This is a genomic window from Scytonema sp. UIC 10036, assembly GCF_009725235.1.
In genome coordinates, this window is the sequence record NZ_WJFC01000025.1 from 1 (window position 1) to 57,671 (window position 57,671).

At 44.1% G+C, this 57,671-nt stretch carries 58 protein-coding genes and 5 pseudogenes (1 of these 63 running past the window's edge); 30 read left to right on the forward strand and 33 right to left on the reverse strand.

Annotated features, from left to right (window positions below; all coding sequences use genetic code 11):
* Positions 1-186 precede the first annotated feature (186 nt).
* Complete coding sequence (locus F7734_RS13965; RefSeq protein WP_155745296.1) at positions 187-2,046, forward strand: peptide ABC transporter substrate-binding protein; 1,860 nt, start codon at positions 187-189, stop codon at positions 2,044-2,046.
* Between the two features lie 5 nt (positions 2,047-2,051).
* On the opposite strand, the gene F7734_RS13970 is transcribed toward F7734_RS13965, so the two are convergent.
* The 7 genes and pseudogenes from F7734_RS13970 to F7734_RS14000 all read right to left on the reverse strand — a co-directional run bounded on the left by F7734_RS13970 (position 2,052) and on the right by F7734_RS14000 (position 10,368).
* Complete coding sequence (locus tag F7734_RS13970; RefSeq protein WP_155745297.1) at positions 2,052-3,011, reverse strand: ABC transporter permease; 960 nt, start codon at positions 3,009-3,011, stop codon at positions 2,052-2,054.
* Between the two features lie 18 nt (positions 3,012-3,029).
* The gene (locus F7734_RS13975; RefSeq protein ID WP_166481898.1) at positions 3,030-3,992 is read right to left on the reverse strand and encodes an ABC transporter permease; all 963 of its coding nucleotides are present in this window, start codon (positions 3,990-3,992) and stop codon (positions 3,030-3,032) included.
* Positions 3,993-4,306: 314 nt separating this feature from the next.
* Positions 4,307-5,221, reverse strand: a pseudogene (locus F7734_RS13980) (TauD/TfdA family dioxygenase).
* Positions 5,222-5,291: 70 nt separating this feature from the next.
* Positions 5,292-6,668, reverse strand: a complete 1,377-nt coding sequence (locus F7734_RS13985) for an LLM class flavin-dependent oxidoreductase (protein WP_155745298.1) — start codon at positions 6,666-6,668, stop codon at positions 5,292-5,294.
* A 244-nt stretch (positions 6,669-6,912) separates the two neighbouring features.
* Positions 6,913-8,133 (reverse strand): glutathione S-transferase family protein, encoded by a 1,221-nt coding sequence (locus tag F7734_RS13990; RefSeq protein WP_155745299.1) that lies wholly within the window; start codon positions 8,131-8,133, stop codon positions 6,913-6,915.
* An 82-nt stretch (positions 8,134-8,215) separates the two neighbouring features.
* Positions 8,216-8,545, reverse strand: coding sequence for a ferredoxin family protein (locus tag F7734_RS13995; RefSeq protein ID WP_155745300.1), 330 nt, complete (start codon positions 8,543-8,545; stop codon positions 8,216-8,218).
* Positions 8,546-8,745: 200 nt separating this feature from the next.
* Positions 8,746-10,368: an FAD-binding protein gene (locus tag F7734_RS14000; RefSeq protein ID WP_166481899.1), complete on the reverse strand. Its 1,623-nt coding sequence runs from the start codon at positions 10,366-10,368 to the stop codon at positions 8,746-8,748.
* A 431-nt stretch (positions 10,369-10,799) separates the two neighbouring features.
* On the opposite strand from F7734_RS14000, the gene F7734_RS14005 reads away from it, so the two are divergent.
* Complete coding sequence (locus F7734_RS14005) at positions 10,800-10,940, forward strand: hypothetical protein (protein WP_347566194.1); 141 nt, start codon at positions 10,800-10,802, stop codon at positions 10,938-10,940.
* Positions 10,941-10,958: 18 nt separating this feature from the next.
* Here the strand turns inward: F7734_RS14005 and F7734_RS14010 are convergent, their stop codons facing one another.
* Positions 10,959-11,717: a DUF364 domain-containing protein gene (locus F7734_RS14010; RefSeq protein WP_155745301.1), complete on the reverse strand. Its 759-nt coding sequence runs from the start codon at positions 11,715-11,717 to the stop codon at positions 10,959-10,961.
* A 190-nt stretch (positions 11,718-11,907) separates the two neighbouring features.
* The gene (locus F7734_RS60695; protein WP_166481900.1) at positions 11,908-12,156 is read right to left on the reverse strand and encodes a hypothetical protein; all 249 of its coding nucleotides are present in this window, start codon (positions 12,154-12,156) and stop codon (positions 11,908-11,910) included.
* On the opposite strand from F7734_RS60695, the pseudogene F7734_RS14015 reads away from it, so the two are divergent.
* The 8 genes and pseudogenes from F7734_RS14015 to F7734_RS14050 form a co-directional block, all read left to right on the forward strand.
* Positions 12,085-12,270, forward strand: a pseudogene (locus F7734_RS14015) (nitrogenase component 1); the annotation flags it as partial. The gene F7734_RS60695 and the pseudogene F7734_RS14015 sit on opposite strands and share 72 nt — an antisense overlap.
* Positions 12,271-12,484: 214 nt before the next feature.
* A complete protein-coding gene (gene msrB / locus F7734_RS14020; RefSeq protein WP_155745302.1) occupies positions 12,485-12,892 on the forward strand; it encodes a peptide-methionine (R)-S-oxide reductase MsrB in 408 nt (135 codons plus the stop codon).
* A 618-nt stretch (positions 12,893-13,510) separates the two neighbouring features.
* On the forward strand, positions 13,511-13,798 hold the full coding sequence (locus F7734_RS14025; RefSeq protein ID WP_155745303.1) for a hypothetical protein: 288 nt from the start codon (positions 13,511-13,513) through the stop codon (positions 13,796-13,798).
* Between the two features lie 201 nt (positions 13,799-13,999).
* The gene (locus F7734_RS14030) at positions 14,000-14,608 is read left to right on the forward strand and encodes a molybdopterin-dependent oxidoreductase (RefSeq protein ID WP_155745304.1); all 609 of its coding nucleotides are present in this window, start codon (positions 14,000-14,002) and stop codon (positions 14,606-14,608) included.
* A 460-nt stretch (positions 14,609-15,068) separates the two neighbouring features.
* Positions 15,069-15,152, forward strand: a pseudogene (locus F7734_RS66105) (iron chelate uptake ABC transporter family permease subunit); the annotation flags it as partial.
* Between the two features lie 109 nt (positions 15,153-15,261).
* Positions 15,262-15,579, forward strand: coding sequence for a DUF433 domain-containing protein (locus tag F7734_RS14040; protein WP_155745370.1), 318 nt, complete (start codon positions 15,262-15,264; stop codon positions 15,577-15,579).
* A complete protein-coding gene (locus F7734_RS14045) occupies positions 15,579-15,971 on the forward strand; it encodes a DUF5615 family PIN-like protein (protein WP_155745305.1) in 393 nt (130 codons plus the stop codon). The genes F7734_RS14040 and F7734_RS14045 overlap by 1 nt, the downstream gene beginning before the upstream one ends.
* Before the next feature lie 501 nt (positions 15,972-16,472).
* Complete coding sequence (locus tag F7734_RS14050; protein WP_155745306.1) at positions 16,473-16,805, forward strand: hypothetical protein; 333 nt, start codon at positions 16,473-16,475, stop codon at positions 16,803-16,805.
* Positions 16,806-16,841: 36 nt separating this feature from the next.
* Here F7734_RS14050 and F7734_RS14055 read toward each other — a convergent pair whose 3' ends face one another.
* From F7734_RS14055 to F7734_RS14070, 4 genes are all read right to left on the reverse strand, one after another.
* The gene (locus tag F7734_RS14055; RefSeq protein ID WP_155745307.1) at positions 16,842-17,711 is read right to left on the reverse strand and encodes a substrate-binding domain-containing protein; all 870 of its coding nucleotides are present in this window, start codon (positions 17,709-17,711) and stop codon (positions 16,842-16,844) included.
* Positions 17,712-17,936 carry a hypothetical protein gene (locus tag F7734_RS14060; protein ID WP_155745308.1) on the reverse strand — a complete coding sequence of 75 codons (225 nt, stop codon included), beginning with the start codon at positions 17,934-17,936 and terminating at the stop codon, positions 17,712-17,714.
* A 375-nt stretch (positions 17,937-18,311) separates the two neighbouring features.
* Positions 18,312-19,727 carry an NAD(P)/FAD-dependent oxidoreductase gene (locus tag F7734_RS14065; protein WP_155745309.1) on the reverse strand — a complete coding sequence of 472 codons (1,416 nt, stop codon included), beginning with the start codon at positions 19,725-19,727 and terminating at the stop codon, positions 18,312-18,314.
* A gap of 334 nt (positions 19,728-20,061) precedes the next feature.
* Positions 20,062-20,352, reverse strand: coding sequence for an AMIN domain-containing protein (locus tag F7734_RS14070; protein WP_166481910.1), 291 nt, complete (start codon positions 20,350-20,352; stop codon positions 20,062-20,064).
* Between the two features lie 23 nt (positions 20,353-20,375).
* Here F7734_RS14070 and F7734_RS14075 point away from each other — a divergent pair.
* Together F7734_RS14075 and F7734_RS14080 are read left to right on the forward strand one after the other, a co-directional pair.
* Positions 20,376-20,697 (forward strand): annotated as a pseudogene (locus tag F7734_RS14075) (AraC family transcriptional regulator); the annotation flags it as partial.
* Between the two features lie 200 nt (positions 20,698-20,897).
* Entirely contained in the window at positions 20,898-21,107 is a 210-nt protein-coding gene (locus tag F7734_RS14080) for a molybdopterin-binding protein (RefSeq protein ID WP_155745310.1), read from the forward strand.
* Positions 21,108-21,339: 232 nt separating this feature from the next.
* Here F7734_RS14080 and F7734_RS14085 read toward each other — a convergent pair whose 3' ends face one another.
* The gene (locus F7734_RS14085) at positions 21,340-21,720 is read right to left on the reverse strand and encodes a hypothetical protein (RefSeq protein ID WP_155745311.1); all 381 of its coding nucleotides are present in this window, start codon (positions 21,718-21,720) and stop codon (positions 21,340-21,342) included.
* A gap of 409 nt (positions 21,721-22,129) precedes the next feature.
* Between F7734_RS14085 and F7734_RS14090 the strand changes: the two genes are divergently transcribed.
* Positions 22,130-22,561 carry a substrate-binding domain-containing protein gene (locus tag F7734_RS14090; RefSeq protein ID WP_155745312.1) on the forward strand — a complete coding sequence of 144 codons (432 nt, stop codon included), beginning with the start codon at positions 22,130-22,132 and terminating at the stop codon, positions 22,559-22,561.
* Positions 22,558-23,427, forward strand: coding sequence for a TonB-dependent receptor (locus F7734_RS14095; protein WP_347566202.1), 870 nt, complete (start codon positions 22,558-22,560; stop codon positions 23,425-23,427). The genes F7734_RS14090 and F7734_RS14095 overlap by 4 nt, the downstream gene beginning before the upstream one ends.
* A gap of 202 nt (positions 23,428-23,629) precedes the next feature.
* Here the strand turns inward: F7734_RS14095 and F7734_RS14100 are convergent, their stop codons facing one another.
* The gene (locus F7734_RS14100) at positions 23,630-24,205 is read right to left on the reverse strand and encodes a hypothetical protein (protein WP_155745313.1); all 576 of its coding nucleotides are present in this window, start codon (positions 24,203-24,205) and stop codon (positions 23,630-23,632) included.
* The gene (locus tag F7734_RS14105) at positions 24,162-24,917 is read right to left on the reverse strand and encodes an ABC transporter substrate-binding protein (RefSeq protein ID WP_155745314.1); all 756 of its coding nucleotides are present in this window, start codon (positions 24,915-24,917) and stop codon (positions 24,162-24,164) included. Before F7734_RS14105 ends, F7734_RS14100 begins: the two co-directional genes overlap by 44 nt.
* 70 nt (positions 24,918-24,987) lie before the next feature.
* Here F7734_RS14105 and F7734_RS14110 point away from each other — a divergent pair, with 70 nt between their 5' ends.
* Complete coding sequence (locus tag F7734_RS14110; RefSeq protein WP_155745315.1) at positions 24,988-25,293, forward strand: PadR family transcriptional regulator; 306 nt, start codon at positions 24,988-24,990, stop codon at positions 25,291-25,293.
* Between the two features lie 12 nt (positions 25,294-25,305).
* Here the strand turns inward: F7734_RS14110 and F7734_RS14115 are convergent, their stop codons facing one another.
* Complete coding sequence (locus F7734_RS14115; RefSeq protein WP_155745316.1) at positions 25,306-25,731, reverse strand: sulfur transferase domain-containing protein; 426 nt, start codon at positions 25,729-25,731, stop codon at positions 25,306-25,308.
* Positions 25,732-25,835: 104 nt separating this feature from the next.
* On the opposite strand from F7734_RS14115, the gene F7734_RS14120 reads away from it, so the two are divergent.
* The 6 genes from F7734_RS14120 (at position 25,836) to F7734_RS14140 (ending at position 31,777) form a co-directional block, all read left to right on the forward strand.
* On the forward strand, positions 25,836-27,170 hold the full coding sequence (locus tag F7734_RS14120; RefSeq protein ID WP_155745317.1) for an APC family permease: 1,335 nt from the start codon (positions 25,836-25,838) through the stop codon (positions 27,168-27,170).
* 670 nt (positions 27,171-27,840) lie between these two features.
* Positions 27,841-28,878, forward strand: a complete 1,038-nt coding sequence (locus tag F7734_RS14125) for an aliphatic sulfonate ABC transporter substrate-binding protein (RefSeq protein ID WP_155745318.1) — start codon at positions 27,841-27,843, stop codon at positions 28,876-28,878.
* A gap of 55 nt (positions 28,879-28,933) precedes the next feature.
* Positions 28,934-30,043, forward strand: a complete 1,110-nt coding sequence (locus F7734_RS14130; protein ID WP_155745319.1) for an LLM class flavin-dependent oxidoreductase — start codon at positions 28,934-28,936, stop codon at positions 30,041-30,043.
* 35 nt (positions 30,044-30,078) lie between these two features.
* Complete coding sequence (locus tag F7734_RS66110; RefSeq protein ID WP_347566195.1) at positions 30,079-30,255, forward strand: hypothetical protein; 177 nt, start codon at positions 30,079-30,081, stop codon at positions 30,253-30,255.
* A gap of 39 nt (positions 30,256-30,294) precedes the next feature.
* Complete coding sequence (locus F7734_RS14135) at positions 30,295-30,741, forward strand: cysteine dioxygenase family protein (RefSeq protein ID WP_347566196.1); 447 nt, start codon at positions 30,295-30,297, stop codon at positions 30,739-30,741.
* Positions 30,742-30,763: 22 nt separating this feature from the next.
* Positions 30,764-31,777, forward strand: coding sequence for an ABC transporter substrate-binding protein (locus tag F7734_RS14140; protein ID WP_347566197.1), 1,014 nt, complete (start codon positions 30,764-30,766; stop codon positions 31,775-31,777).
* 426 nt (positions 31,778-32,203) lie between these two features.
* On the opposite strand, the gene F7734_RS14145 is transcribed toward F7734_RS14140, so the two are convergent.
* From F7734_RS14145 to F7734_RS14155, 3 genes are all read right to left on the reverse strand, one after another.
* Positions 32,204-32,866, reverse strand: a complete 663-nt coding sequence (locus F7734_RS14145; RefSeq protein ID WP_155745320.1) for a DUF1003 domain-containing protein — start codon at positions 32,864-32,866, stop codon at positions 32,204-32,206.
* A gap of 120 nt (positions 32,867-32,986) precedes the next feature.
* Positions 32,987-33,427, reverse strand: a complete 441-nt coding sequence (locus F7734_RS14150) for an Rrf2 family transcriptional regulator (protein ID WP_243146876.1) — start codon at positions 33,425-33,427, stop codon at positions 32,987-32,989.
* A 487-nt stretch (positions 33,428-33,914) separates the two neighbouring features.
* Entirely contained in the window at positions 33,915-34,799 is an 885-nt protein-coding gene (locus F7734_RS14155; protein WP_155745321.1) for a TauD/TfdA family dioxygenase, read from the reverse strand.
* Between the two features lie 456 nt (positions 34,800-35,255).
* On the opposite strand from F7734_RS14155, the gene F7734_RS14160 reads away from it, so the two are divergent.
* From F7734_RS14160 to F7734_RS14175, 4 genes are all read left to right on the forward strand, one after another.
* Positions 35,256-36,494: an acyl-CoA dehydrogenase family protein gene (locus tag F7734_RS14160; RefSeq protein WP_155745322.1), complete on the forward strand. Its 1,239-nt coding sequence runs from the start codon at positions 35,256-35,258 to the stop codon at positions 36,492-36,494.
* A gap of 124 nt (positions 36,495-36,618) precedes the next feature.
* Complete coding sequence (locus F7734_RS14165; RefSeq protein ID WP_155745323.1) at positions 36,619-37,323, forward strand: hypothetical protein; 705 nt, start codon at positions 36,619-36,621, stop codon at positions 37,321-37,323.
* A 75-nt stretch (positions 37,324-37,398) separates the two neighbouring features.
* Positions 37,399-38,637 carry an acyl-CoA dehydrogenase family protein gene (locus tag F7734_RS14170; RefSeq protein ID WP_155745324.1) on the forward strand — a complete coding sequence of 413 codons (1,239 nt, stop codon included), beginning with the start codon at positions 37,399-37,401 and terminating at the stop codon, positions 38,635-38,637.
* A gap of 160 nt (positions 38,638-38,797) precedes the next feature.
* Positions 38,798-39,139 (forward strand): hypothetical protein, encoded by a 342-nt coding sequence (locus tag F7734_RS14175; RefSeq protein ID WP_166481901.1) that lies wholly within the window; start codon positions 38,798-38,800, stop codon positions 39,137-39,139.
* A gap of 182 nt (positions 39,140-39,321) precedes the next feature.
* On the opposite strand, the gene F7734_RS14180 is transcribed toward F7734_RS14175, so the two are convergent.
* The 12 genes and pseudogenes from F7734_RS14180 to F7734_RS14230 all read right to left on the reverse strand — a co-directional run bounded on the left by F7734_RS14180 (position 39,322) and on the right by F7734_RS14230 (position 49,602).
* Positions 39,322-39,588, reverse strand: a complete 267-nt coding sequence (locus F7734_RS14180; RefSeq protein ID WP_166481902.1) for a type II toxin-antitoxin system RelE/ParE family toxin — start codon at positions 39,586-39,588, stop codon at positions 39,322-39,324.
* Positions 39,585-39,824 carry a hypothetical protein gene (locus tag F7734_RS14185; protein ID WP_155745325.1) on the reverse strand — a complete coding sequence of 80 codons (240 nt, stop codon included), beginning with the start codon at positions 39,822-39,824 and terminating at the stop codon, positions 39,585-39,587. The genes F7734_RS14180 and F7734_RS14185 overlap by 4 nt, the downstream gene beginning before the upstream one ends.
* Positions 39,825-39,935: 111 nt before the next feature.
* Entirely contained in the window at positions 39,936-40,163 is a 228-nt protein-coding gene (locus F7734_RS14190) for a hypothetical protein (protein ID WP_207714099.1), read from the reverse strand.
* Between the two features lie 138 nt (positions 40,164-40,301).
* Positions 40,302-41,432, reverse strand: a complete 1,131-nt coding sequence (locus F7734_RS14195) for an LLM class flavin-dependent oxidoreductase (RefSeq protein WP_166481903.1) — start codon at positions 41,430-41,432, stop codon at positions 40,302-40,304.
* A gap of 479 nt (positions 41,433-41,911) precedes the next feature.
* Positions 41,912-42,190: pseudogene (locus tag F7734_RS63420) on the reverse strand (cupin domain-containing protein); the annotation flags it as partial.
* Positions 42,191-42,570: 380 nt separating this feature from the next.
* The gene (locus F7734_RS14200; protein ID WP_347566198.1) at positions 42,571-44,415 is read right to left on the reverse strand and encodes an ABC transporter ATP-binding protein; all 1,845 of its coding nucleotides are present in this window, start codon (positions 44,413-44,415) and stop codon (positions 42,571-42,573) included.
* Positions 44,416-44,656: 241 nt separating this feature from the next.
* Positions 44,657-45,655: an aldo/keto reductase gene (locus tag F7734_RS14205; protein WP_155745327.1), complete on the reverse strand. Its 999-nt coding sequence runs from the start codon at positions 45,653-45,655 to the stop codon at positions 44,657-44,659.
* A gap of 183 nt (positions 45,656-45,838) precedes the next feature.
* A complete protein-coding gene (locus tag F7734_RS14210; protein ID WP_155745328.1) occupies positions 45,839-46,513 on the reverse strand; it encodes a class I SAM-dependent methyltransferase in 675 nt (224 codons plus the stop codon).
* A 6-nt stretch (positions 46,514-46,519) separates the two neighbouring features.
* Entirely contained in the window at positions 46,520-47,188 is a 669-nt protein-coding gene (locus F7734_RS14215; RefSeq protein WP_155745329.1) for a dienelactone hydrolase family protein, read from the reverse strand.
* Positions 47,189-47,209: 21 nt separating this feature from the next.
* Positions 47,210-48,682 carry an NAD(P)-binding domain-containing protein gene (locus F7734_RS14220; protein WP_155745330.1) on the reverse strand — a complete coding sequence of 491 codons (1,473 nt, stop codon included), beginning with the start codon at positions 48,680-48,682 and terminating at the stop codon, positions 47,210-47,212.
* 245 nt (positions 48,683-48,927) lie between these two features.
* Positions 48,928-49,221 (reverse strand): amidase family protein, encoded by a 294-nt coding sequence (locus F7734_RS14225; protein WP_243146877.1) that lies wholly within the window; start codon positions 49,219-49,221, stop codon positions 48,928-48,930.
* A gap of 114 nt (positions 49,222-49,335) precedes the next feature.
* Complete coding sequence (locus tag F7734_RS14230) at positions 49,336-49,602, reverse strand: GNAT family N-acetyltransferase (protein WP_243146878.1); 267 nt, start codon at positions 49,600-49,602, stop codon at positions 49,336-49,338.
* Between the two features lie 315 nt (positions 49,603-49,917).
* Here F7734_RS14230 and F7734_RS14235 point away from each other — a divergent pair, with 315 nt between their 5' ends.
* The 5 genes from F7734_RS14235 (at position 49,918) to F7734_RS14255 (ending at position 56,047) form a co-directional block, all read left to right on the forward strand.
* Entirely contained in the window at positions 49,918-50,817 is a 900-nt protein-coding gene (locus F7734_RS14235) for an NAD(P)-dependent oxidoreductase (RefSeq protein WP_155745331.1), read from the forward strand.
* 255 nt (positions 50,818-51,072) lie between these two features.
* Positions 51,073-51,873 (forward strand): SDR family oxidoreductase, encoded by an 801-nt coding sequence (locus F7734_RS14240; protein WP_155745332.1) that lies wholly within the window; start codon positions 51,073-51,075, stop codon positions 51,871-51,873.
* Between the two features lie 69 nt (positions 51,874-51,942).
* Positions 51,943-52,920 (forward strand): DMT family transporter, encoded by a 978-nt coding sequence (locus F7734_RS14245; RefSeq protein ID WP_243146879.1) that lies wholly within the window; start codon positions 51,943-51,945, stop codon positions 52,918-52,920.
* Between the two features lie 381 nt (positions 52,921-53,301).
* Positions 53,302-55,647 carry an FAD/NAD(P)-binding protein gene (locus F7734_RS66115; RefSeq protein WP_347566199.1) on the forward strand — a complete coding sequence of 782 codons (2,346 nt, stop codon included), beginning with the start codon at positions 53,302-53,304 and terminating at the stop codon, positions 55,645-55,647.
* Positions 55,648-55,825: 178 nt separating this feature from the next.
* Entirely contained in the window at positions 55,826-56,047 is a 222-nt protein-coding gene (locus F7734_RS14255) for a DMT family transporter (protein WP_243146880.1), read from the forward strand.
* 84 nt (positions 56,048-56,131) lie between these two features.
* On the opposite strand, the gene groL is transcribed toward F7734_RS14255, so the two are convergent.
* On the reverse strand, positions 56,132-57,671 hold the 3' portion of the coding sequence (gene groL, locus F7734_RS14260; RefSeq protein ID WP_155745333.1) for a chaperonin GroEL. Its footprint extends 101 nt past the window's final position; the window shows 1,540 of its 1,641 coding nt (coding positions 102-1,641); its start codon lies off the right edge, out of view; the stop codon is at positions 56,132-56,134.

The following is a 57,671-nucleotide window of genomic DNA, read 5'->3' on the forward strand; positions in this document are numbered from 1 at the left end:
GAGGGTTAGGGTGGGGTAAAAAATATTTGATACATCAATCATGACTTTTCAAACATCCTCTTAGGAGCAACCGTTTAATTAGTTTGGCAGCAACAACTAAACTCCCAAACGGTGGGTGATTTTCATTGAAAGAACTCTCCTCTATAATTCAAGCCAATACTCAACTTCATTAAAAGTGCTCAAACAATGTCGGTTCTATCAAAACTTATTCAATATTATGCAGAAAGAGGTCAAAAGCTTGAAAAGGTTTATCTAAAATCTGAAAGACAGCAGGATTTCGCGTATCCTAAATCGCTGCTTTGCAACCTCCTCACAAATCATCACATTTTTGCCTTGTCGTTGACCAGTGTATTTTTTTTTACTGCTTGTTCTTCGCCAAAGCCTGAATCTTCCGGAACGAAAGAATCGACTCCTGGTGTTTCAAGCAACAACAGCGACACATTACGATTGCTTTACTGGCAAGCTCCAACTATTCTAAATCCACATCTATCTCAAGGAATTAAGGACTTTCATGCCAGCCGAGTCACTTACGAACCTCTTGCTAGTTATGATAAAGAAGGCAAACTAATCCCCTTTTTAGCAGCACAAATCCCTACTTTAGAGAATGGCGGACTGGCTAAGGATGGTAAGTCTGTCATCTGGAAACTTAAGCAGGGTATTAAGTGGTCAGATGGACAGCCTTTGACAGCACAAGATGTAGTGTTTACTTACAAATTTCTCTCCAATCCAGCTGTAGGTGCGACTACGACTGCTTATTATGAAGCTGTTAAAAACGTCGAAGCTATTGATGACCAAACTGTTAAAATCATTTTTAAAGATGTCAATCCTGCTTGGTCGCTGCCTTTCGTTGGTCAAAGTGGGGCAATTTTACCACGTCATATCTTCGAGAAATACAGTGGAGCTAATGCTAGGGAAGCTCCTGCTAATTTGCTTCCTGTCGGTACTGGTCCTTACCGAGTGGTAGAATTTAAGCCCGGTGATATTGTTATTTATGAAGCCAATCCTTTGTTCCGAGAAACCGATCGGTCTTTATTTAAGCGAATAGAACTTAAGGGAGGTGGTGACGCCACTTCGGCGACGAGATCTGTGCTTCAGACTGGTGATAGTGACTTTGCCTGGAACCTCTTAGTGGAAGCGCCGATCCTTAAACAACTGGAAGCAGGAGGTAAAGGTAAGGTAGACATAATCTTTGGGGGTTTGGCAGAACGCATTTTTCTTAACCAAACCGATCCCAACAAAGCAACGAAAGATGGCGAGCGATCTAGCCTTCAGTTTCCCCATCCTTTCTTTAGCGATCGAAGAGTGCGCCAAGCTTTTAACTATGCTGTCGATCGCGATACCATTACCCAGCAATTATACGGTCCCACTGGTCGTGCAACCTCCAATACTTTAGTAGGACCGGATATTTATAATTCACCTAATACAAAATACGAATTTAATCTGAAAAAAGCGGCTGCTTTATTAGATGAAGCTGGATGGAAAGATACTAATAACAACGGTATTCGAGATAAAAATGGCATAGAAATGAAGGTTGTTTTCCAAACTGGAGTCAATCCACTGCGACAAAAAACTCAAGAAATTATCAAACAAGCATTAACATCTATTGGCGTAAACGTGGAACTCAAAAGTATAGATCCAAGTATTTACTTCTCTGGCGATCCCTCCAACCCAGACACAGTTGCTCGTTTCCAAGCCGATATGCAAATGTTTACTAATGGGAATGAAAATACTGACCCTGGTGCTTATATGAAAGCATGGACTTGTGCTGAAATTCCTCAGAAAAAAAACAATTGGTCGCGTAGCAACTCTTCACGCTATTGCAATCCCGAATATGACAAGCTTTGGCAACAATCCAGTACAGAGCTAAATCCAAAAAAACGCCAACAGCTTTTTATTCAAATGAACGATTTACTGATTAAAGATGCGATTGTGATTCCTTTAGTTGTAAAAGCTAGAGTGAGTGGCATTAGCAATAGGCTGACTGGTGTAGATTTAACTCCATGGGATGCCGATACTTGGAATATTAAAGACTGGCGAAGAAAGTAGATGGCTTATCCCGATAGTCGCGGATCTAAAGCATCTCTTAAACCATCACCTATATAATTGATGCTTAGTACCGTGAGAAATATTGCTGTACCTGGAAAAAGAACCATGTAAGGAGCAAATTCCAGAAAGTTTTGTCCATCATAAAGCATTCGTCCCCAGGTTGGAATGTCCGGTGGAAAACCAAGCCCAAAAAAGCTGAGGGTAGATTCAGTAATAATTGCATTGCTAACCGACAGCGTAGCCGCAACCAATACCGGACTGATGACATTTGGCAGAATGTGAATCCAGATAAGTCGTTGGGGACTTGCACCAAGCGCTCGTGCAGCTGTAATGAAATCCATTTCCCGTACTGTTAAAAAACCAGAGCGGACTAATCTTGCTACAGCCATCCAGTTGAGTCCACCGATAACCAGGACAACTAGCACAAATATACCCAGTTCTTGACCTGCGATCGCTTTAATTGTATCCCGAAACAAAAAGATTATCAGTAATAACAGTGGTAGTCTTGGTAACGCTAGGCACAAGTCAGTGAAGCGCATCAGCATCATATCTAGTAAGCCGCCATAAAAACCAGAGATTGCGCCAACAAATGTACCTAGCAAGATCGCAACCAACATGGAAAAAATTCCTACTGCGATTGATATCCGTCCACCGTACAACATCCTTGCTAGGATATCTTGACCTAGGTCGTTAGTTCCAAATGGATGTTCCCAACTTGGAGGAAGGGAGGATTGAGCAAAGTCAATTTTGTTGATAGGTGTAGCATACACTAGTGGACCAAAGAGGATGCTAAACACTATTATCAACAGCACAACACTGCCAAATAGTGCTTGACGATTGCGACGAAATTTCTGCCAGATCTCTTGTATGAGCGTTCTTTGTCCAAAAGGAGCCATCTGCTCTGGTGCAGGGTAAGCTGACAATTCCGGTTCTTCTGAAGCCTGTTTTGGCGATCGCTTTAACATAAACTGTCTGGATTCGTACTACTTTGTGTACTGAACTCGAGGATCTAATAAAGCATAAAGAATATCTGCAACCAGATTAAAAACAACAATCAAAATTGCATAGATAAAAGTAATTGACATTACGACTGGTGTATCATTACGATATATTGATTCTATCAATAAAGCACCAATACCGGGAACACGAAAAACTTGTTCTGTGACCAAAGCCCCTGTGAAAATATTAGGAATATCTAACGCTACTAATGTAACGACAGGAATTAATGCGTTCCGTAAAACGTGACGATATATGACAATAAATGTAGGTAATCCCTTAGCATAAGCAGTACGCACATAATCTTGGTGAAGTTTTTCCAAGACTTCCGAACGAACAAAGCGCATGAGTAAGGCCGTCTGCCAGAGTGTGAGAACAGATACTGGCATAATTGACTGTTTAATTTGTGCAACAAAACTTTCCCAATCAGTCACTTGTAGAGTGCTATTGTAGATGAAAGGCAGCCATTTTAACTGTACGCTAAAGAGAATAATAAATAGCAATCCAGTAAAAAATGTAGGCAGAGAAAATCCTAAAAACACGATAGTTGTTAAAATTGTATCAACAACTGAATTACGTTTAAGAGCGGAAATGACCCCCAAGGGAACAGCTAGCAATGCACCAAGAACATAAGCTGAACCAACGACCCATAATGTTGTTGGTAATCGTTGTAGAATCAACCCACTCACTGGACTGCGGCTAGTGAAGGAATAGCCGATGTCTCCCCTAAGAAAGGATGTAAACCACTTGATGTAGCGTATGTGTATAGGTTGGTCTAAACCAAACGCTCTTCTAATGTTTTCTCGAACTTCTGCTGTAATGGATGGATTAACCGCAAATTCACCCATTGGATCGCCTGGTGCCAAGGCTAAGATAGCGAACACAACGATGCTAATAGCAATGAGTGTTGGAATAAAGATCAGTAGACGATAGATTATATACTTGGTCACGGAGTCCTCATACTACCGCAATTGACTTGTCTTAATTCTCTCTTAATTTGAGCGCGGTTTGAGTGGGTTAGATTGGTAAAATGCTTAACTTCTTTTGCGGATACAGATGGTCAATGAGGGACTGGTAACTGTCACTTAATTCTCATGTGGTACTCTCTCGTTCCCAGGTTTCTTTCGTTCTCTCGTTCCCAGGTAGAACCTGGGAATGCAGCACAGCAGGCTCTGCCTCGCGTAACAAATCAACACTGGAGGCGGAGCCTCCTTAAGGCATTCCCAGGCTCCGCCTGGGAACGAGGTGAGGGGTTGGTCAGTAATTAAGCAGCAACTGACACGCGTTGGTTGTAAGCAGAAGAGTCTCCCTTGATTGCTTCACTTTGTTTACCATCGATACCAACGGGGATATCGCCAACGAGCGTCACTCGCTGAACGTGGCGGGGTTGGTCACCATAATCAGCGATCGCGTAATGTTGAGTAGCGCGATTGTCCCAGAATGCCACATCGCCGACTTACCAACGCCAGCGAACAGTATTTTCCGGACGAGTCACATAAGCCTGCAAAAGTCGGAGAAGATCTGCCGATTCAGCTGGTGATAAGCTACGGATTTGACGAACGAAACCACCAATAAAGAGACCTCGCTCACCCGACTCAGGATGAACGCGTACCACTGGATGAAGTGTTTCGTAAACAGTAGATGTGAAGACATCTCGGTACGCCTTAACCTCTTCAGAAACGTCAAGTGGAGTAACGGCATAGTCATAAGCGTTACTATGTATAGCCCAGAGTTGGTCTGCAAGATTACGCAGATGGGCTGGTAAGTCTTGGTATGCAGTTACGGAGTTTGCCCAAATTGTGTCTCCTCCTGCTGGTGGTATAGTAATAGCTCGTAAAATAGAACCAAGCGGAGGGCGATCTACGAAGGTGACATCAGTGTGCCAGTTATTAGCACGGGTAACAGTTCGCCCGTAATTTAGGTCTAGAACTTCTGGGTGTCCTGGAAATGATGGCACGGTGGGATGTGCTGTTGTCACTTCACCAAATCGACGAGCGAAAGCAACTTGCCCATTGGCGTCTAGCTGTTGGTGACGGAAAAAAATCACTTTATATTGAACAAGTGCCTGACGAATCTCGCTGATAATATCTTTGCTGAGGTCAGCACTCAAGTCAACACCTATAATTTCAGCACCGATACGTCCTGCGACTGGTTTAATGTCAAAGTTTTGAAAACTCATAAGTTTTAGGGGGTAGGGGGTAGGGGTTAGAGAGGGTGTCACTGTGAATTGACACAGGTGAAATTTGAGATTATGTAGAAGCACCTACTGTTACCAGTTCTGGAGATACTGCAAGGGTAGTGAATTGGTTTACTGGACGGGGTAAACCGAGATTCTCGCGTAGGGTTCGACCTTCGTACTCAGTGCGAAATAACCCCCGGCGTTGCAATTCAGGAATGACTAAATCGACAAAATCATCTAAACCACCAGGTAGGTAAGGCGGCATGATATTGAATCCATCAGCCCCACCATTGACAAACCAGTCTTCAAGCAGATCTGCGATTTGTTCTGGTGTTCCTACAGTCTGCCGATGTCCGCGTGCGCCAGCAATCCACAAATACAATTGCCGGATGGTTAAATTTTCTCTATGGGCAAGATCGGTCAGTAGTTTTTGACGGCTTTTTCCACCGTTGGTCTCTGGTAGTTCTGGAAGTGGACCATCTATTGGGTAGTTGGACAAATCAAATCCACCTATCATCACTCCCAGCAATCCCAATCCAACTGATGGATCGATTAATTCCTGAATTTGCTCGAATTTATCCTTGGCTTCTTGCTCGGTTTTGCCAATTACTGGAAAGATTCCGGGCATAATCTTGAGACTGTCGGGAGAACGCCCGTACTTTGTTAACCTACTCTTGACATCTGTGTAAAATGCTTGAGCTTCTTGTAGTGTTTGCTGTGCAGTAAAAATCACTTCTGCCGTTTGTGCAGCCAGATTTTTACCGTCTTCTGAAGACCCAGCTTGAATGATAACCGGGTATCCTTGTACTGGACGAGCCACATTCAGAGGTCCCCTTACCGAAAAATGCTCGCCCTTATGATCGGGAATGTGTAATTTCTCTGGATTGAAGTAAATGCCTGATTCTTTGTCGCGTAAGAAAGCGTCATCTTCCCAACTATCCCAGAGTTTAGTTACCACATCGACAAACTCTTTCGCACGCTCGTAACGTAGCGTATGCTCCATGTGTTGGTCGCGGTTGAAGTTTTTTGCTTCCACTTCTGTTGCGGAAGTTACGAGATTCCATCCAGCACGACCGCCACTTAAGTGGTCTAATGATGCAAATTTACGAGCAAGGTGATAAGGTTCGTTGTATGTGGTTGAGACTGTTGCTGTTAACCCGATGTGTTCTGTCACCACTGACAAAGCTGATAGTAAGGTCAGGGGTTCAAAGTGAACAACTGTGGTTCGGCTTAGCGCCTCCTTTCCCGGTCCCCGTTCTCGCACAGCTACACCGTCAGCGAGGAAAACCATGTCAAATTTGCCTCGTTCGGCTGTCTGCGCGAGCCGCTTATAGTGGTGGAAGTTTAGACCTCCGTCAGCTTGTGCGTTGGGATGCCGCCACGCTGCTACATGATGTCCGCAACCGGGTAAGAATGCACCTAATTTTAGCTGTTTTTTTGTACTCATTTTTTAGATGAAACGTAAACTGTTAGACTTACTAACTATTTTTTACCCCACCCTAACCCTCCCCTTGGAAAGGGGAGGGAACTAGAGCTCCATTTCCCCCCTTTCCAAGGGGAGGGAACTAGAGATCCATTTCCCCCCTTTCCAAGGGGAGGGAACTAGAGCTCCATTTCCCCCCTTTCCAAGGGGAGGGAACTAGAGCTCCATTTCCCCCCTTTCCAAGGGGGGATTAAGGGGGGTAATTTTGTCAATAAAGTGATGCTAGGACTTTATCTGCTGCTGCTCGGAATGCTGTGGCAGCACCTGCACTCATGTCACGAGGAGCACAAATGCGATTTCTCACGTAGGCAAGTGTAATAGCTCCGACAGCTGCTACAGTCGAATCGGTGGTATTTTCTTTACCTCCTGTCCGTCCACCTAGTAAGGGTGAGCCATTTCCATGAAGGAGATACTCTGCTAGCAGTTTAAGATGCCACTCAACTGCTTCTTTCACTGCTGAAATGTCTCCATCTGCTGCTAATGCTTGCACTCCAGAGTTTTTCACGATGTCTGCGATCGCAACTTCCCGGTTATCACTCAGTCTTTCAGCAGCTTCTGCTCGATACTGAAGTGCCTCGGTGTCTGTTGTGTCTAAAGGCAATGGATTCCCGATTGGTTGCAAACCGAATCGGCGACGCAAAAGTAAATTGTTGGTTGTACTATCCGATCTGACTCGGTGATAAGCAGGACGTTGTTTGATTGCCTCAAACCAAGCGTTGAGTCGAGGGAAGCGTGCATTTCCCTTGATATGATATCCTCGGTACACTGGTAGATTAGCAGCCAATCGATCCAAATGAGGGCTATACATAATATCTACCAAACTAAACGTTGACACAAAGTAAGGACTTGGGTATTTTCCTAAGCTTTCTTCGAGTGCGTCTAATTTAGCTTCTAACTCTGCTTGAAAATGGGCTAACTCATTAGCATCAGAAGTTGGTTGCCTTAAAAATTTGTAAGCAGCACCCAAAAAACCACTGGTTTCAGCATTGTCAACTAACTGCCTTGCAACTGCATTTTCCTCTGGATCTTCAGGAAGCAGAGGTGGAGTACTAAATCGCTCTTCCAAAGCTAAGAGAATATCTTTAGATTCGTAAACTAATTTGCCTTCAATTTTTGCAGCCGGGACAAGTGTTGTGGGAACAAGATCGGTGTACCACTTGGGTTTATTACTCAAATCTATAAATTCTGTTTCAAAGGGGATTTCTTTCTCTTCTAAGGCAAACCAAACTCGTTCGCAAAAAGGACACCAAGAATTGGTATCGCGGTAAAGCAGTACTGGTGGTGTATTGGAGCTTAGTTTATGAAGACCACTGGGAATGGGAGCTGTAGAAGGTGATTGTCCTGGTCTGCGTACTCGGCGAGCCGGGGTATTTTTTCGAGCAACTTCTAACAGTTGATCCCAAGTAGTTATTGATTCTTGAAGTGGCATTTTTACCTTCTCCTATAAAAAATTGTGACTCTACAACAGACGCGCCATGGCGCTACAACAGACGCGCCATGGCGCGTCTCTACTAGGGAGAGTATTTGAAGAATTTGGCAGACTGTTCCATTTGGGCAGATGGGGTGCGTCCTCGTCCCCATCCCAACTTTTTGCGGTATGTTCCCAGCAATCCCGACTCCACTAAAAACTCCTCGTCAACTGCAACAGATTCATCTGCTTGAGGAGCAACAAATAAAGCATCAACTGGGCAATATAATTCACAGATGAAACAGGTTTGACAATCACTTTTACGGGCAATTGTAGGAGGAGCATTAAGAACTTCGTCAAAGACATTAGTTGGGCAAACGCTAACACAAATATTACATTTGATACAACGAGATTCGCTGACTAACTCAATCATAAATTTTGGATTTTAGATTTTAGATTTTGGATTAATTGGATTTTGGATTTTAGATTTTGGATTTTGGATTAATGGAATTTTGAATTTCGTCCTTCTGTCTTATAAGGTTACTGATTCTCTTCTCCTATTTCTTCGTGTCCTTTGCGTCTTTGCGGTTCAATTAAATAAAAATCTTTGGACGAGACAGAAATAAGACTATTTCAACTCTGACAAACAATACTTTCTTGCCCAATTTGATAGGCAATATCTTGTTCGGGTTTGACCCAAACGCGATCTAGTCCACCACTCAGCAACCGATGTTGTTGTTTGGCATCAATTTGCGAATAGTCTTCATGTTTGTGCATACCGCGAGATTCTCTTCGTTCTAAAGCTGTGGCATACATCCACCTCGCCGTCGCAACCATGGCTGCAGTTTCTCTCGCTTGGATTGTTTGCTGCTCTGACTGAACTGATGCATTGCGAATTTCACTCCACAACTCGTGCAGTCGGTGGAGCGATTCTGATAAACCCTTTTCTGTACGGAATAGGTTGCGATCGTATGGAATCACTTCTGCTTGCACTGCGCGAATTATGTCTGTTGGCTCAAAAGTACGACTGCTAGAACCAAGTGTTGCTCCATCAATTCTATGTAGCGATCGCCTATTCACTTTACTCCCCAATTGACGGGCATAGAGAGCAGCTGCTTCACCCGCCCAATCACCAGAAGCAGTTGCCCATGCTGCGTTGGGACTACCACCTCCCGATCCACCGCCGCAAATGAGTTCTCGTGTTGCGGCGTCTCCCACGGCATAAAGACCGGGAACAGATGTAGCACAAGTGTCATCAACAATTCGCAATCCACCCGTCCCCCGGACAGTCCCCTCTAAACGTAACGTCACGGGGAATCGTTGCGTAAAGGGATCGATCCCAACTCGCTCAAATGGTAAGAAGAAGTTATGTTGAATCGTTCGCATCCAACTTTTTTCTTCTTCTGAAGCTTTATCGATACAAGCATAAACGGGTTGGGTTAGCAATATACGGGCAATATCTCGGCGATCTTTTCCCTCAATAACAGTCCCATCCTCATAGGTAAAGGTAGCATAGCGATAATATGCACCTTTAGTCACGGAAGCAAAAGCAGGAGTTAGGGCGTAGGCATTGGAAAACTCCATGCCTGATAATTGAGCACCAACTTCAGCTGCCATAAGATACCCATCTCCTGTTAAGACATTGCATCCTAAGGTTTTGCTGAGGAAGGCACATCCCCCAGTCGCAAGAATGACAGCTGCTGCTCTGATTATCCAGTACTTCCCTGTTTGCCGACTCATCCCTCTTGCCCCTGCTACAGCACCGTCTGCATCCACTAATAATTCCAGTGCGGGACTGTGGTCGAGAATTTTTACGCCTACCTTTTTCACTTGTTTTCGCATCAACCGCATATATTCCGCGCCTTGATGCAGTGAAGGAAGATAGGGATGTCCATTATCATCTTTAGAAAATGGATAGCCCCACTCTACCAGCCGATTTAGGTTCATCCTAGCTCGATCTAAGACACGGTTCATCCAGTCGCGATCGCTCAGAAAGCCCCCCAGAGTTTCTCTTTTAGATAACTCTGCCTCGCGGTTGGCAGGATTTGAAACATACCAAACCGTTGTGCCAGCTGCTGCTGTGGCTCCACTAGTACCGCAGTAGCCTTTATCTGCAAGAATAACTTTTGCTCCTTGAGTTGCAGCACTCCATGCTGCCCAAGTGCCTGCCGGTCCACCTCCAATAACGAGGACATCAGCCTCCAAATCTTGGTGTAAACCGAGGGTAGATGCTAGCTTTGAATCATGAGCACTCACGGTTGCTGATTCTCCTAATTTATTAAATGATTCTAGGGATTAACAACCCATACATTATAATACTATAACTTGATTAACTTACCGTATTTATTTTAATTTCAGATTTCATAGCTAAAAGGAAAAAGCAAGACTTTGTAAAGATACGTAACAAAGGCTAAAATCGTGACTAAAGCTCTCTCACCTCTTACCTCTGCGTCCTCTGCGTCTCGGCGGTTAAATATAATGATTTTTGAACCGCAGAGTACGCAGAGGACGCAGAGAGTCACAGTAATTAACGGTTTAACTCCACTCTGCGAAACTCTGATGGTGGGTTAGGTACTTTTTCATGAGCACAGGGAAGGGGAGACTGAGCCAACACCACAATCATTCTTTCCGTCCCCGTATTTCTAATTTCATGCCCCACATCCTTGGGAATGTGAACGCAGGATGCAGTGCGTTACCAGATTGTCATTATGTTTATGATTGTCTCAGGAACTGCTCTCGGAACGTTAGGTGTAGTTATGCTAGCCTTTTGTGCTTTATTTAACCGGAAACACCAACTCCAAGTTGAGCGACTGCGTCGAGTTGAATAAAATTTTATGAATGCTAACTCATGGTGATAATTCTAAGACGTGATACTGTACTCCTGTATCAAAAATTCTAACACCTCCTCCCTCTGCAATTGTCTGCCGTAATGCTTCTGGAGACGTGACACAAACACCTGCCAAATAATCGATTCCCATATCTGCTAAATCTGGTAACCAGGGTACAGTCGGTCCCATCAACACTAACTTGGCATTTTGTGACAACTCAACCAAACGCGGAAATGTTTTATTGACAATAGAGGTGGCTGTGAGAAACACCCAATCAGCTTCGGGTAGAAGATATTCGCAAGCTGTATCGGGTAAGTCTTGGTTACTGGGTTGACGTTCGAGTACCGTCAAGTCTATTTCCTGTTCGTACTGAGAAAGTCCGGGATAACGCCCAATGACGACGACTCGTTTTCCCCGAATCAATGGTAAAAAATGCTCAAAGACTGCGAGATTTGCCGAACCTTTAGGTGAAAGTGGTTGTGAAGACATTAGAAGTGGTGAAGATGAGTTAATAACAGCATTAATTGCTGCCATAGCGACAGTTGCTTGATAGCTATCCCAAGATTGCAGCCAGGGTGCTAAATTTGCGATCGCCGTATTGACTAGTGTTCCTGACCAAGGTAGAGTGCGGGTTGGTTGTCCGGGACTCATGCACAAACCAATTCCATCAGCTTGGCAGTATGTCCAGGTTAAACCAATGATTATCTCTCGCACTGATGCATTTGTCTGACTTGACTTTAGTAGCAGATTATATATTTTTCGTGGGTTGACTTTCATCTTAAAACGTATGAAGGGGCAATTCCTTGTTGGTATGTTAAGCCTAAAAATACGAAAACAAGTAGGTTAGGTTTCGTTCCTCAACACAACATTTACAGACACTTGTTGGGTTTCCCCAAGGGGAAACCCAACCTACAATTTCCTTATTCTAGCAGTATTGCCACTGGTGTGACGAGTTTTAATATCTAGCTTATGAGTTTTGTCCCTCAAGAATTTCTTTTTGGATACAGCGAATTTGTGCAGCTAATTCTTGAGCAGTTAGTGACGTGTGACAAAAATATAACTGCATCAGGTTTAATTCCGATTGTTTGGTAGATGAAACTTTGTTGAGATGACCCGCGCCGAGCTTATTGCTGAGATTAAAAGGAATAGTTAAGCGATCGCACTTCGTCTCCAAATTCCTCTTTACCGTCAGGGGATTCCTATTTTTGACCGTCATGGTCATAATCATCTAACTAAAGTGGGCTACCGAGGTACCATGCGACTTCTATTTGATATTAGCAATATTCTTTTGGAGAAAGAGCAAGCGAAGTTTGAGGCAAGAGCGTGCTAAAGTCAAAAAAAGGTAACTATGGCCTTCTGAGCCTTGCATTGTTATATAGCAATTCCCACTTTCGTAAAGTACACGATATTGAATTAACCGCAGCCTGTAGCGGATGGACGCAGATAAATTTGTACCTCAGCAGACTAGGAAACGCTGTATAGCTTAAACAAGATATAATAAATGTATATTTTGATAACAAAATCTAACTGCAAGGTCAGAAGTTATGGTAAGTTCCAAAAAAGAGTTTGAAATCACTAAAACTGAGGAAGAGTGGCGCAAGATCTTGACGCCAGAACAATATAGAGTCATGCGCGAACACGGCACAGAGCGTGCTTGCACCTCACCTCTGGATAAACAATACGCTGAGGGGACTTATCTGTGCGCGGCGTGCGGTCAGCCGCTTTTTACATCGAAAACCAAATTTAACAGTGCTACAGGCTGGCCTAGTTTTTTCCAGCCAATTGAAGGTGCGATCGGCACAAGTATAGATAAGTCATTTTTTATGACTAGAACTGAAGTTCATTGCAGTCGCTGTGGCGGACATTTAGGTCATGTGTTTGACGATGGACCTGCACCTACTGGTCAACGTTACTGCATGAATGGTGTTTCTCTTAACTTTATTCCAGACTAATTTTTATCTGTCTTGAATTTAAGGACTATTTGTACCACGAGCGATCGCAATTCGATCGCTCGTGGTATATTATTTTTCTTCCTTATTTTACCAAATTAGTTCCAAATAAGAAGAAAAAGCATTTTCAACCAAACTGGCTCACTATTCATCATGCTCAAATAGGATGGCTATAGTACATTTCGGTTAGGGACAAATGTAATCTTAATTACTTTCTACCAATTTTATTGGTAGAAAATAGGACTTACGCATCGTATAAATAGAGAAACTGGGTATCGTAGCTCGCAAGATCGGGCTGAAAAATATTTACAGTTAAAAATTTTTACCAATATTTTTGGTAATGCGTAACAATTGTAACAATTATTGGTATTAAATTCAGGCAAAATTTATCAATAATTAAAAGTAAATATTTTTCCTGAAGTTTACACAATTATGTATGACGATCGCCGTAAGTGTTGATAACTAAGCTTGGAAAGCGAACGCTCGCAGATATTACAAATACGCAGCTGTTATGACCGTTAGGCAACAGTTTTTGTATTGAAAAGTCAAAATCAGAAAATCTTCAGTAATTTTTGTCTGATTGAATACTAAATATATTTAAGTATAGTAAGGATATATCTCATGATTAATCAATTGCTCATGCCTCGTGAATTGAGAAATATTGCTATTAAGGGTTACGCAAAAGACGGGCGTGGTTTTGTTCGGTTTGTTATAGGCGTACACGAGTGTGAGAATAGTCAGTATCACCCAGAAAAAGATTGTGAAAATTTTCTTGATGAACCAAATGGGTTGCACTTAAAGCGGTTGCTACAAGTTTACAATCCCCTCGTAGAGTTTGTACTCTTCGTAGATTTTGAAGATCGAGGCAAGCGATCCCATTTATATCCACGTCTCATACCACTGTTATAAAGCACGCACTTTTAGTAAATCGTAAAGTTTATGCGGCATGAGCGAGCGCGTATTGTGGTATAAACAAAGTTGGTAACAGCTAGAGAGTTGGTAGTTAAGAGTTGGTAGTAACTCCAACGACTTCCTCTGTACTTGTTTCTAACTAGAAATGAGCAACTGGTTAACTGCCTCCTGCTTGAATTAAAAACTGAAACATATTTTATGCGTTTGACTCGCCGCATCGCCCTTGTGTCCTTAACACTATCAGTATTGGGGTTAGGACAGCCTACTTTCGCTGACTCGTCTAATGATAATTATTCAACTTCTGGACAACAAACAGAGTGTTCCGGTGGTCCCTCAGATAATTTCCGTTTGGGTGGTCAAGTTGTAAATCGAAAAACCTTTACCCTATCAGATCTTCAGTCATTGCCGTCAAGTGAAGTCACTGTTAGTTTTCTAACAGGTCAAGGTCAGGAAACCCGTACCTATGTTGGAGTGCCTTTATGGCAATTGATTGAGAGTGTAGGGGGACTAAAACCTAATCCCGATCCAAGTGTAAAAAATAACTTATTGCGGCAGTACGTTGTTCTTGAAGCGACTGACTGTTATCAAGTTGTTTTAGCAGTGGGTGAAATTCAACCAAACTTTGAAAACAAACAAGTACTAGTTGCATATGCAACAAATGACGATCCATCTTTGGGTCCACAATTACTGACAAATGAAGGGTTCGCCCGTCTAGTAGTACCTGGTGACGCAAGAGGGGGACGTTATATTAGTAACATCAGGCGCATTTATGTGCTCTCTGCTCCAGATTTTCGATTTAAACGATAAACTTTCACCTGCCAGATGTAATTAACCTGTCACAAATGAGTGTCTACAGATTCTTTACCAATTAAATTGGTAAAAACAGCGATTGTTTTGTTACAGTTTTTAGATATTTAAGGGTGCTAATTTTATATGTGTTCAGACAACACCTGATGTTCTAGCTCGAAGTTGGTTGTTTACCAGCGACTCCTTGTCAAGCCGAAAGGTAAAAGTCTTCCTCACATTTAAAATTTGTGGAGAACGGGGCACCCTTATATTGGAAAATAGCCAATTTCTAGCCCCTAACTCTCTTTTTCAGTTTGTTACTTTATGACTTAAGCGTAATCTTTTAGCTACAATACGGAACTAGAAAACCCCCATATTGCCCCTAGAGTTGAAATCGCTTCTAGCATACCCAATAATTTAGCCCAAAAGCTTTATCCGATCGCATACAACTATGCCCCGTCTTTCTCAACGGGGCTTTTAAGTGGCTCTTGCAGGAGCAAGTGTTGCTACAGCTGGTACTATTGGTTTTGTGGGGTTAATGGCTCCGCATTTGGCTAGACGAATCTGATACTGTCCGCAGCAAGTGAATGTAATTGGCTGAAAATTCGTCATTTTCATCCCAGTTATTCCAAACTGCAGCCAGTCTTCCCGATAGTTTGAGAGGTTTTGTTGTGATGAGTAAGAGGACTCAACTGCTCCAAGCAATTGCAGACCTTCCGGAGGAGCTAGTTGACGAGGCGTTGACCTATGTGCAGATGTTGCAAAATCCAATTCAGATTACACCTGGAGTTTGTGGGGGACAGGCACGAATTCGGAATACGCGGATTCCAGTATGGACTTTGGTAGCATATCGGAAACTCGGCGCTCCGGATGAGGAATTATTAGCAAACTATCCTGGGTTGACTGCGGCTGATCTAAGGGCGGCTTGGGATTATTATGAGCAAAATCGCGAACACATAGATAGAGAAATCGCCCAAGATGACTCAATTTGATGGTATTAAAGTTTTATTCTAACGAAAATTTCCCACTCGTAATGGTTAACTTACTTAGAGCAGAAGGACATGATGTATTGACTTCTTACGAGGCAGGTCAGGCGAATCAAGGCATCCCTGACGATCGAGTTTTGCAGTACGCTACGGCTACCGAGCGCATCTTGATTACGGAAAATCGTCAAGACTTTATTGATTTACATCGCACCATGCCCAATCATGCCGGCATTATCATTTTTAAGGATGACCGCGATTATGCTGGAAAAATCAAGGCAATGACTGATTTTTTGAATGAAGACAGTCAATCTTTGACGAATCGTTTGTTGCGGGTGATGAAGCAAAATACGAAAGGGGTTGGACCTTGTTTTGTTGTGCAGGAGTATGGCAAAGGTTGACTGCGCTTGCTATCTTCACCATCATTACATCTTTAGCACTATCGGCGATGTCTCTTAACTCGCCGATGGGCATCTACAAGGCACTTGTAACGGTTTTGGACCGAGTGAAGGCTAAGCGATAGTCATTGACGCTATTTCTCTGGCAAAAGATAACGAAACGATCGCGTTGAGGAGAGAATAAATTTTAATGTTTTAACGATTTTTTGGTAGCCGCAAGGCCGCCGCGCCCCTACCAACGGTGTGGTTCATTTAGGTGAAAACTGCTGTAATGAGTGACGCGGAAACTCTCTCCAGTTGCCAGTTGCAACTTGGCATTGAGAATCTCTGCAATCTAGGAATTTCCTTGTATCTTGGCAGAAACTGACAATTTTTCTGAATTAGCTGTAACTAAAATGACTTCAGCTGCTAACGTGCTTGGTATTGGTATGTGAATTGGTTTAGAGCAAAAACCTCAAATTTATCGATTTTCAAGGAAGTGAGCGAACTTTCGTTGCACCAGTCGTGACTTGGCTAATTGGAAATAACACAAAGCTGACGGTTGAAGGCGATTATCAAAAAGCACGGCTTAACTTTTTTGAGCCAGGTCTACCTGCATCAGGGACGGTGCAGCCCAATCCTAATGGTGAAATTAAGCGCGATCGCTTTTTGGGAGAACCAGATTTAGATAGGGCAATACGTACTTTAGGTAGAATCGGCTACTCTTTTGAGCATCGCTTTAGTAACAATTGGTCTTTACGCAATGCCTTTCGGGCTTCATTTGCAGACTGGATACCCCAAGCTACCACATTTCCTACTGGTCTACAAAATAACCGCACTCTAACTCGACAGTACTAACGCTTGGAATCAGATTTTTATTGGAACAACTATATTTTAGACACTAACGTTGTTGGTAAATTCAAAACGGGCAGTATTGAACATCAGTTGCTCAGTGGAATTGAGTTTTAATTCCCTAAAGCGATCGCCAGCTTTAAAACCATCACAAGTGCGTAGACGCTTAGCAGTGAAGCTGCGGCAATCCTCGCAGTTTTTTGCAGCGAACGCTTGAACTTTTTGCTGTTTGGCAGTCATCAACCTTCTATGCAAGGCAAAGGCTACACTCACAGCCAGTAAAATTCCACCAACTCCTTGAGATTCTCTCACAGACTTTGGACTACTAAATCCATACTTTGCTAGTATTTGTTGCCCAGTTGGCGAAAGGATGTAATTCGCTAGTTGTGAACCTTCAGGAGTTGCACCTTTGAGTACTGTCAAACCGTAGTCGGCTTGAACTTTTAAACTATCTGGCAATTCCACTATCTCTAGACTTGGTGAAATTTCTCGAGCAGACAAAGCACTGGTATAATAAACCAAATAAATGTCTGCTCTGTTGATATCTTGTAGATAGTAGACGATACTACCTCCCGGACTATTCCTCTGTTGTGGCAACGTCCCTGATAATCTTATGGCTTTAGCATCAAGCAATGCAAAGCTTCCTGGACGAATATCTTCGGCTTGGCGAAATATCTGGATTCCGTAATCTCCCAAGGGATCGCTTACAGGTTGGGCAATACTTAATTTAATATCGGGGTTGAGAAACGTATCGAGCAGATTCTCTGTTGTGAGTGAAACCTCTGGTATGGCGATCGCATAGAGAGGATTGCGGGCAAACGTCTTCACTTCCCCACTTAAGTTATTTTGATTGAGTGTAATGGCGTTACCTAAATCAGCACTGGCAAAAACATCTGCCTTTTCCCCAGCCAATTACCTATCTTTTAGTGAACCAGAAGAAGCAAATTCTGTTCTGACAGGAATCCCAAATTCCTGAGTAAAGGTATTGGCAACTTCTGAAAGCGCACCCCTCAAACTACCAGCAGCATATAGAGTCACCTCAGTCGGGTTAGCTAGCGTAGCTGCTAAAGTCTGTTTAATCTGGGTAATATTGACAATGAGTATAGTCAGCGAAGCAGCAAGCAAATACTTTTTCATGATTTTTGAATCGACTACAAGTAAGGACAACAATTACTTTTTGAAATTTTTCTACAATTCTTTTGATATCAATACTGTGTCCTTTTTAGGAACTAACGCTAACAGTCATGTATATGGTGAAATTCTCACCTTAACTAGGTGATGTTGGGAGTTACCTTATTTTGATTTCCTCCGGAATATTACCAACAATGTAAGAAAAAGTCAATTTGATGCAATCAAATCTATAAACCTGGAGCGTCAACCATCGGGCGATCGCTTATTTATCACATTTACATACTGTAGTTGGTATCCAAGAGGCGATCGCCAACATAATACACTCTTATTCCACCGCCAAATCCTTTCCCAAATCTAGTGACTCAGTTTTGGTGATGTTAATCAGAAAGTTGCTGCCTTGATATCCGCAGTGTAAGATTGCAATTTTGAATGGGGTGTTGGTTGAGTGGGAGGGTTAGCGATTTTAGTCGCCGAATTAGTGCTGTTGGTAACAGTTTTCGCTTCTTCCAAAGCTTCTCGACCTGTAATCAATCTAGAGCGACGATTACGAGTGATATAACTCCATGCCCACTGAAATACTACTACTAATTTAGTGTCAAACTCGATTAAGAAGTAGATATGAACGACTAACCAAAATATCCAACCAAGGAAACCTTGGAGTTTGATGAAGCTTAAATCTACAACAGCTAAATTTTTGCCAATCATCGCCAAACTACCTACGTCATTGTAACGAAATTGTGGTAGGATTTGACCTTGAAGGCGTTTTTGAACGAGTTTAGCTACATATTCTCCTTGTTGTTTGGCTACGGGTGCAACACCAGGTAAGGGTTTGCCATCTTGATGAGAGAAGTTGCCTAAATCTCCGATGACAAAGATGTTTTTATAACCCTTAATCGTCAAGTCTGGTTCTACAATCACACGCCCAGAGCGATCGCACTCTACACCTGTGCGGTTTGCTAAAACTTGCCCCATAGAGGAACCTTTCACACCTGCTGCCCATAATATAGTTTTTGAGGCAATTTCTTGAACTCGATCGCCTTGCTTGAAAGTAACGATATCATTTTCAATATTTGTCACCCTGGTGTTTGTTTTGACTACCACACCCAACTTTTGCAAGGAAACTTTTGCTACTTCTGATAACTGTGGTACCATATGAGGGAGAATGTGCTCGCCTCCTTGCAATAACAAAATCTTAGTTTCTGATGTGTCGATGTTGCGGAAATCTTCAGTGAGAGTTTTATGTGCCAACTCTGCGATCGCACCCGCTAATTCTACACCTGTAGGGCCACCACCGACAATTACAAAGGTCAACCAAGCACGGCGTGTTTCGGGATCGGTTTCTTTTTCTGCTGCTTCAAATGCCGAAAATATCCGGCGACGTATTTCTATGGCATCTTCAACAGTTTTCAAGCCAGGAGCCAATGGTCTCCAGTTATCGTGACCATAATAGAAATGGTTAGCACCTGTGGCAACAACTAATGTATCGTAGGGTATTGTTCTATCGCCCAGAATAACTTCTTGGGTTTCTGGATCGATATCATTTACTTCTCCCAAAAACACTTGTGTATTTTTGCTTTTGCGGAATACAGATCGTAATGGTGAGGAGATATCAGCAGGTGATAGCGTACCTGTCGCCACTTGATATAAAAGCGGCTGAAACAAATGAAAGTTACGTTTATCGATGAGAGTAACATTGACATTCGCTTTCTTGAGAGTCTTTGCTGTATACAGTCCACCAAAGCCTCCACCAATGATTACAACCTGATGTGGTACATTCTTTTCAAGTGAAACTACCATAAAAAATATTTCCTTGTGTTAAGAGTGTTGTAACTTTTCTTAACAAATTTGTAGCAGAATTACGATCTTCGTTGCTGTTTATTTAGAACAATTGAAAAATAATGAAAGTAGTCAAAGTTATATTAATTCTCTAAAATTTGGCAATAGATTCAAAATCATAAAGAATATTAAATAAATTCTGGAGATTAAGTTGCACTCGCAGGTTGTTACCTCGGTAGTAAAGAGCAGCGTCAGTGCGGACATAAGAGGGGAATGGCACTAAGATAAGCCCAAAGTCTTGTATTGTCTCGTTCCCAGCCTCCAGGCTGGGAATGCATTCCGAGAGGCTATGCCTCTAGTCAAGCCCAAGGAGGCGGAGCCTCCCAGCATGGGTTCCCAGCCTCCAGGCTGGGAACCAGGTGGGGTAAGGGTTGTGTCTTAACTTAGTGCCATTCCCCACTACCGTCACCCGCAAAGTACTTGCATCCACATTTGTCACTGTAACTAATGCAATTCCAGAGTGAGGTTTCTCTTGCCGAAAACTCTCTCCACTTGTAAGCTGTAACTTAGCATTGGGAATATCCGCAATGTATAATTTTCCTTCTGTCTTCGGTGAAACTTGTAATTTTTCAGAATTAGCCGTGATTCAAATTAACTCTATCCCCTTATCTGTTGAAACATCTAGATAATCCACCCTCTCTCATACAATTAGCACAGCAAGTAGGATTAAACGAGCCTCCTAAGGGAGGAGCTTCGCTAACGCAAACTTAAAGAGGGCTTCCGTTCTGTGTTTGGAACTACGGTATTTAGTTATCTGCACAATTATCGTATGGAACTAGCACAAAATTTGCTCGCGCAAGGCAACATGAATGTTACAGAGGTGGCACATAAAGTAGGTTATGCTAGCCCGACCTCATTTTACAACGCCTTCTGCCCTCTGCCTCCGTACTTCTGCCTTCATGTACTAGCCCTAACTATGTCATTAGATTGAGTTGCTGTGTATGCTTTTCTTCCTACAGACAGATCTAATTCATTTACTGAAACATAAACAATAATCAATATTATTATTTAATCTTTAAGAAAAAATTAAATATCTTGAAAATGACAAGCATCAAGTTTACTATATTAAGCTCTAAAGCTAGCGAAAGCTAGTTGTATGTGTCAGTTAAAATTATCGGGGGCAAAAAAGTCATGCAAGTTAGTGCTCGTAATTCTCTGAAAGCGACTGTCAAAAAAGTTGTTGAAGGATCTGTTAACACTGAAGTCATTTTAGAAGTAGCTCCTGGAGTAGAAGTGACAGCGATTATTACAAAGTCATCAGCAGAGAAACTGCAATTGGCTGAAGGTAAGGAAGCATACGCCATCATTAAATCTTCGGATGTCATGGTTGCTATTGATTAATAGCTCGTAATTTCTAAATTTACCCCACCCTAACCCTCCCCGATGGATTGGTCCGGGAACTAAATTTCTTGTTTCCCCCCTTTACAAGGGGAGCCACTGCGCCATCGCGGTTTCCCGACTTGTAGCAAGTGGCGTGGATTAAGGGGGTAAATACAAATTGTGTGTACACCGTAGCTTTTCAAGGGGGGATAAAGAGGGGTTAATCTGTGCGAATGCTAGGTTTTCATGTCACCTATTGAATATTTGTTGATTCAGAGGTAATCCATTGCAACTCCAACCACAACTGGGGATTATCGTGCTTGAGTGTTGATTTGGGATCTTGTAGTAAGCGTGTTGCGTTTAAACAGACAACCTCAGCCAGCCCCATATATTTTGCGACTTGTCGAAGTACAGAGATTTGTGCCTTAACAGATAAGAACACGTTGTTTGGACAATAGATCGCAATGTAAGGTAAAAAGTGTGCGTGAGATTGTCCCCAAAAAGAGCGGACGAGTTGTACAGAACAGTATTTGAGTAATGTCCGTACTTCTGGAAAAGATTGATTGACAATTGTGATGAATTCTCCTATGAGTTCTTGCTCATACCAACTTGAGTTTGTCAGTGTAAATGCCATAATAAAGTATGTGGGTCAAGAATTGTAAGAACCTTAATTGTTAGTGGTTAATAAGAATCGACTACTAACTACCAACCACTAACTACCAACCTTTTTTAGCGAATGTAGAGTGTCTACCCAAGCCTAAAGTCAACAGAAGAAAATTTTGGTTGGTATATCTCAACTGAAGACATAACTAGCCCCCTAAACTCTATCAAAACTGAATTAGTTTCACAAAACTGTATCAATGGCATCATTATACCAATAATATTGGTATAACAGACTGGCTTGATTTTCACCAACTTTACTGGTAATTTATAAAAGTACGCGAAAATATTGTTGTATATTACGCGACAACGCAAAGAATCAAATCAAAAGCGTTAAAAGACCATAGTATCCCTTGTAAAATATACAAAGCAAGTAAGCCTATATGTTTAGCTCAAATAACATTGGTAAGTATTTACTTGTCACCTCTGTATTAACTTGTATTTCCAGTGTTGCACCTACTGGGGCTTTCGCTGTAACATTCGCGAGTCAGTCTGAACCTCAAACAATTACCTTATATGGAGCCGGAAGTTTGAGAGGTGCTTTGTCGGAAGTTGCTAACTCCTTCTCACAAGAGTACAAAAATCCTGTTATAACAGAATTCGGTCCTTCTGGAACTCTACGAGAACGCATCGAAAAAGGAGAAAAGCCTGACGTATTTGCCAGTGCTGATATTGGGAACCCGCAAAAATTGTACGAACAAGGCTTGAGCAGTCCCGTTGTTAACTTTACCAGCAACCGCATGACTGCAGTTGTTAGACCTGGATTTTTAATCCTATCTATCGGTTTCCTATTGGTCGAAGAACAAGAACAATAGATCGCAATGAAGAGACAAATCTTTTTGGAGTTTATTTACAAGATGAGATAGCTTTAACCAATAACTTTAAATTCTCATTGGGTGGACGCTTTGATTTTGTAGATTTCGATCTTCAGGACAATCTTCTTAGGAGAAAAACAAGCACTTATAGCGAAGCATTTAGTCCCAGGCTCGGTATAGTTTACCAGCCCACTCAACTCGTTTCACTGTACGCTAATTACAGCCGCTCCTTTGTTCCTCAATCTGGTAGCACTTTTGAAGGAGAATCATTTAAACCAGAACGAGGGACACAATATGAAGTCGGAGTCAAAGCAGACTGGTTTAACGGTCGCTTTTCCTCCAATTTGGCATTTTATCAAATTACCAAAACCAATGTCTTAACTGTCGATCCCCAACGTCCAAACTTCTCGATCCAAACAGGGGAACAACGGAGTCGCGGTGTAGAGTTAAATTTAATCGGTGAGATTTTGCCGGGATGGAATGCGATCGCATCTTATGCATACACCGATGCTATCCTGACAGAGGATAACACTTTTCCGGAAAGGAACCGTCTTGCAAGTGTCCCGCGCAATAGCTTCAGTTTCTGGACAACCTATCAGTTCCTCAAAGGAGATTTGCAAGGATTGGGTTTTGGTGCTGGCGTGTTTTTTGCCAGATCCCGCCCTGGCGATTTAGATAATAGCTTCACTTTATCCGATTATGCTCGCGTTGATGCTGCTATTTACTACAAGAAGGAGAATTTGAGAGTAGCGCTCAACATCAAGAATTTATTTGACACTCAATACTTTGAGTCGGCTCAAAGTAGAACGCAAATTTTTCCTGGCGCACCGTTCGTTGTTTTAGGAACTCTTTCTCTAGAGTTTTAGCCCCCACTGATATCCAGATTTTACCCCACCCCGAAGTTCGCTCAACGGGGGGAACCCTCCGCAGTTGCTTCAACGGGGGAAACCCCCGCAACGCACTGCTCACCGCACGCGACTTCTCTCCGCTTGACGGCACCCTCCCCAAGGCATCGGGGAGGGTTGGGGAGAGGTTATTTTGATTACAAGTGCTTGACCGGACACGATCTTATTGCGATCGCTCTCGGCGCGGGCGTTTGACCCACAATACTGCTGCTGAACCTACAAGTCCAGCGATCGCACCAAATACCAAATGTGTCATCAGAGGATAAAACAGATTATTAATAGATAGTGCTCCATAAGACCAACCTCCACCTGCACTCATTATCATCCGCGATAAAGGCTTAATGAGGTGAACAAGCCCTACAGCGATCGCCCAAAACCAAACTTTTTGTCGCCATTGTCTATTAAAATAGTACGCCAGATCTAATAATTCTCCCACCACAAGATAGAAGAACCAATCAAAAGGATTGTTTCTGACACCAAGGAGGAGTGAAAAGCCAGTTGCACTCAGGCTCGTAATAGAAGCAGCACCAAAGTTAGAAGTTAACAAGCGAGTTGCGACAAGAGGTGTTAACCAAGTCAGTCCTCTCCAACCGGGTAACCTCAATGGTAAACGTAAATTTGCCTGTAGCAACGCAATCAGAAAACCTATTCCCAACAGACCGATAACTTCTAGCCAGTTGACTTTACCCAGACGCTTAATATTGACGAATGATGTTTTTGGGAGCCATTTGGTATTCATAGTCTTCCTGTTTTATTTCGTGAGCTTCATCAGTTGCTTTAGCCACCAGCATGATAATTTGACCGTTGAGTAGCACTGGGCGAGGCCAACGGTTGACTTGTATTCGGGTGTCCTCAGACACTAATTTCCCAGTCAAATCTTGAATGCGGTCAACACCAACAACATTTTGGTAAAGTTGATGAGCAGTATAAATGCCTTCGAGCTCATATAAACCAGGCAACCAAATAAATCGCCCATCGTTTCCGCTTTTTCGCAAACCTACTCCGGCAAGTGCTCCAATAATTCCGCCTTTAGTGCCTGTCAGACCTTCCAAAAAAAGCCCTGCTTCTTGAGCCACTGCAACAGCATCCTTCTGAGTCAGGACTTTTTCTTTTGCTAGTTTGCCAAAGGTCTGCACCTTGAGATTAACCTTATCCCACTCAGCCAAACACAACCCAGCATCCGACCCACTCGCACTGTTTTTAAGAAGAAATTCCCGGCAATAATCAGTCAACTTGTCAACTTTGTCTGTATCAGTCTCTACCATCATGCAGGCTGAACTGTTGTGGGAAGTAAAAGGAATTTCAGGGCTAACTAAAAGCTGGTGGCGAGTTATTCCAGCCAGTTGGGCTAAATGCTTATAAATTAGCTCTAACCCCAACCTTCTGACCAATTTGCCAGTTCCAATACTTGTTAAGTTATCAGTATCGTCTATGCCTATAAGAAGACGCATCCTATGTCATGCTTTGCTTTAAGTTTTCTACCAACCTTATCATAAATTTACCAACTTTTCGAGTAATAATATGGATGACAAGGATTTTTACTCAGGTTTGATTCGGCTCCACATTCTTCATCACGCGGCAAGTAAACCAATCTTTGGTTTGGGCATTATGGAGGAATTAGATCGACACGGCTACAAGCTCAGCGCGGGAACCCTTTATCCGATGCTTCATCACATGGAGCGTAAGGGCTATCTACTCTCAACTGTTGAACGTTCGGGACGACACTCTCGCCGAGTCTATCGTGCGACGCCATTAGGTAAGCAAGCGCTAGAAGATACCAAACACAAAGTTCGAGAACTATTCGGAGAATTATTTGAACAAGAGTAAAGGATTGCAATTTCACTCTTTATTTTCTAAAAACTGCTTTAAGTGTGGCTGATTGATGTTTATTCCTAACTCTTCAGCTTTTTTCAGAACTTGCTCCTGGTTTAACTTATATTTGGTAGCAAGGGCAATGAGAGCCAAGGCACCCGCTCTTGCTCCTGCACCGCAGTGCAACACAATTGGTGTTGGTAGTCCTTCAATTTCCTCAAGAACTTTAGCTGTTAATTGGTCGTTAGCTTTTGTGGAATTCAGTGGAACGTGGACGTAATTAAGTCCTACAGTTTCAGCCTGTTGCTGCTCGTCAGAAAGAAAATCTGCTTCATCAGGAGAACGTAAATTAACTACAGATTTCAACCCAGACCGCGCATATTCCTGTAAATCTTCAGCAGTTGGTTGTCCTGCCGCATAGATTTCCTCGCTGACCTTTTTGACGTTATCCATAAAAACTCCGGTATTTCGCTAGAAATAGTAGATTTTGTTCATCAACAAAATCATATCAAAGTTTATCCCCTTAAAGTATAGAATTTCGATATTGATTTACGATAATGTTATTGTGTAGTCTCTATCTCAACAAAAGGTGTGTTGTGTCACATAGAACAGTAACGCCCCAACTACGAAGAGAACTAGGCGTTGTGGGTGCAACAATGATGGGACTGGGATCGATTATCGGTACAGGTGTATTTGTCAGTATAGGCATTACTGCTGGAATTGCTGGACCTAGCGTCATAATCGCACTGGCTTTAGCAGCTTTCGTTGCCACCTGCAATGGTTTAAACAGTGCTCAGTTAGCTGCTAATCACCCTGTTAGTGGTGGAACCTACGAATACGGCTACAAATACCTTAATCCTTGGTTTGGTTTCACGGCGGGCTGGATGTTTCTGTTAGCCAAAACTGCTTCAGCAGCTACTGCTGCATTGGGATTTGCTAGCTACTTGCTAACTACTACCAATCTTATAGGAAGTGGTTTTTTCGTTCCCACGGCTTTAGTAGCTGTGGCTATTCTCACTCTCATTGTTTTAAGTGGTCTTCGGCGCTCCAACCTTATCAATATCATCATTGTATCGGTGACACTGCTATCTTTATGTTTTTTTGTGGTTGTTTGTTTGCCAAGTGCGATCGACAATAGTACTCAAAATCTCACACCTTTTTTTACAGGGAATACCGCATCACTACTGCAAGCGACTGCTCTGATGTTTGTGGCTTACACGGGTTATGGGCGCATTGCCACAATGGGTGAAGAAGCAAAAGAACCGCGAAAAACTATTCCCAGAGCGATGGTTGTCACCTTATTGCTGACGATGCTCCTTTATATAGCAGTGGCGGTGGTTGGTATTGGAGCCGTAGGAGCAGATGTTTTAGGCAAGGTAACTCTGCAGGCACAAGCTGCACCCCTTGAAGTTGTTGTTCGCAACGTTGTCGGTTCGAGTGCTGGTGTCGTCTTAGCTATTGGTGCTATGACTGCAATGTTAGGCGTGCTACTGAATTTGATTCTGGGATTGTCTCGCGTGGTACTGGCAATGGCAAGACGCCGAGACTTGCCTGGGATTTTAGCAAGATTGAATAAGTCAGGGACGACACCCGTTTGGGCTGTGTTAATTGTTGGTATTGCGATCGCTCTTTTGGTTCTCATTGGGAATTTAAAAACAACCTGGTCATTCAGCGCCTTCAACGTTTTAATTTACTACGCAGTCACTAACTTAGCGGCACTGCAACTACCTAACCACGAACGACTTTATCCCAAATGGTTAGCGTGGGCTGGTTTGGCTTCCTGTGCTTTCTTAGCTTTTTGGGTAGAACGACAGATTTGGCTAGTGGGTTTAGCACTCATTGTTGTTGGGCTAATCTGGCGTGCAGTAGTACGATTACTCACTACAGATTAGAAGTTGAACAAATTCCGTCCACACATAACTTTTTTCCCAATCTGAAAAATGATATCGGCACAGAATTGTCTTGGGCAATGAATGCTGGTATCCCCTGCTATGAGTACAGTTTAACCGGGCAAACAGTATGTCTGCATTTACTTGTGAGGAACTCCAACAATCAATAGTAAGAGTTCCACTTTAGTCGCCAAGCTTGACGGTCAAAACAGTTACCTAATCAACGGAAACCATCACATCTGAAGCTTTGGAGATCTCCCCGTTCCCTTCTTTTGTAACATTTACTGTAGCGCGAACATAACGTGAACTACAAACTCGATTGGGTTTGAGTTTTGCCTTATCTAATTAACTCAACAAAACTTGACTTGATTTTTCTAGCTATTTATGGCAAAGTCTTTTTTAGATATAAAATACGGTTTGTCTATAGATATTTTGTAAATAAGAACCTTTTACCTTACCCAAATCGGTAATCAATACTGGAAGGGCTGAGGAAATTGTAGGTTGGGTAGCGCGGAAGCGTTATCCAACAAATGCTGATAAATGTTGGGTTTCGTTCCTCAACCCAACCTACGTTCAATTTGAGTTTTTAGCAAAACCTACGTAGTATTGGATCGGTAATATAAGTCCTTTAGCTAGTAGAACTCCTAACTCTTGCTATTGAGGAGTGAATTTGATGATTCCTTTGCAACAACGTCGCTTTCAGCACGGCAGCTTGTTAATTACAATTTTTTGTATTAGCTTTATAGCATCTGGTTGCACCCAAACTGCTGTGAATGGTGCTGCTCAATCTGCAAATTCTTCTACCCAACCAGTTAGCAATCAAACTCAAGAAAAAAATAACGCGATTCGGTTGGGCTATCAAAAAGGAGGGATTATCCCGATCGCACGTCAGCGTGGAGAATTAGAACGCGAGCTAGAGGCTCAAAATATCAAAGTCGAATGGAGCGGTCCATTTGACCGATGTGCTACACTCCTCCAAGCTCTTAATGGTAACCGGGCTGACATTGGTGGATGTGGTGATATCCCTTCTATCTCTGGAATTGCTGCTAAACAGCCGCTTTGCATTGGCTCTGTACAGCGTCCTAAACCAGAAGCTTTAGGCAATGCCATCTTAGTCCGTGGCAATTCACCCATCCGCAAACCTGCAGATTTGATTGGTAAAAAAGTAGCAGTCAATCAAGGAGGAGCGGGTGAGTATTTACTACTCAAAGTTTTGGAAAAAGAGAACATCCCTAAAGAAAAAGTCCAGCGCGTCTACTTGTCACCCAATGACGCTGCACCTGCTCTGTACCAAAGCTCTGTTGATGCTTGGGCAGTTTGGGAACCCTATGTTTCTATTGCTGAACTAGAGCACGGCGCAAGAAGAATTACCACAACCCATCCAGCCCCAACCTACGGCATTATGGTGGTGCGGAGCGGAGCTGCTATTGAAAATCCCACTGCTGTAAAAGCTGCTCTGACTGCTTTAAGTAAAGATGGTGAGTGGCTAAATCAAAACACCGTGGCTGCAGCCGATTTCATGGTCAAGGAACTTAAAGTTTCTAACGCTGTAGCTAAGCAAGCAACTAAGAATCGAGGTCCAGAATCATATACTTTTCCTACTGCGGAAGATATTGCTAATCTTCAAAAAACTGCTGACTGGTTATTAGAGCAAAAGATTATTCCCCAACGAGTCGATATTGCTGCTGCGGTGTGTCCACCGGGTACTTAGTTTGTAAGTTTATAACAAGCGCTAACGACTAACCAAATCTCTAGGAGCGAAATTTATGCCAGTTGAATTCATTGGAATGATTGGGACGCGTCCTGCTTCAGAGCTACACAGTCCTACTGTCACCCTCACTGGTGGGACGGTCAATCCAGAGTATGTTCGTAAGTTTGCAAAAATTCATGAAGACGGAGGTTTTGACAGAGTTTTAGTAGGGTATAGTTCATCTGGCCCTGACGGTTTTAGTGTGGTCAGTTATGCTGCTTCAGTGACGGATAAGCTGAAGTTTCTGCTAGCTCATCGACCTGGTTTTGTAGCTCCCACACTAGCAGCACGCAAACTAGCAACCCTTGACCACTTTACCAATGGTCGAATTGCTGTCCACATCATTACAGGTGGTAGCGATGATGAACAGCAGAAGGATGGAGATTGGCTAGACCATGATACCCGCTATTACCGTACAGATGAATATTTGGAAATTGTGCGGCGGGTTTGGACAAGTGATTTACCCTTCGATTATCAAGGTGAGTTTTACAACCTGAAAAACGCTTTTTCTGAAGTCAAACCGCTACAGAAACCACACATTCCAATATATTTTGGTGGTGCTTCTAGTGCGGCTGTTAGTATTGGTGCAAAGCACAGTAACGTCTACGCTTTTTGGGGAGAACCTCTAGCTGCAATCAAACAACGAATAGCGGACGTGAAAGCCGCAGCACCAGTAGGGAAGCCTTTGCGATTTAGTATTTCTTTACGTCCTATCTTGGGTGAAACAGAGGAAAAAGCGTGGGAGAAGGCACGTTATATTTTGTCGCGGATTAAACAAAGCCGTGCAGATGCAGGGTTGAAATTGCCTGTTGGTGCTTCAGCTAGACCTCAATCTGTTGGTTCGCGGCGGTTACTAGAGTTTGCCCAAGAAAGTGAAATTCACGATAAGCGTTTGTGGACTCCCATCGCTGCGGCTACAGGCGCTTATGGCAATACAACTGCACTTGTCGGGACACCAGAACAGGTGGCAGAGTCATTATTTGATTACTATCAAGCAGGGGTAACAACTTTATTAATTCGTGGTTTTGACCCGGTAGAAGATGCGATCTCATATGGTCGTGATGTCATCCCCTTGGTACGTGGGTTAGTTCAGCGTTTTGAGCAACAAACAGCAACTGTCGCTTAGTTTAATATTTTTCACGATAATCCAAGCATCCTCCTATGACTTACACTACCACTCTTCAACCCCTAGAAGTAGACCAATGGTTTGTTGATAGCTCTGAACTGCGTTCTTTTGTCAGCAAAGTTCAAGAAATTATTTCCACGACTCGCGATCGTGCGGAAACTCTCACTACCATAGAACCCTATTTCTCCCAACTTCTAAAACAGGAAAATTAGTTACCTGAACGGTTTACACAACCCAATTCTGATAGCGCTATGGGAAGTAGCATCGGTCAATGGTTATTGTATAGGGCAAAAGACCGAGCACTCACCATCTTCAGCTTGGTAATTCCTCCAGGTTCAACCACTCCTATCCACGATCATCTCTCTTGGGGATTAGTGGGTTTATACAAAGGCGGACAAGAGGAAACCCTTTACCGACGTGTGGATAACGGCGAAATAGAAGGACACGCCCAACTAGAGAAGATTGATGTTTATCAGGTTAAAAAAGGTCATGTCTATCACATCTTACCTCCCGACCAAGATATCCACTCTGTGAAAGCCACAACAGTTTTTACCCCATCAGTCTCGATTCACGTTATGGGAAATGATACTGGTAGTGTTTGGCGACATCAGTATAACCTACAAACTCAAAGCGTGCGAGCGTTTCGCTCTGGATACTCCAATTTACCCGATAAAGAGCCAAAAAATAAAGTTTCGTAAAAGATTTTGAGGAAGAATAAACGTGTCTCTCCAGCAAAGACTCTTTTCGAGTTTAGTGTTAATGTTTACTCTGAGTTGCTATGTCATGTTAGCGATCGCATTTAGTACTCGTAGCAATTCCCAAAATACCGCACCTGCCAATTTATCCAACGTAACGTTACGTGTCGCCAAGTACAAAGGTGGTTGGGATCTTCAGCTTAAACTTGCTGGGCTAGATAAGTTTCCCTATCAAGTTAAGTACTCAGAATTTACAGGCGGAAATTTGATGGTACAAGCAATCAACGCAAATGCAATTGATATTGCATCCGCGAGTGAAATACCACCCATTTTTGCAGTTAACTCCCAAGGGTCAGTCAAAATAATTGCGACCACCAAAGGACCAACTGTAGGTCAAGTTGTGCTAGTACCAAAAAACTCTAAGGCAAAGACAATCGCCGATCTCAAAGGCAAAAAAGTGGGTTACGTCAAAGCCACAACAGCTCACTATTTCCTCATTCGGATGTTGGAAGAAGTTGGTTTGACAATCAAGGATGTCAATGCCATTCCTTTGTCTATCCCCGACGGGCTTTCTGCCTTTAGAAAGGGAGACCTTGATGCCTGGGCGACTTACGGTTACTCAATACCACAAGCCAAGAAAGATGGTGCTAGAGTTCTTAAGTCAGCAAAGGACATTTTGAGTGGGAATTTTGTTATTATAGCAGCACCTACTGCCATTACCGATCCAAATAAAAAGGCAGCTATTTCCGATTTTCTCTGTCGAATTAAAAAATCTCAAGTTTGGCGCGACTCCAATATTAGAGCATGGTCAAAAAGCTATGCGTCTGCCATTAGTGTTGATGAAGATATTGTCTACCAGGATGCACAGGAAGGATTACAACAGCGTCGCTTTGAGTTATTCCCCATTTCAAAAAGCGCGATCGCATCTCAGCAAAGGGTTGCAGACACTTTTTACAAAGCTGGTGTCATCCCATCGAAAGTTAATGTACAACCGCTATGGGACAACACCTTTAGCTCGGCAATTTCCAAGTGCAGCTAAACAGTTGAAGAAGAACCATAACTGATACCATTTTGGATTTTAGATTTTGGATTTTGGATTGGGAAAGCTTTGCCAGGACTAAATTTTACACTACTATAGCAATCCTAAATCATTTGTAAACTTATCTTTTCTTTGCGCTCTTTGCGTCTTTGCGGTTCATAATTTTTACCTATCAAATAGGACTGCTATATCTGGAACATTCTTTTTTTCAAGTTGGTATTATAGCGGTTTTCAATTGAATGCAGTACATCAAAATATTTAAGGAACCGCAGATGAACACAGATGGACGCAGAAAAGTTTTTACTTCATTCAAGTGAGAGCCGCCATAGAACGATTCGGTGTAACATGGTGACAGTTGTAGCGATAAGCCGGGTACGGCTTGCGCTTCGCGAACGCAGGAATGAAAAAAGCCATGGTAGCTAACTCTTACCAACGAACCAACTCTTCAGAAACTTTGCGATCGCTCTCAATTTGTTGTTCAATGCTCAAAGGCTGATTGTGAGAAGCTGACTTGAGGAATTTGTGATTGGTTTGGACATTACTTCCTGTAACTAAATGTACTTTAACCTCTTGAGATTCAGTCACTAAAGCGACTTTAATCTCATTCATAGCTTGTTGTTGCTCTTTGATAATTTGTGTCAGTTCGTTTAACTTTTGAGCGTGGAATTCATCCAATTTCTCATGCAATAGTTCAATATTTTGTCCGGCTCTGAGATTCACTTGGTGATCGATTTCAGCATTTCTGCGATCGGTATCTGATTGGCGGTTCTGACTCATCAACACGACAGGAGCTGTGTAAGCTGATGCAAAGGAAAACACTAAGTTCAGCATCATGAACGGTGACTCATCCCAGTGCGGCAATCCCGGTATGGAGTTCACACCAACCCATCCAGCCAACACCGCACTTTGACCTATGAGAAATCCCCAAGAACCAACTTGTGCTGCTAATTTATCTGCAAGGCGCTGTCCCCATGTCAATTCTTGAGTTGCTGTGTTTTTGATCGCCGATTCCTGTTTCGCAACAATAGAAGAATTTTGAACAACTTTTGTATCAACAGTGTTTGGTAATGTTTTCTTTGCCAGTTTCATTTTGCACCTCAGCGTTCTTGTTATTTGTGTTTCACCTCATGTCTCTTAATGTATGCTGACTCAATGATAAGAGCAAATACTCTTTGTTTTCAAAACGATAGATAAAACTGATGGGGCTTGTTAAATGTAGTACATAAGCACTTTTTTCAGCTTTTCTTGCCGATGATACAAGTCGGAGAGCGTATACTTTTGCAAAATCCCAAAAGCTGCTTGATAGGTCTCAATCCGTATATTTTGTATCAATTTTTTCTCTATTGTTTCAGGTAAAGTAGACTTTGGAGATACAAGAGTATCTAATTCTTCAATACAGCTAAAAACATCCAAAATTGTAATATCTTCAGGTTCTCGCGCTAGAAAATAGCCTCCTTGCGAGCCACGTATGCTCTTAACCAAACCACCACGTTTTAAGGTTGTTAATAGTGATTCCAGATTGCGGTTAGCTAAACCTTGTAGCGCTTCTATTTCATGCGTTTGCAATGGTTCGCTGTTGCCATGATTTTTTGTTAGTGCTAATAAGGCTAGTATTGAATGTCTAAATTTGTTTGTCAGTTGCATTGGCATAATATAAAGTTATATTTTTATTTGTCAATAACTAGATCGACTAGCTACACAGGCTAGACGTAAAATGAAAACTCTATCTTAACAAGATATATATGTACAAAGCTCCTATTTGATTTCAGAACTATATGTAGGGTTGGAAATGTCTACCAAAAAGCTTGTGTGGTGGGTTTTAGCCCTACTAGCCCTGTCAAGGTGGATAAAAACTTTAGGAAATCAATAGCTTTCTCACCTCTTACCTCTGCGTACTCTGCGTCTCGGCGGTTAAATAAATAACTTTTGAACCGCAGAGGACGCTCCAGAGCACAGAGAGAGAAGATGAGGAATTGCTGCCTGAATCAAAATTTTATATGTCACATTGACAGGGCTAGCATTGCCCACCCTACGGATTGACAAATCAAATTAGGATTGCTGTGTACTGTAGCGTTTAATTTTTGTAAAGACGCTTCAAACAAAGCGCCTCTACACTCTTTTGCACTCTTACGTTTAGTTAAAATGGACGACTGCCTCGAATACTAACTCGTTTCAGAATCCGTGTTGCATTTGCATCAAACTCAGGACGGTAATGTGCAGTTGCTTGGTTATCCCAATATAAGAGGTCACCTTTTGTCCAATGGTGCTGGTAGACGTATTTTGGCTGTTTGATGTGTTGTCGCAAGCGTTCGATTAGCTTTGCGCCTTCTACTGGATCGTAATCAACAATTTCTACCTCATTGGCAGCATTAAGGTAAAGAATTTTCTTACCACTGTCTGGGTGAGTACGAACAAGAGGATGGGCAATTGGCTTTTCATCAAAATCTAGTTCTCGACCAGGACCATAAGTAGGAGAAGGTATTTCACCCTTATGAAGTTTTGCAAAAGGATTGTAGTGAATCACTTGCAAACCAGTTATTTGCTCCTTAGTGGCGTCATCTAGTTCTTCATAAGCCCGAACTAAATTTACCCAATAAGTATCTGGTCCGCCTTCTGGTACTTCCACTGCATACAAGAGCGAACCGCTAGAAGGCGCTGGTAGCCAATGATGGTCGATGTGAGGTAAGAGTTCTATATTACCTGGACGAAGGTTGACTGAACTTTCTTCATAGGCGGCATTAGAAAGGGTCAAAACTAAGGGTGGTAATATCGGCTCCGATTGACCTTTGGGAATATATGCTGGTTGTTGAAAGATATCGCCAAAGTAATTTGCGAACGCCAATAGCTGTTCTTCTGTTAATGTTTGGTTTTGAAAAATCAGAAGATGGTAATCGCGCCATGCCTGTTTAAGTTGTAGAATCACTTCTGGTTCTACCGGACGGCTAGCATCTACACCTGTGACGATCGCTCCTAACGCTCCAGTTGTCGGAGAGATCGCGATACGTGACGTAGTTAGTGTCATTTACATTGCTCCTTGGCAGTTTGCACCACTGATTGTTTATCGAGCAGGGATTTCTCACAATTTACGTATATCAAGACAATCCCTTTTTAGACAGTGAAACAAATACTACGGCAAATCTATAAAATTATAGTAGTATTTGAATATAATATCGTATAATCTAAAGGAAAATCAAGAAGAGTGTGAGCGAACGACTTCTATCGCCTGTCCCTGCTGCTAAAATTCATTGACTAGTCAATACTCAGCCATTTAGTGAAGATGGCATTACTCAAAGTAGTATCTCGAAATACGACTACTGAAGATATTTTAATGACCCAATATCCAAAAACCCAATAAATTGCTTCTTGCTTCCAATTTTTGCATCCAAGTTGAAGGATTCGCTCGCCACCTACCTCAAGGGTACAACCGCACCCACGTTTTGATATTGATTGTCAGTACTACATTATAAAGAGAACAACAATGAATAAGATTGCCCAAAAAGTTCTAGAACCCACTATCGAGTTCTCTGCTCCTGTGACAGCAAACTCGCCAGAACTCAAACAGCTTTTCGATTTTATTGCTTTAGGGGCTTCAGAACGCGATCGCGATCGTATCCTTCCTTTCGATATTGTCGAATTGCTTCGTCGTTCGCGCTTAGGTGCATTACGAATTCCCGTTGCTGAAGGAGGCGGTGGTAGCACCGTGCGAGAGCTGTTCGAGGTGGTCATTCGCTTGGGGGATGCCGATCCAAACGTCGCTCACATCCTGCGAAATCATTTCGTCGTCATCGAGCGGATTTTGCGTTCCCAGCGTAGCGAAAGGAATCGTCGATGGATAAAAGCAGTCGTTGATGGCTCGTTCTTCGGATTTGCTGGAAGTGAATTAGAAGCTAAACGAGCCGGGAGCGGTGAAGTCGTCAATACGAGATTGACACCTGATGACGACGGGTATCGTCTGCATGGCTCGAAGTACTATAGCACTGGCAGCCTTTATGTAGACTTCATAGCTGTGCGCTTGTTAGCACCCAATGGTACTCCTGCAACAGCGATTGTACCAACCAAACGCGAGGGAGTAGAGCGTATAGATGATTGGGACGGCTTTGGACAAAGGTTAACCGGGACAGGAACGACTACATTTACAAACGTGCGAGTCGAGGCACATGAAGTCGTGTTTGATACCGATCCAGATAACGATCGCCTGACCTACAACGCTACTGTCCCGCAATTATTCCTAACTGCGATTAACGCAGGTATTATTCGCAACGTTCTTCGCGACGCAATAAACCTCGTCCACAAACGACCTAGAACTTTCTACCATGCCACAGCAGAGAGAGCGGCGGACGATCCACTCATACAGCAGACAGTCGGACAAATCGCCACCAATGCCTTTGCCGCCGAAGCAATCGTCCTACAAGCTGCCGACGGTCTCGACCAAATCATTGCCACCCGTGCCAAAGGCGGGGATGAATCAGCAGCTTCCCTAGAAGCTTCTCTGCGGACAACCAAAGCTAAGTTGGTGGTTGACGATCTGACACTGCGCTCGGCTACCTTGCTATTTGAAGTAGGCGGAGCTTCCACAACAAAGCAAGCCTACAATTTTGACCGCCATTGGCGCAACGCTCGTACCCTGTCCTCACACAACCCTGCGTCCTTCAAAGCACGAGCGATCGGTAACTACGAAATCAATGGCACACCTCTACCATCAGCAGCATTTTTTTAACCAATTTATCAGCACGGCAGGTGCTTCAACGGGGGTAACCCCCGCAACGCACTGCCTCGTCCATCTGCTACAGGCTGCGGTTAATTCTTACTGTCATAATACAAAACACAGAATCCTACCGTGAGTGCTTTCGATTCCAATAGAGTCCAACCACAAGCAAAACTATCCAGTCAACCTCTCGTGCTTGTCGATCTCAGTCCTCGAACAAAGCGATCGCCTTGGCATGAAGCAGGAGACAAACCGCGCTCGCAATTTTGGGCGATCGTCAGATGCAATTGTTATCTTACCTGGTCTTGTCACCGTTATTGGTAGCACGGAAGCTGAAGCAAAGCGCCGCGAACAAGAACTTTGGGAATTAGTTCCGATAGAATACGGTCTAGGTAGGTTAGCTAATATACTTCAAGTTGAGCCAGAGGTTTTGAAGTTAGACGAGCTTTTGCCTGAAAATTTGCCACTACCTGTGAATAGCAATCAAACAATGTTTAAAGTGGCGGTTGATGTGGCTAGGCGTGGTAATTTAACTGTGCGCGAGTTGATAAAAGCTTTGGGTGGTGGAGGAACAATGCATCGCATTATCGTCGCTACACCAGAACAGGTAGCAAATTCCATTGAGGAATGGTTTTTGTCAGGAGCTGTTGGTGGCTTCAATGTTGTACCAGACGTAATCGCTTCAGGGCTAGAAGTATTCGTCGATTTTGTAGTGCCAGAACTGCGCCGTCGGGGTATTTTTCGCACTGAGTACACAGGACGGACTTTGCGAGAGCATTATGGGTTGGAACGCCCAGAGAGCCGATATGCTCGTGAAAAACGTCAAGCAATTTTAGCCTAAATCATATTTTTTGAAAAGCCCTAAGACTAAACTGCTCTCATAAGTTACGAATGTTACACATTGGAGATAGAGATAATGGTTAATAGTCTAGAAAAAGTTTCAAATCCCACAATTAAGTTTTCGGCTCCTGTGACAGCAAACTCGCCGGAACTTCAGCAGCTTTTCAATTTTATTGCTCTAGGGGCTGCCAGTCGGGATCGCGATCGTGTCCTTCCTTTTGATATAGTCGAACTGATCCGTCATTCTCGTTTAGGTGCATTGCGAATTCCTGTTTCTGAAGGTGGTAGTGGTAGCTCAGCACGCGAACTGTTCGAGGTTGTCATTCGACTGGGAGAGGCAGATCCAAACGTTGCTCATATTGTACGGAATCATTTCTCTGTAACAGAACGGATTTTGCGTTCTCAGCGTAGCGAAAGGAATCGTAGATGGCTAAAGGCAGTCGTTGATGGGGCGATTATTGGACTGGCTTCAACCGAACTAGAAGTCAAACGAGCTGGCGGTGGTGCGGTGGCGAATACAAAGTTGACACCCGATAACGACGGCTATCGTCTAAACGGGACGAAATATTACAGTACTGGTAGCCTTTATGCAGACTTAATTTTTGTGCGAGTACTAGCACCGGATGATACCGTAGCGATCGCGCTGCTACCTACCAAACGCGAGGGGATTGAGCTTGTGGATGACTGGGACGGCTTCGGACAAAGGCTGACGGGTACGGGGACGACTACGTTCACAAATGTTCGCGTAGAAACAGATGAAGTATTTTTTGATACAGATAAAGACAAGGATAACTCACCTTACAACATTGTCCCACAATTGTTTTTAACAGCAATTAACGCTGGTATTATTCGCAGTGTTTTGGAGGATGCAAAAAAGCTCGTCCATACCCGACCTCGGACTTTCTACCATTCTACAGCCGAGCGAGCAGCAGATGACCCGCTCTTGCAGCAAACTGTTGGTCAGATTGCTGCCAACGCCTTTGCCGCCGAAGCGATCGTGCTACAAGCAGCTGATGCTCTCGATCGCCTTGATGTTGCTCGATCCCAAGGTGAGGACTCTGAAACAGCCGCAGCGTTAGAAGCTTCTTTAAGTGCAGCCAAAGCAAAATTGATTGTTGATGACCTAACATTACGTTCAGCCACTCTGTTATTTGAAGTGGGTGGGGCTTCAACAACAAAACAAAGCCACAACTTTGATCGTCATTGGCGAAACGCACGTACTCTGGCATCGCATAACCCAGCTCATTTCAAAGCCCGTGCGATCGGGGACTACGAAATCAACGGCACACCACTGCCGACAAGAGGCTTTTTTTAACCAATTCGGCGGAATTCCCCATCCGCCATTCGATGCGGTGGGGTAGTTCATACAGTCAAGGTCAGATTGCCAACCAGTGTTCTATACTTAGGTTTTGAAAATCGGTATAATTAGAATGTATTCTAAATTAACTTGTTAAACTTACGCTAGGTAAATAAAAGTGAATAATTGGAATATTTTATTAGAAAGTAGAGCCGATGGCTTTACCACAGCCACCGTCTTAGAAGTTCCTGATTGCCAAATAAGTGATGAAACTAAACAAGGCGCGGTCGAGAAAGTTCAGCAGTTGTTACAGAAGCGTCTAGCTAAAGCTGAAATAATTCAGATTCCGATGCCGATACAACCAGTTACTTTTCAAAGCCCTCTCATGAAGTTTGCGGGAATTTTTCAGGACGACCCAGATTTTATGGAAATCATGAAAGAAATAAGAGCCGAGAGGGATTTGGATGATAGTAGTGCCTTTAGAACCGAAAGTAATTGCCGATCTTCAAGAAGTTGCTGATTGGATGGTGGAACAAAAAGTAATTCCCAAGCGGATATATGTAGCTTCGGCAGTCTGCCCAGCAACAAATTAGCAGGGGAACTGGATTATAGATGCGAGCCTGAAAACCTTATAACTTGTTAGTATAAACAATTACTTTGATAGAACCAGGTGGGCATTGCCCATCAAAGTTTTCTTGATTGTTAAGTGTTGTCTTTATATACCTGGCTACGATGTCCGATTTCCACAATGCTTATCAATAAAACATTATCAAAAATATCGTATATAATGCGATAATCACCTACTCTAATTCGATAAGAATTTTCTTTACCTTGTAACTTTTTAACTCCGTTAGGACGTGGTTCTATTGCTAAGTTATCTATTTTGATTTGTATGCGCTCTTGCAATTCTTGAGATAGTTTTCTAAACATTTTTCGCGCAGCTTTTGTGAATTTAATTTCGTAATTCACGCTACGTCCTTTTTTCTTTCATCAGCAATTTCCTTTTTAATTTCATCCCATGCGATAAGACTATTATTTTCCATATCACTTTTAACAGCATTATAGGCTCTTAAATCGTTTTCATCCTCTTCAGCTTCAATTTTTTGTAGTAATGCGTAAATCTCATCTAAAGTACTATCGTAAGCTTGATTTAGCAGTATGTTGATAGCTTTAATTATTTCTTGTCTTTCGTGTTCTGTTTTCATGTTTATACCTCCTGAAACTGGAGACTGGGAAAAGGGAAGAAGTTTTAATTCTTGACGGTTCGACTTCGATCTCCGTCAATTCTTGACAAATTATAGCAGTCGCCAAAGCTGTTAGGACAAGTTTGATGCAGGACGGATAGGGGTTTCAAGATGGCTAATAAACGAGAGAATCGAGCTTTTGGATGCTAGCCCAAAATCCTGCTCAGCAAGTAATGGCAAAATGATACGCTCTATCCCAACCATGCCTCCAACAAAGGCATTGATCGAGATGAGCAAACTGAACTGTGCAAGATTCTCCCGTAGTCCTAGAACTACAGGTTTGGTTGTTGTATTATTCATCTAACGCCCCTGGTTATAGCGTAGGGTGGCTTCCATTTCTGGAGGTTTAGCAGGAATGCCAGTACCGATCTTGCTAATAAATTCTTCTTTTTTAACCGTCTCTAGGTTAAAATTTGACCTGGCCATGCATCAGTCAGATTATACCGACCCGCCAGTGTACCCATTCGGTGTCGTCCCTTGCACGGCTCGCTCGATCCGGGGCAAGACCTCGTTCGCCATGAGATCCATGGAGCGCCGCGCGAGCGCTGGATCGGTCCAGTCATGGCCCGTATAGAGCAGGGTACCGAACGCGCCGACCTCTTCGCGGAATTCGAGAATCTGGTCTGCGACGCTCTCCGGAGTTCCCGCTATCACGAGACGCTCGATGCACCGCCGGGTCGTGAGCTCGGAATCCGGCTGGTTGGAAAAGTCGCGCATCACGTTCAGCGCGCCGGCCTTCGCAAGCTTCGTCCGCATGACGTGGAAGTAGAAGCCGTGGGCACCGTCCTCGCCATACGCATAGCGACGCGCCGTAATCTCGTCATCGGCCACAAAGACGCTGCGCGCCACGCGCCACCCAGAGGGATCGACGGAGAGGCCCGCCGAGCGTCGGCCTTCCAGGTAGCTCTGGATCTGCGCACGGACGACATACGCACCCACGTAGGTCGCCGAGATTCCAGTCCAGCCGCGAGATCCCGCAGCGTGCGGCCCTTGTCCATCCGGCCGGATCGAGGTGATTGCGATCGGCGGATGCGGTCTTTGCAGCGGGCGGACTGCGACGCCCAGCCCGATCTGCCGATCGAGCGAGCGCTCCGTGGTCGTCTGGTAGAACTCGCCTGCGATCCGGTATGGCGGCTCTTCGCTCCAAATCCGGCACATATGATCGAGCGCCTCCTGGGTCTTGCGGTTGCGGTCCGATCCCAGGTCTCCGATGGCCTCCGCGTCGCCGCGAACGCCCGGTCCCACTCCCAGCACGAGCCGACCATGCACCAGGTGGTCAACCATCGCGACCTGGGCCGCCGCCATCGCCGGGTGGTAGTTGGCAAGCGGCAGCACGCCGGTGCCGAAGGTGATCGACGGGCACGCATCGGCCAGATGCGCGATGAAAGCGAGGCTCGATGCGATCGTCTCGGCCGAGTCTACGAGATGCTCGCCGATGAACGCTTCTCGATAGCCGAGTCGATCCGCCAGCACAACCGCTTCGCGGTCCTCGCGGAGAACGTCCGCATAGGGGCGAAGAGGTGGATGGACGGGCTGGATGAAGAATCCGAGCTTCAGAGGGTTCTGCATGGTGGGTCTCCTCGTTGGTATGGCCATGTTGAATGCAGGCGGTGACGTCGTTTCTCTATTCCCTGGTAAACATGAATTAGCACATGTTCGCGAATTATTGTCGCGGCATTATTGTGTGTGACTTAAAGGAAAAGTTTGCCGTTTATTAAAGTATAAGTTTGCCGGATTATGGCTTGAAAGACTTATTTTCCCTTATGGCAACGATCGCGGTATTTAATATTAAGTTTGCCGAAAATACAAATTATAGGCATAAACGTACCGTTTGTGTGTTAAAAGGTGGTGATTTTTAATAATTTAACTTTTAAAGCCCAAATTAAGACCAGCTATTGATTTCGACGCCAATAAAGTTTTATGACGACGCTTACTATAGCGAACGCCTTAATCAAACCAAAAAGTCTTACGGAGTAGACGTTTGCTTAAATTTAAAATAGACGACCTACTTGTATTAAGTATAAGTTTGCCTGGGTCAAAATAAAGTGAAAGCCTGCCATCATTCCAGGTCTTAATAGTTGTTCTGCAGAATCAATCATTAATGTAATTTCACCTTCAATCACATATATAAATTCATCCTGCTTGCTATGTCAATGCCTAAGTGCTGAACAACTTCCCGGTGAAAGCTGGACTAAATTAACACCAAAGTTCTTGATTCCTGCTGCGTTCCCTACAGCTTGTTTAATGCGCCCAGTTACTCGCGATTGAAATTGTTCGGGGTAATTTGAAGTGGTTCTCTGAGGGATATTTTCGGGATTAATTATCATAATATAAGCAAATTTTTTTATAATAACATCCTCTCTCCAGGCTTTGTGAGAGGACTGTTGTCTTTATATATCTGGCTACGATGTCCGATTTCCACAATGCTTATCAATAGAACACGATCAAAAATATCATATATGCGAACAAATAAACCGAACTATATTACAAAATGTGAATATATCTGAAATCCTTACCCTTTGGGTATCTCCTTAGGGAGACGCTAAGCGCAAAGCGAACGCTCCGCGAACGGGATGCCGTAGGCTATTGCCCGCTAGGGCTATACGCCAGTCTCCTACGAAAGGAAACCTTTCTACAGGGCTGAACTCACCAAAGACAAATGACAAATGACGAGCCTCACTAGTTAAGTTTAATTTTGCTGACTTACTTAGACCGCTTCTGCAGGAAGGAATCCATCTACCTGCATTTTCCATAACCTAGAGTAAGCACCGCCGCGTGCCAAGAGTTCGGCATGAGTACCATCTTCGACAATGCGACCGGCATTGAACACCAAAATGCGGTCTAGATGGGCGATAGTAGACAAGCGATGCGCTACTACAATCGTTGTTTTATTATGCATCACTGAATCTAGGGTATCTTGGATCGCTTTTTCGGTAATCGAGTCGAGGCTGGAGGTGGCTTCATCTAAAATCAGGATTGGTGCATCTTTGAGAATAACCCGAGCGATCGCAATACGCTGTCTCTGTCCTCCTGATAGTTTAACACCGCGTTCCCCCACTAGAGAATAATAACCCTCTGCCATTGGCGTGATAAAATCGTGAGCATAAGCTTTAGATGCTGCTTCAAAAACTTCTTCATCCCTTGCTTCGAGTCGCCCATAACGAATATTTTCTAGTAACGTGCGATGGAACAAAGATGGATCTTGAGGAATCAAGCTGATCTGGGAGTGGAGGGCATCCTGAGTCATATCTCGAATATCGACTCCATCTATGAGAATTTGTCCAGATTGGGGATCGAACAACCGCAAAATCAAATTGACAAAAGTAGATTTACCAGAGCCGGAGTAGCCCACTAGCCCCACACGTTGACCGGGTTCAATGATAACAGAAAGGTTGTGGAATACTTTTTTCTCAGTTGAATAGTTAAAATTGACTTGCCGAAATTCAATGCGCCCCTGAGTAATTGAATGGGCAATGGCGTTATCGCGATCGACCAACTCGTGAGGTTGAACAATAGTGTAGACACCATTAGCAATATTACCGATATGTTCAAAGAATTCTAGAAATCGTTTACTTAAATTACGAGCTTCACTAATAATCAACAGCGATAAACTAGTGGCTACCACGAAGTCAGCAGCAGCAATTTTGCCTTGACTCCAAAGGTAGAGCGAGTAATACAGAGTGCCGATTTTTAGAATAGCTGCTGAGATAAACTGAAACCAGCGGATTCGCTCCGAGTACCAGTTTGACTTTCTCACCTCTTTGAGTTCGTACTTTAATCGCTCATTCAAATAACGTCGTTCAAAACCCAAACGAGCAAACAGGCGACTACTAGTGAGATTTGTTACTGAATCTACGATAATGCCAGTTGTCTCACTTCTTGCAGCAGCAGCTCTTCGAGAGTAAATTCGGCAACGAGTTGCTAACCAAAACGAAATACTGATGAAAAGAACTGCCCATACCCCGACTAGTGCAGCAAGAGGAGGATAGGCGCGATAGAGTAATATTACGGAGACAACATATACAATAATGACTGGCATAAATTCAGTAATCATCATTTGCATCGTTTGCGTCACACCCAGAGAGGTTTCGCTAATACGATGTGCCAATGCCCCAGCAAAACTACTGCTTAGATAGCGATGCGAATGTTGTTGTAAGTATGCATATAGGGAGCGGACGATTTGCTGTCGGTGGATCGGGTGGAGGAGAGTCTGCAAGAGACCAGCCGAGCGCCCGAATACCACTTCACCTATACTCAAAGCAGTAAACAGCATCAAAGGTTGTCTCACTGCATCAAAAATGGGTCTGGTGTCGCCCATAGATCGGGTCACGCTTCGGATAATCTCGCCAATGGCATAAGGCAGCATGATACCACAGGTCGCGTGTATCACCTCCAAAATTACCATTGCCACATACCACCAACGGAACTGGTTAACAAAATAGCAAATGAACCTGAATGGTGTTGATGGCAGAGGTGGCGCATCGCCAGCACGTTGGAACGGTTGAGATGAACGTGATCTTTTGATTAAAGAACGGCGATCGCGTCGTATCACTGAAGTTTCTCCCTAATAGACTGACAAGAACTAACTTTCAACACTTACAGCGCTCTTTAATACGATGGGCTTATTGTACAGTTGGCAACCGACGCATTAGAATGACATTCATGCCTCATATCATGTCCGCTTGCATACCCTAAATAAAGCTCACGCAAAGACGCAAAGACGCTAAGGAACTAAGCAACTTTAATTATGGTTGTGTTACCGGACATGATATCGAATAGCTGGATTAGCTAGCTTAGCGCACAGAATCTCCTTTACGATATTCAGCAGTGATGTCGTCTAGTTTTTGTTTTAAATTGTCATCAAGTTTGACTTCTACTGCCTTAAGAGTGTCAGCAAGTTGTTCTGGACGGCTAGCGCCAATAATGGGAGCAGTAATAATCGGATTAGCTAGTACCCAAGCCACTGCTAGGGTGGTGAGTGACAATCCAGCCAAATCCGCTACTGTACGTAATTCCTCAACAGTATTGAACTCGCGATCGTGCCAATAACGTTCTTGATAACGTTCAGCAGCCGCACCTAAGGTGAAACGAGTTCCTTCGGTGGGACCTTGAGCAAGATTGTGTTTACCAGTAAGCAAACCTCCTGCCAATGGATTGTAAGGAATTACACCAAGCCCTTCTTCTTGCGCTAGAGGCAAGAGTTCCCGCTCAATTTCGCGGAACAACAAATTGTAGCGGGGTTGAATTGAGACAAAGCGAGTGAGATTGCGAACATCAGCACGACCTAAAGCGCGGCTGAGTCGGTAAGCTAAGAAGTTAGAAACCCCAATATAACGTGCTTTACCAGACCGAACTATCGTGTCCAGAGCTTCTAAAGTCTCATCCAAAGGGGTTGAGGCATCATCAGAGTGCAATTGATACAGATCCACATAATCAGTTTGCAGTCGTCTGAGGGAAGCATCGATCGCATCTAAAAGATGTTTGCGCGAAGCACCCCGATCCCAAGGTGCAGGACCAACCTTGCCCACAGCCTTAGTCGCTAGGATAAAATGTTCGCGTTTGCCTTTGAGCCAGCGCCCAATGATTTCTTCGGTGCGTCCAGCAGTGTCAATTCCACCGCCAAGGGGATAAACATCAGCTGTATCCAGAAAGTTAATACCAGCATTAGCAGCTGTATCGAGGATGACCCTGGAAGTTTCTTCATCAGTCTGCAATCCAAAAGTCATGGTACCAAGAGAGAGGCGCGAAACAGTCAATCCTGTTTTACCTAGATTTGTAGTTGGTAACGTCATGGCGATCTCGAGCGTTGTTGATTGAAAAAAGTAGAATTTAGAAACTGAGACCAATTTGAAAGAATAATGCTACAGATAGTTGAGTGAAATGTAGTCCAGACAAGACTTTCTCAATCCAAAATCTAAAATCTAAAATCCAAAATGGTATGAGTTTGTTCGGTAAAAATTGCGCTCGCAGTTTAGTTAGGTTGTATTTATTGCTTTACCCCACCAAATACATTTAAATCGCTTGCCTGTTTGCTCGTGCAATATTTCGTAATGTTTTAGCTCTACATCTTTCCAGTCAGATAACAGGTCTAGCAAATATTCTTTAGAGAAAAAATGCATAGTTTGTCCATCACGTTCTAGAAAGTAATTTGGCTCTATTTCGCGTATGGGAGGGTGGCGTTCTGCCCGAACTAAAGCGTCTTCTGTAGAATTAACGTGGAAAACAAATAATCCTTCGGGGCGGACTATTCGTCGAATTTCTTTAAACAACTCGCGTGTAATCCGATCTGAAAACATATGGATGGCAACATTGGACATGACAGCATCAAAGCTTGCACTCTGAAATGGCAAAGGTTTTGCCATGTCTGCAATGACAAACTGTGCGTTTAGTCCTAGCTTTTCTGCTTTCTCGCGTCCTTGTCGCACTGCCTCATCTGAAAAATCCATACCAATGACTGTAAAGCCTTGTTTTGCAAGACGTAACACGTCGTTCCCTGACCCGCAACCAAGGTCAAGTAAGGTTTTAACATTGGCAGATTTGAGGAACGGAAGATGAACATTCGTCCATTGGGTTCCCCAATCTAAATCAGTTCCAGCATCCTTCCATTTAGCGAAGGTTTGGTTCCAGAAATCGGATGGAGCGTAAGACATAGTGTATCAGACAACTAGGGCAGTGTTGCGACGGCTTTGCGAAACCAGCCACTGTTGCAACTTCGGATCGCTGTACACTTCATCTGCAATAAAATGATCGCCGTCAGGCAGTACAGTAAAATCTACTGTTCCCCCCAGTCCGCGCAAAGTAGCGACAATAGACTCTGTATCCTCAATCGGTAGTTTTTCGTCTTTTCCTCCTTGGAATATTTGGATGGGAATTTCTTTGAGCGCAGCTAATTGAGTTTCTTCTAAGGTCTTGGGTACACGCCCTGATACTGCTACCAAACCAGCGAAGCGTCCGGGATGGGAAGCGGCTATATGCCAAGCGCCAGCCGTACCTAAGCTGAACCCAGACAAGATGACACGATACGGATCGATGAGATGAGAGGCGATGAGATCGTCAAGCAAAGCAATAACATCTGACTCTCGCTCCACCCAAGTCTGTCCTTCAGGAAGTTGGGGGGCTGCAAAGACATAAGGTAATGGGCTGGAAATATCTACGAAACGAGGTAGACCCCATTTCAGCAGCACATTTAGATCGTTACCGCGATCTCTCGCTCCGTGTAGAAAAAGTACAAGGGGCGCGGGTTTACTGACATTGTCAGCGACTGATGAGAAAAGATATGGTAATGAACCATTACTACTATTGTAAGAGCGTTGTTCTACTGGCATATTCGTTACTCCTAACGTTTACTAGCTAATTGCCACCGTTGCTGGCTGTTTCCACACTGCTTTGGCATATAGTGAATCCTGAAAGTCCGGCGCGATCTTGTCGCTGGTAATCCGTGCTTCGTGCTGCTCCCAGTCTGCGAAAAACAAATCGTGGCTAATGCGTCCTACTATTGCTGGTACGTCACGCCGGATACTAGGTACGTCACCGATAGGTAACCCGAAGCTCACGAAGCCTGCTGGGTTGAAAACGTGAATGTCCTTGAGGTATGGCGCACTGTCAGGTACTTTCTCTAGGTATTCATGGGCGCTGCCAAGGTAAGGATGTGTCCCTAAATCGTCGTCGCGCTGGTCGGCTGGTGGCTCGTAGCGATCGCGCCAGAGGGCGATGTGATGGGCAAAGTCGGCTAGTTCGGGACGTTTTGTTGGGTCAACAAAGTAACCAGTACCAGCGATCGCAAAATCAAACTCGAAAATATCGTCGCTCAGGTGAACGACGATACGACCGCCCTTTTCCTGCGCCGTTCTCCAAGGTGCAGACAGATGCAGGTGGAAGTTAGAAAACGCGATCGCCCTTGGCGCAAGCCGTACCCGGCTTATCGCTCGCTCAATCGCATCAGGTGGTGGTGTGGAGCCTGCTTGACGAAAGCGCCAAGCTTGATACCAGCGAGCCGCATCTGGTAGTTGTGGATAGTTGTAGTATGCACCAGGATAACCCCGCACCCGAATCACTGGTAGAGATGCGATAGTCGAGCGCCGTGCGAACAAGTGTACTGCTTTCGCTCCTGATTCCAGCGCCACCGCTGCTGCATCAAAAGCTGAAGCCGCAGCACCTATAACTGCCACAGTCTTACCGCGCAGTGCGTCAAAGTCGATCTCGGAGGCGGTGTGAGCATACAGCGTGCTTGGTAAGTCAGTTAGTACAGGCGGTATGTATGGACCACCAGTGCCTGCTACACCATTGGCGAAGATAATCTTACGCGTGGTTTCCACCTGCGGGACACCGTTTACCTCAAGGTGCATGCGAAAGAAACCTTCGGCTGGCTCAACCCGCACCAATTTCGTCCGGTATCGAACTGAGATGCCCAGGAACTGTCGATACCAGCTGAGATACTCAGCCCACTTCACTCGCGGAATGCGATCGAGCGCCGCGTATGCCTCAGCACCGTGCCGAGCCTCATACCAAGCTTGGAAAGAAAGTTCCGGGATGCCCAGTTCGGGACCGGGTAGGTTCTTCGGTGTGCGTAGCTTTTTCATCCGCGCTCGCGTAAGCCACACCCCAGCACGTGCCTCGTCCTCAGCTGCATCAATCACAGTCACGCGACCGATGCCGACACGTCGTAGCGCAAATGCAAAGACGCTGCCGCTGCCGCTACCACCTACTATTGTGACGTTGTGGTCGATACCTGAGCGATCGCTTACCCAGTTTTCCGGATCGGGACCTAGTAGGCGTAGTGCTGAGCGAGCGCCGAAATCGGGGTCAGTCGTTGTTGTCATGTTGCTCTCTCTGGGTGAAACGCTGTGCGTATGTACTTGTTATTAACGAAAGGAAGAGGGGGAATAATCTTTGTGTTTTTTCTTACACAACACATACAAAAAATATGTAGTGCGAAACATAAAGATATGATACACGAATAATTCGTTTATCAAACATTAAATATTGCAAACTATTTTGGAGTGGTGAGACGATGGTTTGAGATGCTTGCTAGAGCAATCGAACCATCAGTCATTTTCGGATGAAATTACTGAAAAAGATTTGTATTTAATTTAGAGGGCATGATGAAAGGAAAAACAGTTTCATACGCTCTAGCTGCTTGCAATACTAGTAAATCTCTGTATTTGGCACCGACAATTTGTATACCTACGGGTAAACCATTTTTAGTGAAGCCACAAGGTACAGAAGCAGCAGGTTGTTGTGTGAGATTAAAAGGAAATGTAAACGGTGACCAATCTCGTTGCGATCTATCAATATATGACTGGGGTCTATTTTGTCCGATGGGAAAGGCAACTACAGGTAAAGTGGGAGAAATCGGCAATTTCTGACATATTTTAGGGTTTTGTAAACAAGAACTGGCGAAATTTTATACGGAATCAAATTTGCAGCAGTACAAGCCCACTTGTTAATACTTCATCCCACTGAGTTGTTTTTTCTATTTCTGATACAGAAAGAGGTGGACTGATTGATAAGCCGCACGAGTACGATAAAGGCTTGCATAAGCATAGCCCACAACCTCACTATTGATTTCGCAAACTAACCAAGGCATCTGCTGTTGATATCTCTCGATCCGCTGTTGAAACTCCTTTTCGCTAGGTGGTTCTAGCTCAAAGGAAATTGCTGTTTCGCGGACAATCGGTGCATAGATGACCAACATATGTGATACATCTTTTCCATTAGCTAATCTGATTCTCGTTTTCAAAGCAAGTTATTTATTCAAGCTAAGTAGGTGGGAAAAACCGAAATATGTAAAGGTATGTAAATAAGCTAAAACCCTTACAAATAACCAATGACGAATCCTAACTAGACAGAATCCTCTTTGAGACATTCAGTTTCTTGCTTCCTAAAATAGATTTGTGGTAAGTTCTCATTAGGAAAAATACAGTATGGTTATTAGATTACCGTACTTTTTTTGGGAACTCAAGCTCTGAGCCTATGCTGAACAATCAGTACAGGGAGTTGAGTCCAACGAGGTATGTTAAAACTCTTTGAGTAGCATTTTGGAATCAAGCTTTCCATGCAAATTCAAACTGTTGGTATTTTAAGTCCAGGTGACATGGGGCAAGCCATAGCCGCTGTACTCAATGAACATGGATTAAAGACAATTGCGGCTTTGGATGAACGGAGCGAACGCACTCGACAATTAGCCGCCTCAGCCAATATTCAGGATGTCGGTTCCCTTAAACAACTGGTGATTGAATCAGATGTAGTGCTATCAGTTTTAGTACCCGCCGCCGCAACTGAAGCAGCAGAACAAGTGGCTGAGGTAATAGGCAGTACAGGTAAGAGAATTTTATATGCTGACTGTAACGCTATATCACCCCAGAAAGTAAAAAGTATTGCCCATATTATCGAATCAAAAGGCGGACAATTTGTCGATGCATCAATTATTGGCCCGCCTCCACGAGTGCCCAACCGCACCCGTATCTATGCATCAGGAAAACAGGCAGTTGAACTCCAACAACTGCGCGATTATGGATTAGATATACGAGCGATTGGCAATGAAATTGGTAATGCTTCTGGTTTGAAGATGTGCTATGCAGCCCTAACAAAAGGACTGACAGCAATTGGCACAGAATTACTCATTTCAGCCCATCGCCTTGGTTTAGACGAACAACTTTGGGATGAAGTATCAACTAGCCAACCAGAACTAGCCAAAATACTCTCCCGTTCCATTCCATCCATGACACCAAAAGCACATCGGTGGATTGGGGAAATGGAAGAAATAGCAGAAACCTTTGAAGCTTTAGAATTGACAGAGCGAATTTTCCAAGGCGCGGCTGATGTTTACCGCTTAGTGAAAGAAACGTCGCTGGGCAAAGAAACACCAGAAGAAAGCGATCGCGATCGTGCGCTCGGAGATATTATTACAACTCTTTCCCAAGAATCTTTAAGAGTGAAAAATCAGAAGAATTAGTACTCTGCTACACCAATTCTCATGGATAAAACGATTTTTCCTCTCTCGTTCCCAGGTTCTACCTAGGAAAGCAGAGTGCGAGGCTCTGCAGAGCGATTTTAGGAGGCGGAGCCTCCCGTTAGGCATTCCCAGGCTCCGCCTGGGAACGAGGTGGTACAAAGTTTCGATCGCTCTTTGAAACGTATGTGGTAGACCACTAGTAGGTTATTTGTTACACACAGTACATAGTGAAAACCAAATCGAGGAATTTATTTTATGAGCTTGGAACTACATTTATCAGGTAAAACAGCAATTGTTACAGGTGGTAGTGCGGGGATTGGTTTAGCCATTGCCAAAGCCCTCTATACTGAAGGTGTGAATGTGACTATTGCTGCTCGTAACCCAGAACGATTAGAGAGTGCAGTTAGTGCTATTCAGTCCCTACCCACACCAGGAGCGAAAGTCATTGCGTTCGCAGCCGATCTGACACAAGCAGAAAGTGTTGATAAAGTTGTTTCAAGCACACTCGAACAGTTTGGACAAATTGATATCTTAGTCAATAATGCAGGGTCAGCTCGTGCAGGGTCTTTCCTTGAACTGAGCGATGATGTATTTCTAGATGCTTGGAACTTAAAATTACTGGGCTACATTCGCCTAGTTAAAGCTGTTGTTCCCCACCAAAAAAATAGACGGGATGGACGGATTGTCAATATTATTGGCGGTGCAGGTCGAACACCTCGTCCCGGCTTCCTTCCTGGTGGCACAACTAATGCTGCTTTGCTTAACTTCACGCGGGGAATATCTAAAGAGTTAGCTGAGTACAACATTCGGATTAATGCTATTTCGCCCGGAGCTACGGCTACCGAACGGGCTGAACGCTTGGCAGAACAAAACGCTCAAGCTCGTGGGATTACAATTGAGCAAGCAAAAGCAGAAACTTTACAAGGAATTCCTCTCAAAAGGATCGCCCAGCCAGAAGAAATTGCTGCATTAACACTGTTTTTAGTGTCTGACCTTGCTGCTTCAATTACAGGTGCTGAGATTCTTGTTGATGGTGGACACACTCCAGGGGTTTAAAATGCAGTAATTTTTGATATTGGATGATACTCTTGTGGAGCAGGACATGGTTGTGGTAAAGCACAAGAGTTGCTACTAAAGGAACCTTTGACCTTGTTGGGCATCTCGATCGTTCTTTTATCCTCCTTGTTCTTGTCATTGCATAATGTTGCTGTCCGAGTTTTATTTTCAGAACATCTCGTACTGAGTTTATTTTTACTTGGTGGATACGTTAAACCGGATTTTCAGAATTCATTTTTGCTGATGTTTATGCGAATGCTATTGGTGGTTCCACTTATGGCTTCTGTAGCATTCAAACTCTATCCATCTGCTCTTCAAGAATTCCTAAGTTTGTTCAAGCAGAAACGCTTGGACGTTATGCTCCAAGCCTCTGGCTGTGGAGTTCTCATGTTTGTGTATATTGCTTTACTCTACGTTGCGATTGGCTTGATTCCTACTGGCATTGCAATCGCACTCTTCTTCACCTATCCTGTCTTCACAGCACTACTGTCGTGGAAGTTTTTTGGCGATCGCCCTACACTCTTCCGTTGGCTTATTATGAGTATTATTCTAGGAGGCGGCGTTCTCACTATTCCCCAATCTTCTACCAGCTACAGCAGTAATACCATTACGATTGGCATTTGTGCTAGTGTTGTGTCTGGGATAGTTTACGCCTTCTACAACGTCATCGCCCAAAAATGTCTAGAAAAATTCCATCCCGTTCCCTTTACGTGGATTAGCTTTGCCTTAACTTTGCTGCTCTCTGGTATTAGTTTATTGTTGTTTCCACCTAGCATGACCCAACTTGATTGGACACCTATGTGGATTGGCAGTCTTTTTTCGGGTTTGACGAGCTTTGTCGGACACTCTCTATACAATTTAGGGATTCGCAAGAGCGGCGCAAATACTGCTTCTATTATCGGCTCTAGCAGCCCAGCATTAACGGCTCTGGTTGCATGGGCAACGATTAGCGAAACTTTAAACGTGATTCAGAGTGTAGGGATTGGTATAGTCACATTGGGGATTGCGTTGCTGAGTAGAGAAAAGTTGATTCACAAGAGAAAATAGAGGCGAGTCATGTGAACATTCCAAGAGTGTTACTGACTCCCGAAGAATATCCTAATTTCCAAAACTCTTTTCTAGCAAAACTTTTTTAGCAACTATGGTTTTAATATTTAATCGTCGTCGATTTATCCAAGTAGTTAGACCGGGGATGTTAGGACTAACTACAGCAGTTGCTTTGGGTAGTTGCGATCGATCTCTGGTAGTTGGGTGTTACAGGTTGAATCATACACACAAAACCGGATAAATATGTAGCATAATAAACCAAATTATTTTTACTACAAGCGTTTAATTAAAGCATTAGTGCCTGAGGAGAGTCATATAGTATTTTTTTAGTAGCAAAAGTCTGCTATTCGAAAGTAGTCGCCATACACTATATTAAGCACCGTGATTAATTCTAATGTCCAAATAGCACATCCTTCAACCACCACGATCGCGATCGTTGGCGCAGGCTTTAGTGGTTCTTTAGTAGCGGCTCACCTGTTAAAAACTGCCAACAGACCCCTGCTGATCAAGTTGATTGAGCGCAGTCACGAAATTGGCAAGGGAGTTGCCTACAGCACCGAAACCACCAGCCATTTGCTTAATGTATCCGCAGGCAAGATGAGTGCCTTTCCCGACGATCCCGGTCATCTGCTGCGCTGGCTGCAGTATAACCGCAGCGAGTTGGCAGCATTCCTACCCAATGACTTGAACGCCAGCAGCTTCATTCCCCGTCAGATCTACGGGCTTTATATCCAATCCATTCTGGAGGAAGCTGAAGCCACGGCTTCGAGTAACGTTCGGCTGGAGCGCGTCATCGATGAAGTGGTAGCAGTGGAGCCACAAGCCAAACAAGCAATCGTCTCCTTGCGAAGCAGCCGTACTTTCGTGGCAGATAAAATTGTGCTGGCAGTAGGAAATGCGCCCACTCCTCCCCCAGTGTCTCAACCTCCAGCATCACGGCAGAACGATCGCACTAACAACTTCTACCTGCGCCATGCCTGGTCAGCCGATGCGTTAGCAGAGCTTGAGAGTAACGCGCCTGTATTGCTAATTGGCACTGGACTGACTATGGTGGATATGGTGGTGGCACTCCACGAGCGCAACCATCGGGGCAAAATTCATGCCGTGTCTCGCCGGGGCTTGTTTCCGCTGCCGCATCAATCAACAAAACCCTACCCCGCCTTCCTAACCCCAGACACCGCACCCAAAACGACTCGGGGCTTGCTGCGGCGCATTCGGAGTGAAGTGCAGACGGCAATGAAGCAGGGGTACGACTGGCGAGCGGTGATTGATTCCCTGCGTCCCATCACCCAGCAACTCTGGCAACAACTGCCCCGCGTGGAGCAGCAGCGTTTTTTGCGCCACGCCACCCCCTATTGGGATGTACATCGGCATCGAATTGCCCCCGAAATTGGCAAGGTTATCCAGACAATGCTGGATTCAGGGCAACTAACTATTACCTCCGGACGCATTCAGGACTATCAAACGGCATCTGACGGGGTAGCAGTGACAGTTCGCCGACGCCAAACAACAACGGATTGGGTTTTGCAGGTTAGCCGTGTGGTGAATTGCACCGGGGTACACGCAGATTATCGTCGCTCACCCCAACCCTTGATCGCCAATTTGCGTGACCAGGGGTTGATCCGCCCCAACGACATTGGCTTGGGGTTGGATACTGCCGCTGATGGTGTCGTATTCGATGCTCAAAGCAACCGTTCAACCCTACTCTATACCTTGGGTACGCCGCGCAAAGGCAATTTGTTTGAAACGATCGCCGTCCCAGAACTGCGTGAGCAGGCACAGGCACTAGCGGTAACTTTGTTGCAGTCACTCCCAGTGCGGGTGCGTCCCGTTTCACCGTTTTCTCGCGCCATTGAACAAGACAGCAAAGCTCCTCGACCTGCCATTCCCCAGTCAACACTGTTGTTTCGCCAATTATTTGACCTGGAATCCAGCACTTACACCTATCTGATTGCGGACAGTCAAACGAAAGAAGCGGTGCTGGTTGATACAGTATTGGAACAGGTTGACCGTGATTTACAAGTTCTGGATGACTTGGGGTTGAACTTGCGCTACTGTTTGGAAACTCACATCCATGCCGATCATATCACCGGGGCAGGTAAACTGAGACAGCAAACGGGTTGTCAGGTAATGGTGCCCCTAAATAGTACTGCTCGGTCTGCAGATCACTCTCTTGGCGATCGCGAAACCTTAATTGTGGGGGCGGTAAAGATTGAGGCGATCTCCACACCAGGACACACCGATAGCCATCTGGCTTATTTAGTCAACAACACTCATCTGTTAACGGGGGATGCCTTATTGATTCGGGGCTGTGGACGCACAGACTTCCAATCAGGCGATGCGGGCATTCTGTACGATACGGTGACGCAACAGTTATTTACTCTCCCAGAGGAAACCCTAGTTTATCCCGCCCATGACTACAAAGGGCGCACCGTTTCCACGATTGGCGAAGAAAAACGCCTCAATCCCCGATTTAGCGTTCGCGGAGCGACTCAGAACGAGTATCGTAGCCGCGATCAATTTATTACAATCATGAGCCATCTGGGTTTGAGCTATCCCAAAAAGATGAACGAAGCCGTACCCGCCAATGAATACTGTGGCGATTTCATGCCAGAAGCAAGTTTGAGCAATGGCAAGAGTTCGGCGGATGCAGATCGTGAAAAAGTAGAACTGACGCTATCGGCGAATACTGAAATATATGAGGACTACTTTGCTATGTACATTTAGGAGTACAAGGCAAAGGCATTGCCGAGATTTTCCTTTGCCAGTTATATTTGAATCTCAAATTCCTCAAATTTTAGCTCTCCAGGATACTTGTCAAACATAGTTGAGTCTCGATAGATATTTGTTACTTCCCGTGCCATTTTTTGGAAAGACTGACGACTAACTTCGCTTAAGTTCCCAATTGACGAGCTTTATCGGGCACTCTCTATACAATTTAGGAATTCGCAAGAGTGGCGCAAATACTGCTTCTATTATCGGCTCTAGCAGCCCAGCATTAACAGCTCTGGTTGCATGGGCAACAATTAGCGAAACTTTAAACGTGATTCAGAGTGTAGGGATTGGTATAGTCACATTAGGGATTGCGTTGCTGAGTAGAGAAAAGTTTATTCACAAGAGAAAATAGAGGCGATCTCAATATTTGGGGCGATCGCCTCTGGAGATTGAACGAAGAGGAGAAAATTTTGACTGTTACTGCTTGATGTAACGATTAGTAATCAAAGTCGCTACCTAAGCCACCAGCACCAGGTGCGGCAGGAGCAGCCTCCTTCGGTTCTGGCTTGTCAACTACAATTGCTTCGGTGGTCAGCACCATGCCTGCAATTGATGCTGCATTCTGCACTGCCGAACGGGTTACCTTCGCAGGGTCAACAATTCCTGCTTCAAATAGATCCACGAACTCGCCGATTGTGGCATCGTAACCTACATTGAAGTCTTTCTCTTTCACTCGCTCCGCAATTATCGCACCGTTTTGACCCGCATTCTCCGCAATCCGTTTCAAAGGAGCAGCCAATGCTCGAGATACGATTAACGCCCCCGTTAATTCTTCACCTACCAAGTTAGACTTAGCCCAGTCTTCTAACCCAGGAGCCAGATGTGCCAGTGTCGTCCCACCACCGGGAACAATGCCTTCTTCAACAGCAGCTTTAGTAGCATTAATAGCATCCTCCAGGCGGAGTTTGCGGTCTTTGAGTTCGGTTTCGGTAGCAGCACCGACCTTAACGACCGCAACCCCGCCTGCTAGCTTTGCCAAACGTTCTTGCAACTTCTCTTTGTCATAGGAAGACTCGGTTTCTTCAATTTGCCGACGGATTTGCTCCACCCGCGCCTTCACAGCTTGCTCGTTACCTTCAGCAACAATGGTGGTGCTATCTTTGGTGATGGTGATTCGGCGAGCTCTACCGAGTTGGTCGAGCTTGGTAGCATCCAACTTCAAACCAGCATCTTCTGTAATTAACTGCCCTCCTGTAAGAATGGCAATGTCTTCCAAGATAGCCTTACGGCGATCGCCAAACCCAGGTGCTTTCACAGCTGCTACATTCAGCACACCACGTAGGCGGTTAACAACCAAAGTTGCCAAAGCTTCTTTTTCAATATCTTCGGCAATAATGACCAAGGGTTTGCCTTGACGTGCCACTTGCTCGAGAATAGGTACTAAATCTTGTACCAAAGCGATTTTCTTATCGGTTAACAGAAGGAAAGGTTCATCCAGTACTGCTTCCAATCGATCGGCATCCGTCGCAAAATAGGGAGAAATATAGCCCTTGTCAAAGTTTAACCCTTCTGTGACTTCTAATTCGGTGGTGACTGATTTACCTTCTTCTAAAGAAATCACCCCTTCACGACCAACCTTATCTAATGCTTCTGCAACGAGGCTACCCACAACTTCATCGTTTCCGGCAGAGATGGCAGCAACTTGAGCGATCGCTTTAGAGTCTTCTACAGGACGAGCATGTTCTTTGATCTTGTCCACTAAAAAACCTGTGGCTTTGTCGATACCACGCTTGAGTTGAATGGCGTTTGCACCTGCAGCAACATTCCGCAATCCTTCTTTGACAATGGCATGAGCCAAAACGGTTGCTGTCGTGGTGCCATCTCCCGCTGCATCATTTGTTTTGGAAGCAGCTTGACGGATTAAAGACACACCAGTGTTTTCAACGTGATCTTCCAGTTCAATTTCTTTAGCTATGGTGACCCCATCATTGACAATTTGAGGAGCGCCAAACTTCTTCTCCAAAACAACGTTACGA

What these genes read in the sequence shown, in the direction of transcription:
- F7734_RS14220 (WP_155745330.1), bottom strand. Translation starts at nt 48,682, where the DNA reads ATGACAACAACGACTGACCCCGATTTCGGCGCTCGCTCAGCACTACGC.
- F7734_RS13985 (WP_155745298.1), bottom strand. Translation starts at nt 6,668, where the DNA reads ATGAGTACAAAAAAACAGCTAAAATTAGGTGCATTCTTACCCGGTTGC.
- F7734_RS14185 (WP_155745325.1), bottom strand. Translation starts at nt 39,824, where the DNA reads ATGAAAACAGAACACGAAAGACAAGAAATAATTAAAGCTATCAACATA.
- F7734_RS14085 (WP_155745311.1), bottom strand. Translation starts at nt 21,720, where the DNA reads ATGGCATTTACACTGACAAACTCAAGTTGGTATGAGCAAGAACTCATA.
- F7734_RS14125 (WP_155745318.1), top strand. Translation starts at nt 27,841, where the DNA reads ATGATTCCTTTGCAACAACGTCGCTTTCAGCACGGCAGCTTGTTAATT.
- F7734_RS14080 (WP_155745310.1), top strand. Translation starts at nt 20,898, where the DNA reads ATGCAAGTTAGTGCTCGTAATTCTCTGAAAGCGACTGTCAAAAAAGTT.
- F7734_RS14100 (WP_155745313.1), bottom strand. Translation starts at nt 24,205, where the DNA reads ATGAATACCAAATGGCTCCCAAAAACATCATTCGTCAATATTAAGCGT.
- F7734_RS14060 (WP_155745308.1), bottom strand. Translation starts at nt 17,936, where the DNA reads ATGAAAAAGTATTTGCTTGCTGCTTCGCTGACTATACTCATTGTCAAT.
- F7734_RS14215 (WP_155745329.1), bottom strand. Translation starts at nt 47,188, where the DNA reads ATGCCAGTAGAACAACGCTCTTACAATAGTAGTAATGGTTCATTACCA.
- F7734_RS14170 (WP_155745324.1), top strand. Translation starts at nt 37,399, where the DNA reads ATGGTTAATAGTCTAGAAAAAGTTTCAAATCCCACAATTAAGTTTTCG.
- F7734_RS14240 (WP_155745332.1), top strand. Translation starts at nt 51,073, where the DNA reads ATGAGCTTGGAACTACATTTATCAGGTAAAACAGCAATTGTTACAGGT.
- F7734_RS14120 (WP_155745317.1), top strand. Translation starts at nt 25,836, where the DNA reads ATGTTATTGTGTAGTCTCTATCTCAACAAAAGGTGTGTTGTGTCACAT.
- F7734_RS14030 (WP_155745304.1), top strand. Translation starts at nt 14,000, where the DNA reads ATGCGTTTGACTCGCCGCATCGCCCTTGTGTCCTTAACACTATCAGTA.
- F7734_RS14110 (WP_155745315.1), top strand. Translation starts at nt 24,988, where the DNA reads ATGGATGACAAGGATTTTTACTCAGGTTTGATTCGGCTCCACATTCTT.
- msrB (WP_155745302.1), top strand. Translation starts at nt 12,485, where the DNA reads ATGGTAAGTTCCAAAAAAGAGTTTGAAATCACTAAAACTGAGGAAGAG.
- F7734_RS13965 (WP_155745296.1), top strand. Translation starts at nt 187, where the DNA reads ATGTCGGTTCTATCAAAACTTATTCAATATTATGCAGAAAGAGGTCAA.
- F7734_RS14205 (WP_155745327.1), bottom strand. Translation starts at nt 45,655, where the DNA reads ATGACGTTACCAACTACAAATCTAGGTAAAACAGGATTGACTGTTTCG.
- F7734_RS14190 (WP_207714099.1), bottom strand. Translation starts at nt 40,163, where the DNA reads ATGAATAATACAACAACCAAACCTGTAGTTCTAGGACTACGGGAGAAT.
- F7734_RS14040 (WP_155745370.1), top strand. Translation starts at nt 15,262, where the DNA reads ATGAGTAAGAGGACTCAACTGCTCCAAGCAATTGCAGACCTTCCGGAG.
- F7734_RS14145 (WP_155745320.1), bottom strand. Translation starts at nt 32,866, where the DNA reads ATGAAACTGGCAAAGAAAACATTACCAAACACTGTTGATACAAAAGTT.
- F7734_RS60695 (WP_166481900.1), bottom strand. Translation starts at nt 12,156, where the DNA reads ATGACGGTCAAAAATAGGAATCCCCTGACGGTAAAGAGGAATTTGGAG.
- F7734_RS14235 (WP_155745331.1), top strand. Translation starts at nt 49,918, where the DNA reads ATGCAAATTCAAACTGTTGGTATTTTAAGTCCAGGTGACATGGGGCAA.
- F7734_RS13995 (WP_155745300.1), bottom strand. Translation starts at nt 8,545, where the DNA reads ATGATTGAGTTAGTCAGCGAATCTCGTTGTATCAAATGTAATATTTGT.
- F7734_RS14105 (WP_155745314.1), bottom strand. Translation starts at nt 24,917, where the DNA reads ATGCGTCTTCTTATAGGCATAGACGATACTGATAACTTAACAAGTATT.
- F7734_RS13990 (WP_155745299.1), bottom strand. Translation starts at nt 8,133, where the DNA reads ATGCCACTTCAAGAATCAATAACTACTTGGGATCAACTGTTAGAAGTT.
- F7734_RS14150 (WP_243146876.1), bottom strand. Translation starts at nt 33,427, where the DNA reads ATGCCAATGCAACTGACAAACAAATTTAGACATTCAATACTAGCCTTA.
- F7734_RS14090 (WP_155745312.1), top strand. Translation starts at nt 22,130, where the DNA reads ATGTTTAGCTCAAATAACATTGGTAAGTATTTACTTGTCACCTCTGTA.
- F7734_RS14210 (WP_155745328.1), bottom strand. Translation starts at nt 46,513, where the DNA reads ATGTCTTACGCTCCATCCGATTTCTGGAACCAAACCTTCGCTAAATGG.
- F7734_RS14195 (WP_166481903.1), bottom strand. Translation starts at nt 41,432, where the DNA reads ATGCAGAACCCTCTGAAGCTCGGATTCTTCATCCAGCCCGTCCATCCA.
- F7734_RS14115 (WP_155745316.1), bottom strand. Translation starts at nt 25,731, where the DNA reads ATGGATAACGTCAAAAAGGTCAGCGAGGAAATCTATGCGGCAGGACAA.
- F7734_RS14130 (WP_155745319.1), top strand. Translation starts at nt 28,934, where the DNA reads ATGCCAGTTGAATTCATTGGAATGATTGGGACGCGTCCTGCTTCAGAG.
- F7734_RS14045 (WP_155745305.1), top strand. Translation starts at nt 15,579, where the DNA reads ATGGTATTAAAGTTTTATTCTAACGAAAATTTCCCACTCGTAATGGTT.
- F7734_RS14065 (WP_155745309.1), bottom strand. Translation starts at nt 19,727, where the DNA reads ATGGTAGTTTCACTTGAAAAGAATGTACCACATCAGGTTGTAATCATT.
- F7734_RS14010 (WP_155745301.1), bottom strand. Translation starts at nt 11,717, where the DNA reads ATGAAAGTCAACCCACGAAAAATATATAATCTGCTACTAAAGTCAAGT.
- F7734_RS14025 (WP_155745303.1), top strand. Translation starts at nt 13,511, where the DNA reads ATGATTAATCAATTGCTCATGCCTCGTGAATTGAGAAATATTGCTATT.
- F7734_RS14155 (WP_155745321.1), bottom strand. Translation starts at nt 34,799, where the DNA reads ATGACACTAACTACGTCACGTATCGCGATCTCTCCGACAACTGGAGCG.
- F7734_RS66110 (WP_347566195.1), top strand. Translation starts at nt 30,079, where the DNA reads ATGACTTACACTACCACTCTTCAACCCCTAGAAGTAGACCAATGGTTT.
- F7734_RS14160 (WP_155745322.1), top strand. Translation starts at nt 35,256, where the DNA reads ATGAATAAGATTGCCCAAAAAGTTCTAGAACCCACTATCGAGTTCTCT.
- F7734_RS14135 (WP_347566196.1), top strand. Translation starts at nt 30,295, where the DNA reads ATGGGAAGTAGCATCGGTCAATGGTTATTGTATAGGGCAAAAGACCGA.
- F7734_RS13970 (WP_155745297.1), bottom strand. Translation starts at nt 3,011, where the DNA reads ATGTTAAAGCGATCGCCAAAACAGGCTTCAGAAGAACCGGAATTGTCA.